The organism is Aurantiacibacter aquimixticola (assembly GCF_003605475.1).
In the GTDB taxonomy this organism is placed as follows: domain Bacteria; phylum Pseudomonadota; class Alphaproteobacteria; order Sphingomonadales; family Sphingomonadaceae; genus Alteraurantiacibacter; species Alteraurantiacibacter aquimixticola_B.
Map to the genome: position 1 here is coordinate 559,368 of NZ_RAHX01000001.1, position 55,912 is coordinate 615,279.

At 62.8% G+C, this 55,912-nt stretch carries 59 protein-coding genes and 1 tRNA gene (2 of these 60 only partly in view); 20 read left to right on the plus strand and 40 right to left on the minus strand.

The window, feature by feature from the left end; all coding sequences use genetic code 11:
- On the plus strand, positions 1-280 hold the 3' end of the coding sequence (locus D6201_RS02885; RefSeq protein ID WP_120047344.1) for an FAD-dependent monooxygenase. The gene continues 926 nt to the left of window position 1, outside the view; 280 of the gene's 1,206 nt are visible here — the last part of the coding sequence; its start codon lies off the left edge, out of view; it ends in the stop codon at positions 278-280.
- Positions 281-381: 101 nt separating this feature from the next.
- Positions 382-933 (plus strand): ferric reductase-like transmembrane domain-containing protein, encoded by a 552-nt coding sequence (locus D6201_RS02890; RefSeq protein ID WP_242447399.1) that lies wholly within the window; start codon positions 382-384, stop codon positions 931-933.
- Here D6201_RS02890 and D6201_RS02895 read toward each other — a convergent pair.
- The 4 genes from D6201_RS02895 to D6201_RS02910 form a co-directional block, all read right to left on the minus strand.
- Complete coding sequence (locus D6201_RS02895; RefSeq protein WP_120047346.1) at positions 911-1,429, minus strand: helix-hairpin-helix domain-containing protein; 519 nt, start codon at positions 1,427-1,429, stop codon at positions 911-913. The genes D6201_RS02890 and D6201_RS02895 overlap by 23 nt on opposite strands.
- A 75-nt stretch (positions 1,430-1,504) precedes the next feature.
- The gene (locus D6201_RS02900) at positions 1,505-2,143 is read right to left on the minus strand and encodes a carbonic anhydrase (RefSeq protein ID WP_120047348.1); all 639 of its coding nucleotides are present in this window, start codon (positions 2,141-2,143) and stop codon (positions 1,505-1,507) included.
- Complete coding sequence (locus D6201_RS02905; RefSeq protein WP_120047350.1) at positions 2,143-2,451, minus strand: P-II family nitrogen regulator; 309 nt, start codon at positions 2,449-2,451, stop codon at positions 2,143-2,145. Before D6201_RS02905 ends, D6201_RS02900 begins: the two co-directional genes overlap by 1 nt.
- On the minus strand, positions 2,448-3,434 hold the full coding sequence (locus D6201_RS02910) for a sodium-dependent bicarbonate transport family permease (RefSeq protein ID WP_120047351.1): 987 nt from the start codon (positions 3,432-3,434) through the stop codon (positions 2,448-2,450). The genes D6201_RS02905 and D6201_RS02910 overlap by 4 nt, the downstream gene beginning before the upstream one ends.
- Before the next feature lie 84 nt (positions 3,435-3,518).
- Between D6201_RS02910 and lipA the strand changes: the two genes are divergently transcribed.
- Positions 3,519-4,457 (plus strand): lipoyl synthase, encoded by a 939-nt coding sequence (gene lipA / locus D6201_RS02915; protein ID WP_120049160.1) that lies wholly within the window; start codon positions 3,519-3,521, stop codon positions 4,455-4,457.
- A complete protein-coding gene (locus tag D6201_RS02920; protein WP_120047353.1) occupies positions 4,457-4,918 on the plus strand; it encodes a type II toxin-antitoxin system RatA family toxin in 462 nt (153 codons plus the stop codon). The genes lipA and D6201_RS02920 overlap by 1 nt, the downstream gene beginning before the upstream one ends.
- On the opposite strand, the gene D6201_RS02925 is transcribed toward D6201_RS02920, so the two are convergent.
- Together D6201_RS02925 and D6201_RS02930 are read right to left on the minus strand one after the other, a co-directional pair.
- On the minus strand, positions 4,879-5,373 hold the full coding sequence (locus tag D6201_RS02925) for a CinA family protein (protein WP_120047355.1): 495 nt from the start codon (positions 5,371-5,373) through the stop codon (positions 4,879-4,881). The genes D6201_RS02920 and D6201_RS02925 overlap by 40 nt on opposite strands.
- Positions 5,370-6,524, minus strand: coding sequence for a bifunctional 2-C-methyl-D-erythritol 4-phosphate cytidylyltransferase/2-C-methyl-D-erythritol 2,4-cyclodiphosphate synthase (locus D6201_RS02930; RefSeq protein WP_120047356.1), 1,155 nt, complete (start codon positions 6,522-6,524; stop codon positions 5,370-5,372). Before D6201_RS02930 ends, D6201_RS02925 begins: the two co-directional genes overlap by 4 nt.
- Before the next feature lie 73 nt (positions 6,525-6,597).
- On the opposite strand from D6201_RS02930, the gene dusB reads away from it, so the two are divergent.
- The 7 genes from dusB to hflX all read left to right on the plus strand — a co-directional run bounded on the left by dusB (position 6,598) and on the right by hflX (position 15,867).
- Positions 6,598-7,620 carry a tRNA dihydrouridine synthase DusB gene (gene dusB / locus D6201_RS02935; protein WP_120047358.1) on the plus strand — a complete coding sequence of 341 codons (1,023 nt, stop codon included), beginning with the start codon at positions 6,598-6,600 and terminating at the stop codon, positions 7,618-7,620.
- The gene (locus D6201_RS02940; protein ID WP_120047360.1) at positions 7,617-8,708 is read left to right on the plus strand and encodes a two-component system sensor histidine kinase NtrB; all 1,092 of its coding nucleotides are present in this window, start codon (positions 7,617-7,619) and stop codon (positions 8,706-8,708) included. The genes dusB and D6201_RS02940 overlap by 4 nt, the downstream gene beginning before the upstream one ends.
- Positions 8,705-10,096, plus strand: a complete 1,392-nt coding sequence (locus D6201_RS02945) for a sigma 54-interacting transcriptional regulator (RefSeq protein ID WP_120047361.1) — start codon at positions 8,705-8,707, stop codon at positions 10,094-10,096. Before D6201_RS02940 ends, D6201_RS02945 begins: the two co-directional genes overlap by 4 nt.
- A 58-nt stretch (positions 10,097-10,154) precedes the next feature.
- On the plus strand, positions 10,155-12,386 hold the full coding sequence (locus D6201_RS02950) for a sensor histidine kinase (protein ID WP_340137522.1): 2,232 nt from the start codon (positions 10,155-10,157) through the stop codon (positions 12,384-12,386).
- Positions 12,387-12,406: 20 nt separating this feature from the next.
- Positions 12,407-13,792, plus strand: a complete 1,386-nt coding sequence (gene ntrX, locus D6201_RS02955) for a nitrogen assimilation response regulator NtrX (RefSeq protein WP_120047363.1) — start codon at positions 12,407-12,409, stop codon at positions 13,790-13,792.
- Between the two features lie 153 nt (positions 13,793-13,945).
- Positions 13,946-14,542, plus strand: coding sequence for an RNA chaperone Hfq (gene hfq, locus D6201_RS02960; RefSeq protein WP_120049162.1), 597 nt, complete (start codon positions 13,946-13,948; stop codon positions 14,540-14,542).
- A gap of 53 nt (positions 14,543-14,595) precedes the next feature.
- The gene (gene hflX / locus D6201_RS02965) at positions 14,596-15,867 is read left to right on the plus strand and encodes a GTPase HflX (RefSeq protein ID WP_242447400.1); all 1,272 of its coding nucleotides are present in this window, start codon (positions 14,596-14,598) and stop codon (positions 15,865-15,867) included.
- Here the strand turns inward: hflX and mazG are convergent.
- From mazG to D6201_RS03035, 16 genes are all read right to left on the minus strand, one after another.
- The gene (gene mazG, locus D6201_RS02970; protein WP_120047367.1) at positions 15,864-16,616 is read right to left on the minus strand and encodes a nucleoside triphosphate pyrophosphohydrolase; all 753 of its coding nucleotides are present in this window, start codon (positions 16,614-16,616) and stop codon (positions 15,864-15,866) included. The genes hflX and mazG overlap by 4 nt on opposite strands.
- A 98-nt stretch (positions 16,617-16,714) precedes the next feature.
- Positions 16,715-16,891 (minus strand): hypothetical protein, encoded by a 177-nt coding sequence (locus D6201_RS12905; RefSeq protein ID WP_165853480.1) that lies wholly within the window; start codon positions 16,889-16,891, stop codon positions 16,715-16,717.
- Positions 16,888-17,655 carry an MBL fold metallo-hydrolase gene (locus tag D6201_RS02975; RefSeq protein WP_120047369.1) on the minus strand — a complete coding sequence of 256 codons (768 nt, stop codon included), beginning with the start codon at positions 17,653-17,655 and terminating at the stop codon, positions 16,888-16,890. The genes D6201_RS12905 and D6201_RS02975 overlap by 4 nt, the downstream gene beginning before the upstream one ends.
- A complete protein-coding gene (locus D6201_RS02980; RefSeq protein WP_120047370.1) occupies positions 17,652-18,440 on the minus strand; it encodes a TatD family hydrolase in 789 nt (262 codons plus the stop codon). The genes D6201_RS02975 and D6201_RS02980 overlap by 4 nt, the downstream gene beginning before the upstream one ends.
- Positions 18,440-20,008, minus strand: a complete 1,569-nt coding sequence (gene metG, locus D6201_RS02985) for a methionine--tRNA ligase (RefSeq protein ID WP_120047372.1) — start codon at positions 20,006-20,008, stop codon at positions 18,440-18,442. The genes D6201_RS02980 and metG overlap by 1 nt, the downstream gene beginning before the upstream one ends.
- 11 nt (positions 20,009-20,019) lie before the next feature.
- On the minus strand, positions 20,020-20,982 hold the full coding sequence (locus D6201_RS02990; protein WP_120047374.1) for a DNA polymerase III subunit delta': 963 nt from the start codon (positions 20,980-20,982) through the stop codon (positions 20,020-20,022).
- A complete protein-coding gene (tmk, locus tag D6201_RS02995) occupies positions 20,979-21,614 on the minus strand; it encodes a dTMP kinase (RefSeq protein ID WP_120047376.1) in 636 nt (211 codons plus the stop codon). Before tmk ends, D6201_RS02990 begins: the two co-directional genes overlap by 4 nt.
- The gene (locus D6201_RS03000; protein WP_242447401.1) at positions 21,611-22,726 is read right to left on the minus strand and encodes a D-alanyl-D-alanine carboxypeptidase family protein; all 1,116 of its coding nucleotides are present in this window, start codon (positions 22,724-22,726) and stop codon (positions 21,611-21,613) included. Before D6201_RS03000 ends, tmk begins: the two co-directional genes overlap by 4 nt.
- A gap of 79 nt (positions 22,727-22,805) precedes the next feature.
- Positions 22,806-23,726: an SPOR domain-containing protein gene (locus D6201_RS03005; protein ID WP_120047379.1), complete on the minus strand. Its 921-nt coding sequence runs from the start codon at positions 23,724-23,726 to the stop codon at positions 22,806-22,808.
- The gene (locus tag D6201_RS03010; RefSeq protein WP_120047381.1) at positions 23,707-24,741 is read right to left on the minus strand and encodes a lytic murein transglycosylase; all 1,035 of its coding nucleotides are present in this window, start codon (positions 24,739-24,741) and stop codon (positions 23,707-23,709) included. Before D6201_RS03010 ends, D6201_RS03005 begins: the two co-directional genes overlap by 20 nt.
- Before the next feature lie 128 nt (positions 24,742-24,869).
- Positions 24,870-24,959: transfer RNA gene (locus tag D6201_RS03015), tRNA-Ser, on the minus strand.
- A 51-nt stretch (positions 24,960-25,010) separates the two neighbouring features.
- Positions 25,011-25,169, minus strand: a complete 159-nt coding sequence (locus D6201_RS12910) for a hypothetical protein (RefSeq protein WP_165853481.1) — start codon at positions 25,167-25,169, stop codon at positions 25,011-25,013.
- Between the two features lie 79 nt (positions 25,170-25,248).
- The gene (lpdA, locus tag D6201_RS03020; protein ID WP_120047382.1) at positions 25,249-26,664 is read right to left on the minus strand and encodes a dihydrolipoyl dehydrogenase; all 1,416 of its coding nucleotides are present in this window, start codon (positions 26,662-26,664) and stop codon (positions 25,249-25,251) included.
- A gap of 174 nt (positions 26,665-26,838) precedes the next feature.
- The gene (locus D6201_RS03025; protein ID WP_120049163.1) at positions 26,839-27,174 is read right to left on the minus strand and encodes an acyl-CoA thioesterase; all 336 of its coding nucleotides are present in this window, start codon (positions 27,172-27,174) and stop codon (positions 26,839-26,841) included.
- 28 nt (positions 27,175-27,202) lie between these two features.
- The gene (locus D6201_RS03030) at positions 27,203-27,619 is read right to left on the minus strand and encodes a hypothetical protein (RefSeq protein WP_133303925.1); all 417 of its coding nucleotides are present in this window, start codon (positions 27,617-27,619) and stop codon (positions 27,203-27,205) included.
- Entirely contained in the window at positions 27,616-28,914 is a 1,299-nt protein-coding gene (locus D6201_RS03035; RefSeq protein WP_120047386.1) for a pyruvate dehydrogenase complex dihydrolipoamide acetyltransferase, read from the minus strand. The genes D6201_RS03030 and D6201_RS03035 overlap by 4 nt, the downstream gene beginning before the upstream one ends.
- A gap of 132 nt (positions 28,915-29,046) precedes the next feature.
- On the opposite strand from D6201_RS03035, the gene D6201_RS03040 reads away from it, so the two are divergent.
- Complete coding sequence (locus D6201_RS03040) at positions 29,047-29,499, plus strand: universal stress protein (RefSeq protein WP_120047388.1); 453 nt, start codon at positions 29,047-29,049, stop codon at positions 29,497-29,499.
- Here D6201_RS03040 and D6201_RS03045 read toward each other — a convergent pair.
- The 12 genes from D6201_RS03045 to D6201_RS03100 all read right to left on the minus strand — a co-directional run bounded on the left by D6201_RS03045 (position 29,496) and on the right by D6201_RS03100 (position 42,561).
- On the minus strand, positions 29,496-30,011 hold the full coding sequence (locus D6201_RS03045) for a peroxiredoxin-like family protein (RefSeq protein ID WP_120047389.1): 516 nt from the start codon (positions 30,009-30,011) through the stop codon (positions 29,496-29,498). The two genes, D6201_RS03040 and D6201_RS03045, sit on opposite strands and share 4 nt — an antisense overlap.
- Before the next feature lie 46 nt (positions 30,012-30,057).
- Positions 30,058-32,340, minus strand: a complete 2,283-nt coding sequence (gene rnr / locus D6201_RS03050) for a ribonuclease R (protein ID WP_120047391.1) — start codon at positions 32,338-32,340, stop codon at positions 30,058-30,060.
- 18 nt (positions 32,341-32,358) lie between these two features.
- Complete coding sequence (locus D6201_RS03055) at positions 32,359-33,753, minus strand: M28 family peptidase (protein WP_165853482.1); 1,395 nt, start codon at positions 33,751-33,753, stop codon at positions 32,359-32,361.
- Positions 33,754-33,796: 43 nt separating this feature from the next.
- Complete coding sequence (locus D6201_RS03060) at positions 33,797-34,378, minus strand: DUF805 domain-containing protein (RefSeq protein WP_206781623.1); 582 nt, start codon at positions 34,376-34,378, stop codon at positions 33,797-33,799.
- 4 nt (positions 34,379-34,382) lie between these two features.
- Positions 34,383-35,927, minus strand: coding sequence for an aminoacyl--tRNA ligase-related protein (locus D6201_RS03065; protein ID WP_120047396.1), 1,545 nt, complete (start codon positions 35,925-35,927; stop codon positions 34,383-34,385).
- A 16-nt stretch (positions 35,928-35,943) separates the two neighbouring features.
- A complete protein-coding gene (gene phaR / locus D6201_RS03070) occupies positions 35,944-36,519 on the minus strand; it encodes a polyhydroxyalkanoate synthesis repressor PhaR (protein WP_120047397.1) in 576 nt (191 codons plus the stop codon).
- 78 nt (positions 36,520-36,597) lie between these two features.
- Positions 36,598-37,641, minus strand: coding sequence for an alanine racemase (gene alr, locus D6201_RS03075; protein WP_120047398.1), 1,044 nt, complete (start codon positions 37,639-37,641; stop codon positions 36,598-36,600).
- The gene (locus tag D6201_RS03080; RefSeq protein WP_120047400.1) at positions 37,628-39,265 is read right to left on the minus strand and encodes an MFS transporter; all 1,638 of its coding nucleotides are present in this window, start codon (positions 39,263-39,265) and stop codon (positions 37,628-37,630) included. Before D6201_RS03080 ends, alr begins: the two co-directional genes overlap by 14 nt.
- 32 nt (positions 39,266-39,297) lie before the next feature.
- Positions 39,298-39,726 carry an iron-sulfur cluster assembly scaffold protein gene (locus D6201_RS03085; protein ID WP_242447402.1) on the minus strand — a complete coding sequence of 143 codons (429 nt, stop codon included), beginning with the start codon at positions 39,724-39,726 and terminating at the stop codon, positions 39,298-39,300.
- Positions 39,723-40,241 carry a CvpA family protein gene (locus tag D6201_RS03090; RefSeq protein ID WP_120047402.1) on the minus strand — a complete coding sequence of 173 codons (519 nt, stop codon included), beginning with the start codon at positions 40,239-40,241 and terminating at the stop codon, positions 39,723-39,725. The genes D6201_RS03085 and D6201_RS03090 overlap by 4 nt, the downstream gene beginning before the upstream one ends.
- A 12-nt stretch (positions 40,242-40,253) precedes the next feature.
- Positions 40,254-41,621 (minus strand): DNA repair protein RadA, encoded by a 1,368-nt coding sequence (radA, locus tag D6201_RS03095; protein ID WP_120047404.1) that lies wholly within the window; start codon positions 41,619-41,621, stop codon positions 40,254-40,256.
- A gap of 40 nt (positions 41,622-41,661) precedes the next feature.
- The gene (locus D6201_RS03100) at positions 41,662-42,561 is read right to left on the minus strand and encodes an MBL fold metallo-hydrolase (protein ID WP_120047406.1); all 900 of its coding nucleotides are present in this window, start codon (positions 42,559-42,561) and stop codon (positions 41,662-41,664) included.
- A 99-nt stretch (positions 42,562-42,660) separates the two neighbouring features.
- Here D6201_RS03100 and D6201_RS03105 point away from each other — a divergent pair, with 99 nt between their 5' ends.
- Positions 42,661-44,988, plus strand: a complete 2,328-nt coding sequence (locus tag D6201_RS03105; protein ID WP_120047408.1) for a patatin-like protein — start codon at positions 42,661-42,663, stop codon at positions 44,986-44,988.
- Here D6201_RS03105 and dnaJ read toward each other — a convergent pair.
- The gene (dnaJ, locus tag D6201_RS03110; RefSeq protein WP_120047410.1) at positions 44,985-46,106 is read right to left on the minus strand and encodes a molecular chaperone DnaJ; all 1,122 of its coding nucleotides are present in this window, start codon (positions 46,104-46,106) and stop codon (positions 44,985-44,987) included. The genes D6201_RS03105 and dnaJ overlap by 4 nt on opposite strands.
- A gap of 72 nt (positions 46,107-46,178) precedes the next feature.
- Positions 46,179-48,116: a molecular chaperone DnaK gene (gene dnaK / locus D6201_RS03115; protein WP_120047412.1), complete on the minus strand. Its 1,938-nt coding sequence runs from the start codon at positions 48,114-48,116 to the stop codon at positions 46,179-46,181.
- Positions 48,117-48,291: 175 nt separating this feature from the next.
- Here dnaK and D6201_RS03120 point away from each other — a divergent pair, with 175 nt between their 5' ends.
- From D6201_RS03120 to D6201_RS03130, 3 genes are all read left to right on the plus strand, one after another.
- Positions 48,292-48,822, plus strand: a complete 531-nt coding sequence (locus D6201_RS03120) for a copper chaperone PCu(A)C (RefSeq protein WP_120047414.1) — start codon at positions 48,292-48,294, stop codon at positions 48,820-48,822.
- Positions 48,823-48,899: 77 nt separating this feature from the next.
- A complete protein-coding gene (locus D6201_RS03125) occupies positions 48,900-49,325 on the plus strand; it encodes a vgr related protein (RefSeq protein ID WP_165853562.1) in 426 nt (141 codons plus the stop codon).
- On the plus strand, positions 49,322-49,903 hold the full coding sequence (locus tag D6201_RS03130) for a hypothetical protein (RefSeq protein ID WP_120047418.1): 582 nt from the start codon (positions 49,322-49,324) through the stop codon (positions 49,901-49,903). Before D6201_RS03125 ends, D6201_RS03130 begins: the two co-directional genes overlap by 4 nt.
- 12 nt (positions 49,904-49,915) lie before the next feature.
- Here the strand turns inward: D6201_RS03130 and grpE are convergent, their stop codons facing one another.
- Both grpE and hrcA read right to left on the minus strand, forming a co-directional pair.
- The gene (grpE, locus tag D6201_RS03135) at positions 49,916-50,497 is read right to left on the minus strand and encodes a nucleotide exchange factor GrpE (RefSeq protein ID WP_120047420.1); all 582 of its coding nucleotides are present in this window, start codon (positions 50,495-50,497) and stop codon (positions 49,916-49,918) included.
- A gap of 10 nt (positions 50,498-50,507) precedes the next feature.
- Entirely contained in the window at positions 50,508-51,551 is a 1,044-nt protein-coding gene (hrcA, locus tag D6201_RS03140; RefSeq protein WP_120047422.1) for a heat-inducible transcriptional repressor HrcA, read from the minus strand.
- Positions 51,552-51,605: 54 nt separating this feature from the next.
- Between hrcA and rph the strand changes: the two genes are divergently transcribed.
- Both rph and rdgB read left to right on the plus strand, forming a co-directional pair.
- On the plus strand, positions 51,606-52,319 hold the full coding sequence (rph, locus tag D6201_RS03145) for a ribonuclease PH (RefSeq protein WP_120049165.1): 714 nt from the start codon (positions 51,606-51,608) through the stop codon (positions 52,317-52,319).
- A complete protein-coding gene (gene rdgB / locus D6201_RS03150; protein WP_120047424.1) occupies positions 52,316-52,945 on the plus strand; it encodes an RdgB/HAM1 family non-canonical purine NTP pyrophosphatase in 630 nt (209 codons plus the stop codon). The genes rph and rdgB overlap by 4 nt, the downstream gene beginning before the upstream one ends.
- A 1-nt stretch (position 52,946) precedes the next feature.
- Here the strand turns inward: rdgB and D6201_RS03155 are convergent, their stop codons facing one another.
- Entirely contained in the window at positions 52,947-53,504 is a 558-nt protein-coding gene (locus tag D6201_RS03155) for a CAP domain-containing protein (RefSeq protein WP_165853483.1), read from the minus strand.
- Between the two features lie 47 nt (positions 53,505-53,551).
- Between D6201_RS03155 and hemW the strand changes: the two genes are divergently transcribed.
- On the plus strand, positions 53,552-54,703 hold the full coding sequence (gene hemW, locus D6201_RS03160) for a radical SAM family heme chaperone HemW (RefSeq protein WP_120047428.1): 1,152 nt from the start codon (positions 53,552-53,554) through the stop codon (positions 54,701-54,703).
- Positions 54,700-55,599: a tyrosine recombinase XerC gene (locus D6201_RS03165; RefSeq protein WP_120047430.1), complete on the plus strand. Its 900-nt coding sequence runs from the start codon at positions 54,700-54,702 to the stop codon at positions 55,597-55,599. The genes hemW and D6201_RS03165 overlap by 4 nt, the downstream gene beginning before the upstream one ends.
- On the opposite strand, the gene D6201_RS03170 is transcribed toward D6201_RS03165, so the two are convergent.
- Positions 55,596-55,912: the 3' portion of a DedA family protein gene (locus D6201_RS03170; RefSeq protein WP_120047432.1), read on the minus strand. 295 nt of this gene lie beyond the right edge of the window; the window shows 317 of its 612 coding nt (coding positions 296-612); its start codon lies beyond the right edge, outside the window; it ends in the stop codon at positions 55,596-55,598. The two genes, D6201_RS03165 and D6201_RS03170, sit on opposite strands and share 4 nt — an antisense overlap.

Genomic DNA, 55,912 nt, shown 5'->3' on the forward strand with positions numbered 1-55,912 from the left:
TGCGAACGAACTGGCTGCGCATGACGATCACAAGGCCGCATTCGATAAGTACGAGCGCAAGTTCAGGGACTTCGCCGAGAAATCCCAGAAGCTGTGGCCGGGCGTTCCCGATCTCGCTTACGCCGAAAGCGAATGGAAGAAATATCTCATCAATCTGGGTGCCGGTCTTGCCGCATCCGCTCCGATGCAGAAGCTCGTCGCGCTGTTCGATGGCGGGGATGATGAGAACGACTTCGAATTGCCGAAATACGAAAACCGCGCGGCTCGCGAAACAGCTTAGGCAGCGCGTCGGCCCCACTAGCGAAGGTGGATCGCTTCTGACAAAAGCCTGCCGGTGATGTGGACAATGGCATGACGCGGCGAAGGGCTTCACGCGCGATATTGTGGGTCTTCCTTGTGCTGCCCGCGGCTGTCATCGCCGCGCGTTGGGGCCTTACGCCTGAAGCGTATGGCTACGGTCATGCAATCAAGAATAGCGGGGATTGGGCGGCCTGGCTGCTGCTGGTGACGCTGGCGGTGACGCCGGTGCGCCTTGCTTTCCGCAGGGCCGCGTTCGCACAATGGCTGATGCGGCATCGGCGCGATCTGGGCGTTGCGAGCTTCGTATACGCCGCCGCGCACACCATGATCTATCTCTGGAACAAGGCCGCGGTGAGTGCCGTGGCAGCCGAAGCTGTGAGGATGGAATATCTGACGGGATGGCTGGCGCTGGCGCTGTTCGTCCCGCTCGCGATCACATCCAACGATGCGAGCATGCGCACGCTCAAGCGGTCATGGAAGGCGTTGCACCGGCTTGTTTATCCCGGCGCCGTGCTGACCTTCGTGCACTGGGCACTGACGGCTTTCGATCCGATGACGGCCTATATCCATATCGGGATACTGGCCGCCATCTTGATCTGTCGCGCCGGGCTTACTCGGCGGCGGAAAGCGTGATGTAGCGCTGGAAGCGGGCGACTTCGTCCGCATCGACATATTTGCCGATCTCGCGCTCGAACTCGGCCATGTCCGCATAGGGCTGGTATTCGAGGAACTCGCCGACCATGCGATCCGTCATGCCGGGGATCAGCGCAATGTCTTCGGCGCTGGCGGTGTTGAGATCGATCGGCACGAAGATCCGCTCACGCAGCGTCGCGGCCTCTTCCTCGCTTACATTGCCGGTAAGCACGGCGTTGAGCGCGCTGGCGCTGTCATAGGGCTGGCCGGCCACGATGGCGTCGGCGAGCTCGGGCGAGACGCCGTCCACCGCAGAGAGGTCTTCGGCGGACGCGGTGCTAGCATCGAGCACGCTATCTGTATCGACAGCAACGGTCTCGGTTTCTCCCTCGGCGGCGTCGGTCGTTTCGACCTCTTCCGTTTCGGTTTCGCCCGAGCAGGCGGACAGGGCGAGGGCGGTGCCGGCGAGGGCGGCGGACAGGACGATCTTGCGCATTTACGAAATCCTCATTGCGATTGAATTGGCGAGCGGATTAGCCTTCTCGCAAATCATTCGCAATAGCGATTCCTGTCAGACCGGCTCGAATTCGCGCGTGTCCTCATTGCGGTGGTAGAGCACGCCTTCGGAAATCGCGAAGAAGGTGCCGCGCAGCTTCAGATCGCCGCGCGCCTCTGCCTCGCGCACGAACGGGAAGGTGCGCAGATTGTCCATGCTGACGCCGACGGCCGCCAGCTCCATCGCCCGCTCGGCTTCGCGGGTTTCGGTTCCGTATTCTGCGGCGACCGGCTCGCGCGCTTCGTCCAGCAGGTGAACCCAGTTGGCGACGAAACCGCCATTGCCCGGATCGTTGCCGTGCAGATCCTGCGTCAGCGCCGCCTTGCACCCACCGCACATGCCGTGGCCCATGACGACGATCTGGCGCACCTTGAGCACTTGCACTGCAAATTCTATCGCTGCCGAGACACCGTGCTGGCCGGGTGTGGTTTCGTAAGGCGGGACGAGCGCTGCGACATTGCGGACGACAAATATTTCGCCCGGGTCCACGTCGAATATCTGCGCAGGGTCCACGCGGCTGTCAGAGCAGCCGATGATCATCAGTTTGGGATGCTGGCCGTCCGCCACGAGCTCGTCGTAGCGCGCCTTCTGCTTCGGATATCCATCCTCGCGAAAGCGGCGATATCCCTCCAGAAGCTGGTGAAATTCTGGCATCAGAAACGCTCCCCGCGGATGACCTCGACATCCCACATCGTCAGCAGCAGGCCGTGGCTGGAGAGGATGGGTGCGAGCGAGTCAGCCAGCGCCATCGCCTTCTCTTGCGCCGCGATTGTGAGAATGAAAACCTTGTCTGTGCCCATCACCCGCTCTTCACGCCAGCGCCCCTCTCGGCCCTTGCCGGATGTCACCGGCGTAATCGTCCAGCCGGTGATACCGGCCTCGTCGATGGCCTTCGTCACGCGGTTGGTCTGCGCCTGATTGGCAAGGATTTCGATCCGTTTGCGGATGACGGTTTCGATCATGGCGCGGCTCTTTCACCGGTCAGCACGGCGGCCAGCGCGCCGATCAGGCCGATATTGATGAGGACGTTGAAGGGGAAGGTGATGGAAAGCGACATCGTCAGGTAAATGCCGGGATCGGCCTCGGGCAGGGCAAGACGCATGGCGGCCGGCACTGCGATATAGCTGGCGCTGGCACACAATATGCCGAGCGCGGCGGCGGAACCGGTGTCCAGCCCGATCATGGTGCCGAGCACGGTCCCGATGACGCCGTTCACCAGCGGCAGGACGATGGCGATGACCGCCAGCCGCCAGGTGAGCGCGCGGCTGTCCATCAGGCGGCGGGCCGCGATCAGTCCCATGTCGAGCAGGAAGATGCACAGCACGCCCTTGAACATCGCGCCGAAGAACGGCTCGACATCGGCGAAGCCTTCCGGCCCGGCGATCCAGCCGATCGCGAAGGCACCAAGCAGCAGGACGACGGAGGCGTTGAACAGCACTTCGTGCAGCATTTCCTTCGTGCTCTGCCCGCCTGCTTCCTTTCCGCCAGCGCCGCGCGCCAGCAGAAGTCCGGCGAGGATGGCTGGGCTTTCCATCGATGCCATCACGGCGACCATATAGCCCTGCGGCGGAATGCCCTGCAGCTCGTAGATCTCGACGGCGGTGACGAAGGTCACCACGCTGATAGAGCCGTAATGCGCGGCAACGGCGCCGGCATTGATACGGTCGAGCCTGCCGAAGCCCTTGAGCGCCCAATAGGCATAGAGCGGCATCACGAAACCCGCACCGATACCCGCTGCGAGCGCGGCGAGCACGGTGCCGTCCAGCCCGCTTTCCGCGACCTCGATCCCGCCTTTCAAGCCGATAGCGGCCATCAGATATAGCGACATCCCCTTGGCGATCGCTTCGGGAATGGCGAGATCGGATCTGGCGACGGCCGCAAGCAGGCCCAAAACGAAGAATAGCACCACCGGTGATGTGAGTGCCTGTATGCCGACAGCGTCCATGTTGTGGCGCTTATTCCACGCCCCCAACCCTGACAAGAGTGCCCCATTGCGTGTCCACCGGCGTGCCCCTAGATGGACCTCGAGATGAACGACCTTTCCTCCGCCCCCCAGCCTGAAGGCAAGCCCGAGCGCAAGCGCAAGCCGGACTGGATCCGCGTAAAGGCGCCCGTCAGCAAGGGATATCACGAAACGCGCAAGCTGATGCGCGACCTGAAGCTCAACACGGTGTGCGAGGAAGCCGCCTGCCCGAATATCGGCGAGTGCTGGGACAAGAAGCACGCTACCGTCATGATCCTTGGCGATGTATGCACGCGCGCCTGCGCCTTCTGCAACGTCAAGACCGGCATGCCGCGCATCGTCGACCCGATGGAACCCGAGAATGTCGCTGTGGCGGCGGGCGAGATGGGCCTGAAGCACATCGTCGTCACCAGTGTGGACCGGGACGACCTGCCCGATGGTGGGGCGGGACAATTCGTGAAAGTGATCAAGGCGCTCCGGCGCGAGACGCCCGATACTACGATCGAGATCCTGACCCCCGATTTCCGCGGCAAGATGCGACCTGCCGTCGAAGCGATTTGTGAAGCAGGGCCGGACGTTTACAACCACAATCTCGAAACCGTCCCAAGGCTGTACCCGACCATAAGGCCTGGTGCGAGATACTACGCTTCCCTGCGCCTGCTGGAAGAGGTGAAGAGCCACGACCCGATGATCTTCACCAAGTCCGGCATCATGCTGGGCCTTGGCGAGCAGCGGCTCGAAGTGCATCAGGTAATGGACGACATGCGCAGCGCCGATGTCGATTTCATGACGATGGGGCAATATCTCCAGCCGACGCCGAAACATGCGAATGTCGAGGAGTTCGTCACGCCCAAGGCGTTCGATGCCTATGGCGCGATCGCTCGCGCAAAGGGTTTCCTGCAAGTGGCCAGCACGCCGCTGACCCGCTCCAGCTATCACGCCGGAGACGATTTTGCCCAGATGAAGGCAGCGCGAGAGGCAAAGCTCGCCAAGCAGAACGCCTGATGCCGAAAATCCGCGAGACACGCCGCTTGCCCTACAGCGCGGAGCAGATGTTCGACCTCGTTGCCGATGTCGATAAATATCCCGAATTCCTGCCCTGGGTCGTCGCCACGCGCGTACGCCGGGACAGCGACACCGAAATGACGGCGGACATGCTGGTCGGGTTCAAGGCTTTGCGCGAAAAGTTCACGTCCAAGGTCGTCAAGGATCGCCCGAACACGATAAACGTCCACTATGTCGACGGGCCGCTGCGCGATCTCGACAACAACTGGACCTTCCGCGATTGCGGCGAGGATTGCTGCGAGATCGATTTCTGCGTCGACTTCGCGTTCAAGAACGTCATGTTCGAAACTCTGGCGGGCCAGTATATAGACCGCGCTTTCCGCAAGATGGTCGGCGCCTTCGAAGCGCGCGCGGCCGAGCTTTACGGCAGCAGCAATTCCAGCGCGCAAAGCGTCGCCTGACGGCGCACTCCGGCGCGGTCGGCCTCCTCGAAGAGCCGCTCATCCGCGATCGGTTCGTCTTTGCCGCGCTCCGCCTTCGCGAATACCACGGTGCCAACGGGTTTCAGATCCGTTCCGCCGCCCGGCCCGGCAATCCCGCTGATCGCCACGGCGACATCCGCCCCGCTTCGCTCCAGCGCACCTTGCGCCATCGCAAAGGCACAGGCGACCGAAACCGCGCCGAATGCCTCGATGATATCGAGCGGCACGCCCAGCGATTCCTGCTTCGCCTCATTCGAATAGGTCACAAAGCCGCGATCCAGCACCGCGCTGCTTCCGGCGATCTCCGTCAGAGCCGATGCGACGAGGCCACCCGTGCAGCTTTCGGCGAGCACGATCTTGCGCCCGGCCTCCCGGTTTTCGTCCACCACCCGCTGTGCGAGTTCGGCGATATCGTCAGGCAGGAGCGAGTTCATCGCGCCACCAGTGTTGTCACGGCCTGCGCCGCAATGCCTTCGCCGCGCCCTGTAAAGCCAAGTTTCTCTGTGGTCGTCGCTTTCACGCTGACAGCCGATACCGGTATGCCGAGCAATTCCGCAAGGCGCACTGCCATCGCGCCCCGATGCGGTCCGATCTTCGGCGCTTCGCAGATCAGCGTCAGATCGACATTGCCTATCGCATATCCCGCTTCACCCGCCAGCTTCACCGCATGTTGGACGAAGGCGGAGGACGCTGCGCCTTTCCATTGCGGATCGCTGGGCGGGAAATGGTCGCCGATGTCGCCGCGGGCACAAGCGCCGAGAATGGCATCGACAACGGCGTGAAGCCCGACATCGGCATCAGAATGCCCTGCAAGCCCTTGATGATGATCGATTTTCACACCGCACAGCCACAGATCTTCGCCATCGGCGAGCCGGTGCACATCGAAGCCGGTCCCCACGCGCATGAAGGGGAAGGGCAACTTGTTCTCGTCCACGAAATCCTCCGCGAAAGTAAGTTTCTTGAGGCGCTCATCGCCCTCGACCAAAGCGATTTGGTGACCAGCCGCGCGTAGCACCTGCGCATCGTCTCCGGCGCTAGTTTCGCCCTTCCATGCCCGATGCGCGGCGAGAATGTCCGCGAAACGAAAGGCTTGCGGCGTCTGCGCGCGGCGCAGCTCATCGCGCTTCGCATCCCCAGCCATGATTCCGTTTTCTGCGCGGATCATGCTGTCGACTACCGGCAGAACCGGGATCGCGCCCTTGTGCTTGAAAAGAGCGGCAAGGGACCGTTCGAGGACGGCACGGGGCAGGTCGGGGCGCGCGGCATCGTGAATCACGACACGCTCCGGCGCTCCCGCGGCCACCACTTCCAGCGCCCGGCGGACACTGTCCTGTCGCGTCTCTCCGCCGGTCACCAGTTCAATATTGGCAAGCCCTTCCAGCGCCTCGTGAGCGATCTCGTCCGCGTTTTCGGGGATGGCGACCACCACGCGCGTCGCTTCGGACAAGGCTTCCGCCGAATGCCGCACCACCGGCTTGCCGCGCCAGATCGCAAATTGCTTGGGGAGCGCTTGTCCGGCGCGAAGCCCCTTGCCGGCAGCGACAATCACGGCGGCGAAAGGGGGAAGGGCGGTCGGCTCGTCCATCGGCGGCGCGCTACCCGCTTGAGTGCCGCCAAGCAATCTACTATGCGCTGCCCATATTTTAGGCACACCATCCATGAGCAACGCGATTGTCCCCACGCCCCCGGCGATCACGCCGATCGAGATCGGTCCCCAGCGGATCGATTGCCCGGTCGTGCTCGCGCCGATGACGGGGGTGACGGACATGCCGTTCCGCACGCTGGTGCGCCGCTACGGCTCGGGGCTCAATGTCACCGAGATGATCGCCAGCGAGGCCGCCATCCGCGAAACGCGCCAGTCGATCCAGAAAGCGCGCTGGCACGAGAGCGAGGATCCGGTCTCGATGCAGCTGGTCGGTTGCGATCCGGACAGCATGGCCGACGCGGCGCGGCTTTCCGAAGACCAGGGCGCGGCGATCATCGACATCAATTTCGGCTGTCCGGTGCGCAAGGTCGTCGGCCAGATGGCGGGCAGCGCGCTGATGCGAGAGGTTCCGCTGGCGACGAAGCTGATGGAAGCAACCGTGAAGGCGGTCAGCGTTCCGGTCACCGTGAAGATGCGCATGGGGTGGGATCACGGCAGTCTCAACGCACCCGAACTGGCGCATATCGCCGAAGATCTGGGCGTAAAGCTAGTCACCGTTCACGGGCGCACGCGTAATCAGATGTACAAGGGCAGCGCCGACTGGTCCTTCATCCGCAGTGTGAAAGACGCGGTGGATATTCCCGTCATCGTCAATGGCGACATCTGTTCGATCGCCGATGCCGCCACGGCACTTGAACAATCGGGCGCGGGCGGGCTGATGATTGGGCGGGGTGCCTACGGCAAGCCGTGGCTGCTAGGCCAGGTCATGCACTGGTGGCGCACCGGCGAGGTGCTGGAAACGCCGAGCTTCGACGAGCAGTACGAGACCGTTGTCGAGCATTACAACGGCATGCTCGAGCATTACGGCGAGGATGTTGGTGTTAAGATCGCGCGCAAGCATCTTGGCTGGTACACGAAGGGGATGCACGGCAGTGCCGATTTCCGCAATCACGTCAACACGATAGACGCTGCATCTCAGGTTCTGGGCGAACTGGAGCGCTTCTACGAACCGTTCCTGCGGCGACGCGCGGCGTGAGCGACACCGCGCCCGGTTCACACTCCAAGGCACCCGGCGCGCGAGACCAGATCGGTGGGCTAAGCTTCGCCCTGCTGCTGCTCGCGCCAGACCTCTCCGTGGTGGAAGCGAACCCGGCGGCCGAAGATCTGCTAGGCATCAGCGCCGCGCGCCTGGCGGATCGCAGACTGCTGGACATTGTATCGATCGACGATGCGCGCACGCTGGAGGGATTTGGCGATCCCGAGGCGCAACTTGTCGCGCGCGCGCTCGATCTCGGCGTGGGTGAGCGCGTGCTTCGCGTCAACCTCACCATTTCGCCGCTCGGCACGCATCCAGGTTGGCGTATCGTGACGCTGTCCGATGCGGCCCAGGGCGAACGGTTCGAGGAACAGGCGCGTCGCCCGGCCTTGCGCGGCCCCGCGGTGCTTGCGCATGAGATCAAGAATCCGCTCTCCGCCATCCGCGGGGCGGCGCAGCTTCTGGCGAAGAAATCGGACGAAAGCGAGCTGAACCTTACCAGCCTGATCGCTGACGAGGTGGACCGCATTGCAGCGCTGGTCGACCGGATGCAGCGATTGGGCCGAGAGCAGTCGGAGCCGGTCGCTCCGGTCAATCTTCATCACACAGTGCGGCGCGCGCTGGATACCGTCAGGCTCACCAGCCCCGAAACGCTGACGTGGCGCGAGGAGTTCGATCCGTCGCTTCCGCCGGTGCTCGCTAATGAAGGCGCGCTTGCGCAAGTGCTGGTCAATCTGCTGTCCAATGCGCGCGATGCCGCTTCGGAAATTGATGTGCCAGAAGTGATGGTGCGCACCCGCTTTGTCAGCGGCCTGGTGATGAACGTCATTCGCCTCGGCCGCCCTGTCAGATTGCCGATCGAGGTGCAGGTGAGCGACAATGGCGCGGGTCTCGATCCAGCGCTTGCGGACCATATTTTCGAGCCATTCGTGTCGAGCAAGGCGAACGGGCAGGGCCTCGGCCTGGCGCTGGTGCAGAAGCTGGTACGCGATATGGACGGCCGGGTCAGCCATGAACGGGACGAGCGCGCGGGCTGGACGCATTTTCGCGTGCATCTGCCGATGGCGACAAGGGAGGAGGCCGCGTGAAGGCTCTATTGGTCGAAGACGACAATGCCATCGCGACCGTGCTCGGCGCGGGGCTCGAGAGTGAGGGCTTTGCAGTCTCGGTTGAGAATAGCGTCACAGGGCGGGATACGGCGCTCGCCGAAGATATATTCGATGTGATGCTGACCGACGTGGTGCTGACCGACGGTGACGGGATCGCAACTCTGGCCAGGGTACGCGAGACCTATCCGGACTTGCCCGTCATCATCCTGTCAGCGCAGAACACGCTTGATACGGCAGTGCGAGCGACGCAGGGTGGGGCGTTCGAGTATTTTCCGAAACCCTTCGATCTCGACGAGGTCGTACGCGCGGCGAAGCAGGCAGCGCGCCAAGCGGGCGACAGCGGGGCTGCCGAAACGGAGATGCCGGAGGGACTGCCGCTGATCGGCCGCAGCCAGCCGATGCAGGAAGTCTATCGCCTGATCACCCGCGTATTGCACAATGATCTCACCGTGCTGATCCTCGGCGAGAGCGGGACAGGCAAGGAATTGGTGGCAGAGGCCATTCACGAGCTCGGCAGTCGGCGGACGGGGCCCTTCGTGCCGGTCAACACTGCCGCCATCCCGCGAGAGCTGATCGAGAGCGAGCTGTTCGGGCATGAAAGGGGCGCGTTCACCGGGGCGACCACGCGCAATATCGGCAAGTTCGAGCAAGCGAGCGGAGGCACGCTGTTCCTCGACGAGATCGGCGACATGCCCGCCGAAGCGCAGACTCGCCTGTTGCGCGCGCTTCAATCGGGGCGGATCAGGCGCGTGGGCGGCAGCGAGGAGATCGCGGTCGATGTAAGGATCGTCGCGGCGACCAATCGCGATCTCGGCCCACTGATTGCTTCGGGCGCATTTCGCGAGGATCTCTATTACCGCATCAATGTCGTGCCGATAAAGCTGCCCCCGTTGCGGGAGAGGGCGGGCGATGTTGAGCCGCTTGCGCGACATTTTCTCGGCCTCGCGGCGCAGGATGGCTTGCCGCGCCGTTCGCTTACGCAGGAGGCGGGCGCGCTGCTGGAACAGCAACCCTGGCGCGGCAATGTGCGCGAACTGCAGAACCTCGTCTTTCGCGCCGCGCTGCTGGCCCGCGAGGACGCGATCGATGCGGAGACGGTCCGCGGCCTGCTGGACCAGCGTCCGGCGGGCGAGCGCGGCGATATAGACGAGGTCGTATCGGCGTGGCTGGCGCAGAAGGATTTTGCCGAGGGCGAACTCTATCACGGCGCGCTGGCGGAGCTGGAGCGCCCTATCTTTCGCCACGCCCTTGCGCGCACCGGCGGCAACCAATTGCGCGCTGCTGCTCTCCTTGGCATCAACCGCAACACGCTGCGCAAAAGGCTCTCCGATCTCGACATCGATCCGGACGGGTTTTCCAACGTCTGACCCCATGACGCCAGAATCCCCTTGCAAAAATGCAACAGGACCGTTGTAACTCTGCACCGTGGCGACGACGCCGGTTCCTGGAGCGGAAATAACCGCAGCAAAGCGTTCGCGTTTCTGGCGCCGTGCGCAGCTGGCTGCGCGTCGTATGAACCTGTTCCTGTGGCTGGAAATCCTGTGCGCGATTACGCTGATCGTGATGGTGGCGACGGCCTATCTCGCCATCGCCCAGCGGGCCAACAGCAACGATCTGATGCCGTCCGAACAGGCCGCAGTGCTGCTGCTCGGCACGCTGATCCCAGCGCTCGGCATCGTCGTCCTGTGGGGACGCAGGGTTGCGATCCGCAGGGCAGGGGGCACCTCGGCGCGGCTGCACGTAAATCTGGTCTTTTTCTTCTCCCTGATCGCCGCCATTCCGACACTGTTCGTGGCGGTGTTTGCCTCGATCCTGTTTCAGTCGGGCGTGGAGTTCTGGTTTTCCGACAATTCACGGGGGATCATGGAGAATGCAAACGAACTTGCGGAGGGGTATTACGACGAAAATCTTCGCTATGTCGGTTACCACTCGGTCACCATGGCTGGCGATCTGCGCTTCTTTCTGCAGGACATGCCGATCACGAGCCCGGTATTCAACGAACAGTATGCCCTACAGGTATATCGAAGAGAGTTAAGCGATAGCGCCGTCCTCATCAGGGCACCCGATGGCGCATTTCGTATTCCGGCGATTGTCGATCCGCAGAACGATTACGACCGTGACAGGGTCACGCCCGAAGATGTCGAGCGACTTTACGCTGGCGAAGCATTCGTTGTTCGATCGACACCGCAACGCATCGAAGCCGTCACACTGCTTGATCGCGATGCCGAGGCGTTCCTTTACATCGCGCGCAATGCTCAGGTGGGGCAGGCGCAACTGTACCAACAGGCTCAGAATGTCGTCAGCTCCTATGCGGACCTGACCCAGCGCGCTCGTGTCCTCCAGTTGCAATTCAACGTCGCGCTGTTCCTCGTCAGCCTCTTCCTCGTGGGCCTTGCCGTTTACGCCGCTCTACGCTTTGCCGACAGGCAGGTGAAACCGTTGACCGAGCTTGCGGACGCGGCGGGCGAAATCGGCAGCGGCAATTATGCAATGCGTGTATCCGGCCGGATCGGGAAGCAGGACGAGATCGGCCTTCTTGGTCGGGCCTTCAATCGCATGACGTCGCAGATCGAGCGGCAGACCGATGCGCTGCTCGGCGCCAATCACCAGCTGGCAGAACGCCGCGCGTTCATGGAAGCGGTGCTCGAATCGATTACGGCGGGGATCGTGTCGCTCGATGGAGTGGGCCGGGTCCTGCTCATGAACGGCGCCGCGCAGCGGCTGCTGCTCGACGGCGCGGAGGGCGCAGTGGTGGGGCAGGAGCTGGAAGCGGTATCGCCTGAAATCGCGCAGCTCGTTCGCGACGGCGCGCAGAGCGAGATCGTGCAATTCAGCCGAAATGGCGAACTGGTGACACTCGCCGTGCAGCTGTCCCCAGCGACGGAAGGCATGGTGATCACGTTCGAGGACATCACCCGCCGTTTGCTCGACCAGCGCCAGGCCGCATGGTCCGACGTGGCGCGGCGCATCGCGCACGAGATCAAGAATCCGCTCACGCCCATTCAGTTGGCGACCGAGCGTCTCAAACGCCGCTATGGTCGCCAGATCGAGCAGGACACAGAGCTGTTCGACGAGCTGACCGGCACGATCATCCGGCAGGTGGGCGATCTTCGCAAGATGGTCGACGAATTCAGCAATTTCGCGCGGCTGCCCAAGCCCATCTTCCGACCGGAAGACCCCGTCGATCTGGTTCGCCAGGCGCTCTTCCTGCAAGAGGTCGCCAATCCGGACATCGCCTACGGTTTTTCGGCGGATGACGATATTGGCACGATCGAGTGCGACCGCCACCAGTTCGGCCAGGCGATGACCAATGTGCTGAAGAACGCCGCCGAAGCGATCGAGACGCGCGAGCGCGATGCGCCCGCCGACTGGCGCGGCCGCATTGCGGTGACCGTCTCGGCGGACGCGGACCATCTGCAGGTCGAAATCACCGACAATGGCAGCGGCCTGCCGAAGGGCGGGGTCAATGTGATCGAACCCTATGTGACGACGCGAGAGAAGGGCACGGGGCTCGGCCTCGCCATCGTTCAGAAGATCGTCGAGGAGCATGGCGGCGAGCTGGCTTTCACCGGCATGAAGGAGGGCGGGACACGCGCGACACTGCGCTTCGCTCGCCATCCGGCACATCAAGACGGCAGCGGGGACGGGCAGGAATGACGAGAAAAGGGATATAACGAATGGCACTCGACATCCTCGTGGTGGACGACGAACGCGACATTCGCGACCTCGTGGCCGGAGTATTGAGCGACGAAGGCTATGAATGCCGCACGGCCGGCGACAGCGAGCGCGCGATCGCCATGGTCGATGAACGCCGACCAAGCCTCGTGCTGCTCGATGTGTGGCTGCACGGTTCTCCGCGCGACGGGCTGGAAGTGCTCGATGCGATCAAGGCGCGCGAGCCCGGCCTGCCCGTCATCATCTTCTCCGGCCACGGTAATATCGACACGGCCGTCTCCGCCGTCAGCCGCGGAGCGATGGACTTCATCGAAAAGCCCTTTGAAGCGGAAAAATTGCTTCATCTGGTCGAGCGGGCGACCGAGACCGAACGTCTTCGCCGCGAGAACGAGCGACTGCGCGAGGGCATGTCCTCACCGGACGAATTCACTGGGAACTCCTCCGCCATCAATACGGTGCGCGCCACGCTGAAGCGGGTGTCCAATACCGGCAGCCGAGTGCTGATCAGCGGGCCCGCCGGTGCCGGCAAGGAAGTCGCCGCACGATTGCTGCACGCCTGGAGCCCGCGTGCCGACAAGGCCTTCGTCACCGTCAATTCCGCGCGCATCACGCCCGAACGGTTCGAGCACGAGCTGTTCGGCGAGGAAGCGGATGGCAAGCTGCTACGCCCCGGCCTGCTGGAGCTTGCCGATGGCGGCACGCTTTATCTCGATGAAGTGGCGGATATGCCCGAAAGCACACAGGCGCGCATCCTTCGGGTGCTGACCGATCAGAGCTTCGTGCGCGTGGGCGGCAACCGTCAGGTCGGGGTGGACGTCCGCGTCGTGTCGTCCACGGCGAAGGATTTGCAGGACGAGATTGCCGAGAGCCGCTTTCGCGAAGACCTGTATTATCGCCTCAACGTGGTGCCGATAGACATTCCACCGCTTTCGGATCGCCGGGACGACATTCCCGCTCTCGCCGAGCATTTCTTTACGCGATACGCGCGGGAACAAGGCCTCGTCCCGCCGGGCATCACGCCCGAAGCTATGGCCGCTTTGCAAGCCTATGACTGGCCGGGAAATGTGCGACAATTCCGCAACGTGATGGAGCGCACCGTCATTCTCGCCCCGCGCGAGGAGTTCGAGACGATCTCTCCCGACATGCTGCCGGAAGAAATAACGGGCGGCTCGTCCGACCCCGGCTCGGGCATGTCGACCCTGATGGGCGTCCCGCTTCGCGAAGCGCGCGAGAGTTTCGAGCGGGAATATCTGCGTATTCAGATCCGCCGGTTTTCGGGCAATATCTCGAAGACCGCAGGCTTCATCGGGATGGAGCGCTCCGCACTGCACCGCAAGCTCAAGCTGCTCGGGATGAACGACCGCAACGGCGCTGCGGACAAGGACTAAAGTCCAAGGTAGCGAGGGAAACCTTTCGCCACCTCGAAACTTTCATCAGGGACACTATATTCGCATTTGCACAATGCGGCCGGTGACACGCGACCCGATCCGGCCAGATTGCCGCAGCGCGACCTGCGGCCAAGAACAGGACGGATACAGGACATGAGCAAAGGCACGCTTTCAGCGCGACCCCGCCCCCAGCCAGGCCCAGCGGATGCGCCCGCGAAGGGGCGTGGCAATGCTCCCAAGAGCGGCAATTTGCAGGACTTGTTCCTCAATAACCTGCGGCGTGAAAAAATGCCTGTCACCATGTTCCTGGTGAAAGGCGTGAAGTTGCAGGGTATTGTGACCTGGTTCGACAATTTCTCGATCCTGTTGCGTCGCGATGGCCAATCGCAGCTCGTCTACAAACACGCCATTTCCACGATCATGCCAAGTCAGCCTGTCGACGCGGATGAGTTCGACACAGGCTTCGATGGAAATCGCAAGCAACGGCTTTTGCAGGATATTTTCCTTACGCGCGTACGCGAGGCCGCGGTCCAGGTGACGATGTTCCTGGTCAATGGCGTAATGTTGCAGGGCCGCATCGCCGCATACGATCTGTTCTGCATGCTGCTGGAACGCGATGGCTATGTCCAGTTGGCGTACAAACACGCCGTTTCGACCATCCAGCCAGCCACACATGTCGACCTAAGCGACGGTATCGATGACGATGACGCATCGCTGAAAGCCGACGCCGACGAAGGTGATGACGACTGATTGTCGATGACGACATCGAAGGCGAAGTAACGCGCGGCGCGCGGGCACTCGTCGTGTGTCCAGAAATCCGGGGCGTGCGCAGCGGGGAAGACCCCGAAGCGCGGCTTGAGGAGGCGAGGGGGCTTGCGCTGGCAATCGGCATCGTCGTGGCGCACTCCTACACTCTCAACGTGCGCGACATGAAGCCGAACACGCTATTCGGTGAAGGGCAGGTTCGCAACATCGCGACCGACTGCGAATTGCACGAAGCCGAACTCGTCATCGTCGACGGTGCCCTTACGCCGATCCAGCAGCGCAATCTTGAAGAGAAGATCGGCCGCAAGGTCATCGACCGCACCGGGCTGATCCTCGAGATTTTCGGCGAACGTGCAGCGACGGCGGAGGGTCGATTGCAGGTCGAACTCGCCCATCTGGATTATCAGCAAAGTCGGCTCGTCCGAAGCTGGACTCACCTCGAGCGGCAGCGTGGCGGTTTCGGCTTCCTGGGTGGACCCGGCGAAACGCAGATCGAGGCCGACCGCCGCATGATCCGCGACCGGATGGCGAAGCTTCGCCGCGAACTGGAGCAGGTTCGTAAGACGCGGGAATTGCATCGCAAGAGGCGGGGCAGGGCACCTTGGCCGGTCGTTGCGCTGGTTGGATACACCAATGCCGGAAAATCGACGCTTTTCAATCGGATGACCGGCGCAGACGTGATGGCGGAGGACCTGCTGTTCGCGACGCTCGATCCCACCATGCGCGCCCTTTCGCTGCCCGGCGTGGAGAAGGCAATCCTGTCAGACACGGTGGGTTTTATTTCGGACCTGCCGACCCAGCTCGTCGCGGCATTTCGCGCCACGCTGGAAGAAGTGACCGCAGCCGATATTGTGCTGCACGTCCGCGACATCGCCAATCCCGACAGCGCGCAACAGAAACGCGAGGTACTGAACGTGCTCGCCGAGCTCGGCGTGGTGGACGAACTGGGGGAGGGCGTGGATGCTCCTGTGCTGGAGGTCTGGAACAAGTGGGATCTCCTGAGCGAGGAACGCCGCGATGACCTGGCGGCGGTTGCGCAGAGCGACGATACCATCATCGCGATCTCCGCAACCACCGGTAGCGGGGTCGATGCGCTGCAGGAAAAGCTCGGCGCTGTTCTGACCGCTGGAGCCAAGACCTATTCATTGCTGCTTCCTGCCAGCGATGGGGCCCGGATCGCGTGGTTGCACGCGCATGGAGAGGTGCTGGCCGAACAGCAGGTGGATGCCGAAGGGAGTGCGCCGCAAAGGCGGGTCGAGGTCAGGCTAACCGAGAAGGAATTCGGGCGTTTCGAGGCACTTGACGCTTAGACTTCGGACGCTTTGACACCTTGCCATAGCGCCTCTTGCGCTTCCAGATCCAGCTCCGCGAATCCGCCTCCGGCCAGATCTTCCATGGCGCGGTAGCGACGTTCGAACTTCGCATTGGCTGCACGTAATGCGTCCTCCGGCGCGATGCCGTAAGCTCGAACGAGATTGACGGCTGCGAATAGCAGATCGCCGGCTTCTTCGAACTGCTTGGCGTCGGGCGCATCGCGGAGCTCCGCCATTTCTTCCGCCAGCTTTTCTGCCGGACCGTCTCGATCGGGCCAGTCGAAACCGTCGCGAGCGGCGCGCTTCTGCAGCTTTTGTGCGCGCATCAGTGCCGGCAGAGCGCTGGCCACGCCGTCCATGGCGCTGTCAGCTCCACCTGACACCCGCTCGGCGGCCTTGATATCTTCCCACCGTTTGCCGTCCATCTCACCGCCTTCATCGCCGAAGATGTGCGGATGACGCGTCTCCATCTTGTCCGCGATGGCCGTGGCGACGTCTGCGAAAGAGAAATGGCCGGCTTCCTCGGCCATGCGGGCGTGGAACACGACCTGGAGAAGCAGATCGCCAAGCTCTCCGCGCAGATCGTCCATATCGCCGCGCTCGATGGCGTCGGCGACCTCGTAAGCTTCCTCGATAGTATATGGCGCGATTGTTTCGAATGTCTGCGCGACATCCCATTCGCAGCCGCGCTCTGGATCGCGCAGGCGCGCCATGATGCCCAAGAGACGATCGAGTTGATTGATCATGCGGTAGGGCAGCCGGTTCGATCCGTCGCTAAGTCACGAACGCAAGGATGATAATATATATTATGTAAAATATAACATGTTACGTTTGGAGCGATCATTCACATTACCAGGCTGAATACGAATGCCACTGCGGCGAAGATCGCGCCCCACATCAATGCCATGCGGATCGTCTGGCTGGTATCGATCTGGTAGGAGCGATACGCGCCGAAGCATAGGACCAGCCATCCCAGCAGCGCCACGATCGACACCAGCTGCCCTTCGCCCATGCCACTCATGCGACCAGCTCCATACCGTCATAACCAACCAGCACATTGCTGGGCACCTCATCGCACAGCGTGGCGTAATCCATGCTCTTGTCCAGATGCGACAGGACGGTTTTCCCAGCCTTGCTGCGTCTCCCTAACTCCAGCGCGGTTGCCAGATTGGCGTGCGTGGGATGCGGCTCCCGGCGCAGGCAATCCGTAACCAGAATATCGATACCATCGAAGAAATCGACCATGTCATCGGTCAATTCGCTGAAGTCCGTCGCGTAACCGATTGATTTTCCGTCCGCTTCGAACCGATAGGCCGTCGTGGTGATCGGTCCGTGGGGCATCTCCAGCGTTTCCACGCCGAAGCCCGCACACATGCGGACATTCTCCAGCGTCGAAAGGTCGACGATGGACGGATAACCATGCTGACCCTTGAAGACGTAGTCGAAACGGAGCCTCAATCTGCGCGCGGTCGCTTCGGAAGCAAAGCCGGGAACGCCGCTGGTCCGACCGAACCTTATCGGGCGAAGATCGTCTATCCCATGGCAGTGATCGGCGTGATCGTGCGTCCAGAACACGGCATCTACCTTGGCGATGCCGTTGGCGAGCAGCTGGTTGCGCAAATCGGGAGAGGTGTCGACAAGCAACCTGTTGCCGGCGGCGCTTTCCACGACAATCGAGACCCTTGTGCGACGGTTCTTCGGCTCCTTGGGATCGCATTCGCCCCAGTCCTCTCCGATACGAGGTACACCGGTCGATGTCCCGGAGCCGAGGACGATAAGCTTCACGTCGCCGCCTTATCGCGCGCTTTTGTGAACAGCCGGAAGAAATTCGCGCTCGTGGTCTCGCCGAGTTCCTCGACGGTGACACCGCGCAGGTCTGCTACAAAAGCAGCGGTATCGCGCACGAACGCTGGCTCGCACTTCTTGCCGCGATGCGGGACGGGCGCGAGGAACGGGCTGTCGGTCTCCACCAAGAGTCGATCGGCGGGAATTTCCTTCGTAAATTCCTGCAGTTCTGCGGCGTTCTTGAATGTCACTATACCCGATAGCGAAATCGTCAGGCCGAGCTCCAGTACACGGCGACCAAATTCAGGCGAGGCGGTGAAGCAATGGATCAGCGCCGGAAATGCGCCCTGCTCCATCTCATCGGCCAGCATATCTGCCGTAGCGTCGTCGGCATCGCGCGTGTGGATCACCAGCGGAAGGCCGGTTTCCCGTGCAACGCCGATATGCATTCGGAAAAGCGCGCGCTGCACATTGCGGTCGGACTTGTCGTAATAGAAATCGAGGCCGCTTTCACCCAAACCGATCACGCGAGGATGTTCGCTTGCCTTGAGCAGGACATCCCGACCGAGATCGGCATGCTGGTCGGCCTCGTGCGGGTGAATCCCCACGGTCGCCCAGACATCGTCTTCCTGTTCGGCCAAGCCGACTACGTCACGCCATTCGCTCTCACGAGTCGAGATATTGAGAAAGCCGCGAACGCCCGCATTTCTCGCGCTCGTCAACACCTCATCCTGGCGTTCGACCAGCCCCTCGTAATTGAGGTGGCAATGGCTGTCGATCAGCATCAAGCCCCCTCCCCTTCGAGCTCAGGCAACTCGAGGCGTGGAAAAAGCCCATGTGGTTTTTCGAGGCGGAAATCGCTGGCGGCGAGCACCGGATACCAATCCGCGGCGCAAGCGTCCGGCGTTTGCCGATCCTCGCCGACGCCCATTGTGCCAAGCAGCTTTCCCATCGCGTCGGGCATGACGGGCAGCACTGCCACGGCGAGGCGCGCAATCGCGATATAGAGCGTTGCGAGAACGGTGCGCATGCGATCCGGATCGGTTTTCTTGAGGGACCAGGGTGCGGCACTGTCGATATAGGCGTTGCAAGCAAAAACGGCGTTCATCCACGCTTCCAGCCCCTGCGCGAAAGCGAGTTGCGTAAAGGCGGAAGGAAGTTCTTTGCGAACAGCCCGATCGATCTCGGCAAGCAGGACCTCGTCCTCTTCAGCCAGATTTTCAAGTGGCGGCAATTCGCCCTCGCAATTCTTGAAGATCAGCGAAAGGGTGCGTTGCGCCAGATTGCCGAAACTGTTCGCCAGTTCCGAATTTGCCCGATTTACAATGGCTTCGTGTGAATAGCTGCCATCCTGCCCGAATGAAAACTCGCGCAGAAGAAAATAGCGCAGCGTGTCCACGCCATAACGCTCGGCAAGCTCTGCCGGATCGGTCACGTTTCCGAGCGACTTGCTTTCCTTCTGGCCCTTGTTGAGCAGAAAACCGTGCGCGAAGACCTGTTTGGGCACCGCGATCCCGGCGCTCATCAGGAAGGCGGGCCAGTACACTGTGTGAAAGCGCGTAATGTCCTTGCCGATCAGGTGCAAATCGGCGGGCCAGAACTTCGTCATGTCCGCCGTCTCGTCCGGATAGCCCAGCCCGGTGAGGTAATTGGTCAGCGCGTCGACCCAGACATACATGACGTGGTCCTCGGCGCCCGGCACCTTGACGCCCCAGTCGAAGCTCGTTCGGCTGATCGAGAGATCGCGCAGGCCGCCCTCGACGAACCGCATCACTTCGTTGCGGCGGCTTTCCGGCCGGATAAATTCCGGATTGTCGCGATAGAGCGCGAGAAGGTTGTCCTGATAGGCGGAGAGGCGGAAGAACCAGCTTTCCTCCACGGTCCATTCGACCGGTGTACCCTGCGGGGACAGCTTCTCGCCGCCCTCCCCCTCGCTAAGTTCGCTTTCGTCGTAATATGCCTCGTCCCGGATCGAGTACCAGCCTTCGTAGCGATCGAGATAGAGGTCGCCATTCGCTTCCATCGCTTTCCAAATCGCCTGGCTGGCGCGGTGATGTGCGTCCTCGCTTGTGCGGATGAATCGATCATGCGAAATATTGAGGACATCGAACAGGTCGCGGAAATGGCCGGACATTTCATCGGCAAGCTCGCGCGGCGTGACGCCGAGATCGCGAGCCTTCTGCGCCATTTTCAGGCCGTGCTCATCGGTGCCCGTCTGGAAACGCACTTCGCGCCCGGCCTGCCTGTGAAAGCGCGCCAGCACGTCTGCCGCGATCGTTTCGTAGGCGTGGCCGATATGCGGCCTGCCGTTCGGATAGTGAATCGCTGTCGTCAGATAGAAGGGGTGGGCCATTGCGGCTGTCCCTAGGCCGCGCTCCTGCCGCCCGCAAGACCGGCCAGCAGCGTCCCAATTTCCATGATGAGCAGTCCGGGATCGAAATTGGCGGTCGGGGCCTGCCCGCCGAGGCGGACGAGTGCGGCATGCGTGTCGACAAGTGCAGGTATATCGCCGGAGGCGACGCTGGACATTCTTGCGGACACAACCGCTCTGGCCAGTTCGATGGCTGCAAGCTGCTTCTCGCGCTTGGGCCGCGCGCCCATCGCGCTTGCCAGCTTGCCCCGCAGCCCGAAATCCGGGTCACCGTGCGTAGCGATCTGCTCCATCAGCTTGAGAATTGTTCCAAGATCGAGTTCCACAAAGTCGATGGCGGCGCCTGGCGATCCATTTGCTGCGGCGATGGCGGCGGCGCGCATCGCATCGGCGGCCTGCGGAGCTTCACGCGCAAGCACGGCGTGCATGTCGGCGTCGTCGACGCGGGGGAAATCGAGCACCCGACAGCGCGAGCGGATCGTCGGAAGCAGCCTTCCGATCCGGTGCGTGATGAGCAGGAAGAAGGTGCCTTGCGGCGGTTCCTCCAGGCTCTTGAGCAGCGCGTTCGCTGTCGGATCCTCCATATCGTCCGCTGGATCGATGATCACGGCGCGCCGATTACCGATGGTCGGCCGCGTGGTAAGCCTCTGCTGCAGACGGCGGATCTGGTCGATCTTGATGTTGCGCGCGGACTCGAATGGCTTTCCATCCTCGCGCTTCTTCGCTTCCGCATCGTTCTTCGGCGGATGGGTGATGTAGAGGATATCGGGATGGTCACCGTCTGACTGCGATACGCCCGGCTCGGCGACCAGTTCGCGCGCTGCAGCGAGTGCAAATGCCGACTTGCCGACGCCGCGGCGGCCGGAAAGGATCCAGCCATGATGCATCCGCTCTCCGGAAAGCGCGCGGCGCCATTGCTGCCACGCGTCTTCGTGACCGATATAGGTGCTGCTCACCCGCCCTCGCCCAACATCGATGCCAGGGCGCGGACAATCCTCTCGTGCACGGCATCGGGCGGACCGTTCGCGTCTATCAAAACGAAGCGTTCCGGATCGCTGCCCGCAAGGTCGCGGAAACGCTGCGCCACACGGGCGTGGTAGTCTGCCGGTTTGCCGCCGATCCTGTCCGAGCCATCGCTATCCCGCTGCGCAAGCCGAGCGGCGATGTCATCTCCGTCCGCGTGAAGGAGGAAAGTCACGTCCGGCATCAGCGCCATGGAGCCGATTGTGTGAAGCGACAGGATCGCATCGTCGGAAAGATCGTCTCCGCCGGCCTGATAGGCGCGGGAGGAATCGATGAAACGGTCGCACACCACCCACTCGCCACGATCCAGCGCCGGCGCGATTGTATTGGCCACGTGATCGGAACGCGCGGCAGCGAAAAGCAAAGCTTCCGCGCTCGCATCCCAATCGAATTGAGTGTCGAGCAATAGCGCGCGGATGGCTTCGGCACCGGGTGTTCCGCCGGGTTCACGCGTCAGCAGCACGTCGAGCCCGCGCCCGCGAAGCGTCTCGGCCAGCATCTGCGCCTGCGTCGACTTGCCCACGCCCTCGCCGCCTTCCAGCGAAATGAAGCGACCCATACTCATGTCAGCCACCCTGAAATGCCATTGCCGATCCGCTCGAACAGGTTTGCACGATCCACGCTCTCTGCAGCTTCGAGCGGCGCTTCCACTACCACTTCCCCATCGATGGTAAGGCGAATGCGCGCGATCGTATCACCTTGTGCGATCGGTGCCACGACCGGCCCTCGATAGACGATTTCGGTACGCCAGCGCGAAACCTCCGTGCCTTGGGGCAAAGCAACAGCGAAATCGCGCGGCAGGCGCAAACCGACTTCGGCTCTATCACCATCCTGTACAGCCGCCTTGCCGACGACTGTTTCGCCCTCGGCAAGCGTTTTGCGTTCAAAGGCGTCGAACCCCCATTCGAGCAATGCGCGCGCGGCGATATCGCGGCTGCGATCCGTCGGCGCACCGGCAATCACCTCGATCAGCCGCCGACCACCGCGCTCGGCCGAGCCGAGGAAGGTGAACCCCGCCTCGTTCGTATATCCGGTCTTCATACCGTCGGCGCCTTCGACGCGGCCTGTCACCGGATCGTGATTGCCTTGCGTCAGATTGCGCCAGGTCAGCAGGCGATGACCGAAAAAGCGGCGATAGAGACCGGGATGCCGCTGCGTGATCGCCTGGCCGAGCAGAGCGAGATCGTATGCGGTGGTATAGGTACGCCCGCCGTCCGGAAAACCGTTGGGCGATCCGAAATGCGTGTCGCGCATGCCCAGCGCACGCGCGTTCCGGTTCATCAATGCGAGCCAGTCGTCGAGCGAGCCGGTCGCGGCTTCCGCAATGGCCACGCTGGCGTCATTGCCCGATACGGTCGTGATGCCGAGCAGAAGCTGCGCGATGGTCGGCCGTTCCCCTGCAAGCAGGAACATGTTCGAACCTTCGTTATACCACTCGTCCTCCAGCTCTTGCGTATAGAGGAAGGGCATATCGAGCCGCAGCGTGCCGTCTTCGACCAGTTCGAACGCCGTATAGGCAGTCATTACCTTGGTGACTGACGCCGGGACGAACCGGCGATCCGGCTCCCGCGCGAACAGCACCTGGCCGCTCGTCGCATCGACGAGCAATGCAATGGGGATTTCGTCCGGAACCGGCGCTGCTGTTTGTGAGGCGGCGGTGGCTGGCGCTGCGAACATCGCCGCCATTATCGCAATCGCTGTGAAATGCCGCACGGCCTCTCCGCTGGATGATCCGACGGACAGGCGAACGCACCGGTCAGTCGATTGTCAGGATTCGCGCATCGTCATAACCTGCTCGCCGCACATTGGCGAGCGAGGCTTCGGCTTCTCCACGGGTGGCGAACGGCCCAGTGCGCACGCGGTGGAAGCGGCCCGAGACAGAGACTTTTCCGCCCAGTGCATCGGCCGCGCGCTGGGCATTGGCTTCGTTCGCGAACGCGGCGGCCTGGACATAGAACCGGCCCTCAGTCTCGTTCGGCACGACCGTCTCGATCCGCGCCACTGGCTCGCTCTCCATCGATACGACGGGCTCAGGTTGTGGCGATTCAGTGACCTCGGCATCCGAGGCTTCGAGCGCGACAATTTCGACGGAACTTACCTGGGGGACTCGGCGGGCGGGCAATTTGCGCCGCAGCACCGTGAGCAGCGAGGCAGGCGTCTCCAAACGCAGTGGCGCGGCATTTCCCGCGCGAAGCTCGAAGCGTTCGACCTCCGGCGGATTGACGCGGCGAACGCGAACCGGCGCCTCGGCCGCTATGCCCAGTTGCACCAGCGCCGCAGGTGACAGTGCGAGCAGGTGCTGCGAGTCCAGCGGTCCACGCCGCTCCACACGAACAAGCGCCGTTCGCCCGCTTTCCAACGCCGTTACCTCCACATAGCTCGGCAAAGGCAGCGTGTGATGCGCTGCGGTGTAGCCAAGTGTACCGTTGTCGAGCGCGGCGTAGCCGACCTCGTCGTAATTCAACGCGTTCGCCGGCGTGTATTCAACCGCGCCGACTGCATAGGGGATGCCGATAACGACAGGATAATCCGCCGCCGGACCGTTCGTCGATTGCCGCTGAGACGTTGCGGTCAGCGTCGTAGCGGACGCGGCGCAACCCGCCAGGCCCGAGGCGACGGAGAGGGAAATCAGGACGCGCCAAGGCGCGCGTGTATACTTATCGGCGAGCAAGCTCATCTGCCAGCAATCCCACACTCATGGCGTAGTAATTCGAGCAGTTGTATTCGAGGATAACCCTATAATTCTGGGTTAAGAGATAGCCGGGCGCCGAAGGACCGTCGGGTTCGAACAGGGCAGCCATAGTATTATCGTCGATAGGCGCGCGGGGCTCGATGCCGCGCGCGCGCCATTCGCGTACCGTCAGCCAGCGACTGTGACGTTCATGGACACGCGGGCACACGGGCGATGTCACTCGGTTCTCGATGCCGGAACGGTCCGCGCTGTTGGGCACGTAGGCGCGCACCGCCCATGGTTCTCCCGTACGCCAGCCCGCATCGCGAAAGTAATTGGCGATGGAAGCGAGCGTATCGGCATCGGAATTCCAGATATCGGCCTGCCCGTCGCCATCGCCATCCACGGCGAGGCGCAGATAGACGCTCGGCAGGAATTGCCCGTTGCCGAAGGCTCCCGCCCAGCTGCCCACGAGCCGACTGCGCGGCACGCCTCGGTCTACCATCTTGAGCACGTCGATCAGTTCGCGCTCGAACAGGGTGCGGCGGCGACCGTCCCATGCCAGTGTCGCCAGCGAGCGGGGCAGGTCGAAGCTGCCCATCACCGCGCCATAGGCGGTCTCGTGGCCCCAGATTGCGACGACGATTTCGGCGGGCACGCCGTATTGACCCTCTACGCGTCGTGCGAGCGAGCCGAGACGGCCCAGCGTCCGCACGCCACCATTGATGCGCGATGGCGTGTTATGCCGGTCGAGGTAACTCGCCATTGAGGGAAATCCGGCCGAGCGTGTTGTCCCCGGACTGCCGACATTGTCGCGATCCAGTTCGAGCACGCGATTGTTCGGCGTGAGACCGGAAAACACGCGGTCGATCGTGCGCTGGCTCACGCCCTCCGCCCGCGCCTTGGCGGCGACTGTTTGCAGATAACTGTCGAAGGACTGCGTCTGTGCTGCGGCCGGCGTCGCGAGCAAGCAGATTGCGGAGATTGCGAGGCAGAAGCTGCGAATTGTGTGTGCGATCATGTTTGCGTCCTAACTCGCTGTCGCGGCGCGGGATATACGCCACGTGAATCCTTAGCGACCGGCGGAGTCTAAACTGCGCCAGCCTGCTTCAATCTGAACGATGGCGGGACGATCGGTTTCCGAAAAGATGGCGGACAGGGTGGGATTCGAACCCACGAAGGGCTTGCACCCTTGCCGGTTTTCAAGACCGGTGCATTCAACCGCTCTGCCACCTGTCCGCTCAGCGGCGGGCGCTAGCGATTGCAGAGCGGCTTGTCACCAGCCCGTTGTCAGCCCTGCGCCTGTTCCGGAATGAAGATGGCGGACCGACGACGCGCGGTCGCCTCCTCAGGATCGGCATTGGGGCCATCGATATGCGGATTGGACGGACCTTCGCGGCCTGCCACCGGCTGATGGATATCGCGCCCTTCGACAAGTTCGAATTCCACGGGACCTCTCCTTCCTCCCACCAACGGGCGGGGCGGCGGAGATTTCCCGAATTTGCGACGAACGGCCCGTCGCAATCACCTAGATATGAATGACCCGATCATGGGCGTCCAGCACGCTTTCATGCATGCTTTCCGAAATGGTCGGATGCGGGAACACGGTCTGCATCAACTCGGCCTCTGTCGTCTCGAGCGTCTTGCCGATCGTGTAGCCCTGGATCATCTCGGTGACCTCGGCGCCGATCATGTGCGCGCCGAGCAACTCGCCCGTCTTCGCGTCGAACACCGTCTTGGTGAAGCCCTCGGCCTCGCCCAGAGCGATGGCCTTGCCATTGCCGATGAAGGGAAAGTTGCCGACCTTCACCTCGTAGCCCGCTTCCTTGGCCTTCGCTTCGGTCAGCCCGACGCTGGCAATCTGCGGATGGCAATAGGTGCAGCCGGGAATCGCATCGCGATTCATCGGGTGCGGGTGGACGTCCTTGTTCCCGAGTTCCTGCGCGATGGCTTCGGCAGCGGTGACGCCCTCATGGCTCGCCTTGTGCGCCAGCCACGGGCCGGGGGTGCAGTCGCCGATGGCCCACAGGCCCTTGGACTTGGTGCGCCCGTAATCGTCGATCTGGATGAAACCGCGATCCATCTCGACCAGCTTTTCGAGGCCGACATTCTCGGTGTTGGGCCGGATGCCGATGGCGACGATGCAGTGGCTGAAGTCATGTTCGGCGACCTTGCCGTCCTTCGCCTTGATCTTCGCCTTCACGCCGCTGTCCGAGACCTTCAGATCTTCCACGCCCGCGCCGGTCATGATTTTCATGCCTTGCTTGGTGAGCGACTTCTGCAGGAAGGCGGAAACTTCGTGATCCTCCACCGGCACGATCCGGTCGAGCATTTCGACGACGGTAACTTCGGCGCCCATGTCGTTGTAGAAGCTTGCAAATTCGATACCGATCGCACCGCTGCCGATGACGAGCAGCTTTGTCGGTACCTCCTCCGGCACCATCGCGTGGCGGTAAGTCCAGACGCGCTTGCCGTCCGCCTTGGCGAAAGGCAGGTCGCGCGCCCTGGCCCCTGTGGCGACAATCACGTGCCTGGCGGTGAACTTCTCCTCGCCCTTCTCACCCTTCACGGTGAGCGAGGTCGGGCCGGTCAAAACGCCCTCCCCCATATGCACGGCGATCTTGTTCTTCTTCATCAGCCCGGTGACGCCCTTATTGAGCTGGCTCGCCACCCCGCGGCTGCGCTTCACCACGGCGGCGAGATCCGCCTCGATCTCGCCCGCGACCTTCAGGCCGTAATCCCCCGCATGCTCCATGAAGTGCTTGATCTCGGCCGAGCGGAGCAGCGCCTTGGTCGGGATGCATCCCCAGTTAAGGCAGATGCCGCCCAGCTTCTCCCGCTCGACGATGGCGGTCTTCAGGCCGAGTTGCGCGCAGCGGATCGCCGCGACGTAGCCTCCGGGGCCGGAACCGAGAACGATGACGTCGTAGGAGTTGTCAGCCATGTGCTGTCCTGTTTTCAAGGGTTTGGGTCAGGGGGTGTGACAAGTGTGACAGTGTCCTGGAGTATAAAAGCCTGAGTACGTGTGACACGCCGAAAATGGGATACGCGGAAGAGGCGAAAGAGCGTTTCATCGCCTGCACTTGTGGCATCCCGAACGGCGTAGGAAAGCGCGTTTTCATGCCGCATCCACCGCGCGCGGTTTGCCGTGATCGTCCACCGCGACGAAGGTGAAGCTGGCGGAGGTCACGAGTTCCTCGTCTTCCGAATGCCGCTCGCGGCGATAGGCATCGGTGGCGATGACCATGCTTGTGCGGCCGACCTTGGTGATCTCGGCATAGACGGAGACTTCGTCCCCCACCTTCACCGGCTTGTGAAATTCGACGCCATCCATCGCGACGGTGACCGCCCTGCCCTTCGCCCGCCGAGCAGCGACAAGCCCCGCGCCCGAGTCCATCAGGCTCATCAGCCAGCCGCCGAAGATATCGCCATAGGCATTGGCATCGGCAGGCATGGCGGTGACGCGGATGGCGGGGTTGCGATCAGACACGACTGGCTTTTCTTACGTAGAGCGCGGCGGAAAGCACGAAGGCGCAAACACTGGCGACTACATGCTCGAACACAGCGCCTTGGATGTGAGAAACCGTCACCGAAACGCCGGTCGCTATCGCAGCGGTCGCGACGATATCAGCAAGAGTGGTGCTCTTCAGCGCGTCTGCCAAAAATGCTCGCAGGAGCCCGAACAGCCAGACCGGAAGCGCCAGAGATATCACGACCAACGCAAAGCTTGACGGCAGAGCGATCAGGCCGAGCACCAAGGTCATCCCCCAATCCGCGGCCCTTAACGAAGGATCATTCAAGATCAACGCAGCGACCACCAAGATCGCTCCTGGTATCGACGCGAAAAGAACTGCCCCGACCCTTTGCGCATTTAACATTTGTTGCGCGTTGGTGCTCAAGCCACCAGCCCCAGCGGTGCCTCGATCATTTCCTTGAACGCTTTCATCAGCTGCGCTCCGTCCGCGCCGTCGATGGCGCGGTGGTCGAAGCTGCCGGTGGCGCTCATCACGCTCGCCACGCGCAGGGCGTCGTCGACCACATAGGGCCGCTTGTCGCCTGCGCCGATGGCCATGATCATGCCCTGGGGCGGATTGATGACCGCTTCGAACTGCTTGATGCCGAACATGCCCATGTTGGAAAGGCTGGCCGTGCCGCCCTGATACTCCTCGGGCGCCAGCTTGCCTTCCTTTGCGCGGCCCGCAAGATCCTTCATTTCGGTCGAAATCTTGCTCACCGCCTTGCTGCCCGCATCGGTGACGATCGGTGTGATCAGGCCGTTCGGGATGCTGACCGCCACCGAAACATCGGCGCGGCTGAACTTGAGCATGGTGTCACCGGCAAACTGCACGTTGCAGGCTGGCACGGCTTCGAGCGATTTGCCCAGTGCCTTGATCATCAGATCGTTAACCGACAGCTTCACGCCTTGCGGTTCGAGCGCGGCGTTCAGCTCGCCGCGCAGCTTGAGCAGCGCATCGAGGCGAATATCGACCGTGAGGTAGATATGCGGCACCTGCTGCTTGCTCTCCGTCAGGCGGCGCGCGATCGTCTTGCGCATCGAGCTAAGCTTCTCGACCTCGTGCGGGATGCTGAAGTCCTGCGCTTCCGTCGGCGCAGCAGCAGATGTAGGCGTGGGCGCGGCGGCGGACGGAGCGGGCGCGGCAGCTCCGGTCTCAGCACCTTCGACGTCGGCTTTCACGATCCGACCGTTCGGGCCGGAGCCCTTCAGGCTGGACAGATCGACGCCTTTCTGCTCGGCAATACGCTTGGCGAGCGGGGATGCCACGATGCGATCTCCGCCGGACGCGGCGGGCGCTGGCGTGCGCGCGGGCTCGGCACTCTCGCGCGGTTCGGCCTTGGCAGGCTCGGCAGGCGCTTCGCTCTTGTCCTCGCTCGAAGCAGGCGTCGGAGCCGGGGCGGCACCACCGGCAGGCTCGACATCGCTCACATCCTCGCCCTCTTCGGCAAGCGTGGCGATGATCGTCCCAACCTGAACACCTTCGGTGCCTTCGTCGACCTGGATATGCGCAATCGTACCTTCATCCACGGCTTCAAATTCCATCGTGGCCTTGTCGGTCTCGATCTCGGCCATGATGTCGCCGGAGCTGACCTTGTCTCCCACCTTCACCAGCCACTTGGCCAGCGTGCCTTCCTCCATCGTGGGCGAAAGGGCGGGCATCTGGATCGCGATGGGCATGGAAGAGGTCGGCTCCCTGTAAATGGTCGGTCGTTGCGCCGTTCATTGGCCAATTTGCACAGCTTGAGCAAGGCATCTTGCCTATGACGCAGTTTCGCCCGATACCCAATGGCCGGGAGCGGGGAAATACGAATGCGCGTCTATCTGGTAATTATCGACGAAACCGAGGAAGCGCGCGTCGCGTTGCGTTTTGCAGCGCGCCGTGCGGCGAAGACGGGCGGCATGGTCAATATCCTCGCGCTCGTGCCCCGGCAGGCGTTCAACGCGTTCGGCACGGTGCAGGAGACAATCGAGGAAGAGGCGCGGGACCGGGCCGAAGTCCTCGCCAGCAGTGCGGCCGGTGAGCTCGCCTACGAGAGCGGGAAGATGCCGCAGATTTCCGTACGCGTCGGCGACGGCAAGGGCGTCATCGCGGAATACCTCGAAGAACATCCCGAAGTCGCCGCCCTCGTCCTCGCCGCGGCGAAGGATGGTGCGCCCGGCCCGCTGGTGTCCCATTTCTCCAGCAATGCCGGCGCGCTCACCTGCCCGCTCTTCATCATCCCGGGCGGACTTTCACAGGAAGAGATCGACAGGTTGAGCTAGGTCAACGTGCCCCGCGTCGGGTAGTCGTTCTTCATCGTGTAATCCAAACCTTCGAGGAGCTGGTCGAGGTCGGGCCGGGTGAAAGGCGCATTCTGCGTTTCCGCGAAATGCAGGGTCATGTCGGGCTTGAGAAGGAACAGGCCGGGTTCGGAAAACACCTCGGGCTCGTCGCTGCCCTCGCGCTTTTCGGAGATGTAGAGACCCCAGCGGCGCGCTTCGTCTTCGCCGAGATCGTAGACCAGCGGGAGGTCGTGCGTGTTCCACTCGCTATCGACATGCATCGCCCGATCTTCCTTATCCATCGAGATGGCAAAGACGTTGATGCCGCGATTGGTGAAGTCTTCCAGCCGTCCGCCCAGCTCTTCCAGATAGTTCTTGCAGATCGGGCAGTGCTTGCCGCGATAGAACACCAGCATGGTGAAGTTCTCGGGCTCCTGCTTGGACAGGTGGAAGCGCGCGTCGATGGTCAGCGGCAGATCGATATCGGGGGTTTTCTCACCGGGCTTGAGCATGAAATTCTCCTTTCCCGGTCAATGAGGCGGGCGCGCTAGCGTTCCGCTATTTCTTCCGCCCCCGCCCTTGGTGGCGCACATTGCCGGGACGTCTGCGCTTCCCGACCTGATGCTTGCCCTTGCGATCCTTACGCGGCGATTGCGGGCGTTTGCCGCGTGGCTCTACCCTCTGCGCGCCGCTGGCTCCTTCCGGCAGCTCGAATTTCAGGGCGCCTGTCAGCGGATTGGCTTCCCCCAGTCGTAGGTCGAGCACGTCGCCCACGGCGAAGGTCGTACCGCTCTGCTCTCCGACCAGCGCGTGGGCGCCCTCGTCGTGCCGGAAATATTCGCGGCCCAGCGTGCTGATGGGAACCAGCCCGTCCCCTCCGAGGCCGACGATGGTAGCGAAGAACCCGAAGCTCTGCACGCCGGTGATCCGGCAGGAAAAGACTTCGCCGACGCGCGCGGAAAGCCAGGCGGCGACATAGCGGTCCACCGTGTCGCGCTCCGCTTCCATGGCGCGGCGTTCGGTGACGCTGATCGCGTCGGTGATCTTGCCGAGATCGGCGCGGTCGCGGTCCGCAAGGCCGCTGCTGTCGGGGATGCGCCCCTTTGGCGCGGGCTGTTCCAGATCGAAGGCATCGACCAGCGCGCGGTGCACCAGCAGATCCGCATATCGGCGAATGGGCGACGTGAAATGCGCATAGCTGCCGAGCGCGAGGCCGAAATGACCGGCATTCTGCGGACCGTAATAGGCCTGCGTCTGGCTGCGCAGCACCGCTTCCATAACCAGCGCCTTTTCAGCGGGATCACCGATGTCCTTCAGCATCCGGTTGAAGAGGCCCGGCGTGATGACCTGGCCCAGAGCCAGTTTCTTGCCCATGCTGTCGAAATATTCGCGCAGAGCGATCAGCTTCTCGCGCGTGGGCTGCTCGTGGATGCGATAGACGATGGGCTGCGCCTTGCTTTCCAGCGCCTTGGCCGCCGCGACATTGGCGGCGATCATGAAATCCTCGACCACGCGATGCGCGTCGAGTCGTTCGCGCACGGCGATTTCTTCAATCCGCCCTTGATCATCCAGCTTCACACGGCGTTCGGGCAGGTCGAGGTCGAGCGGATCGCGGTCGCTGCGAGCACCGGCAAGCAGTTTCCAGGCGCTCCAGAGGTTCTGCAGGTTTTCCGAAGCATCGCCGGCATCGATGCGGGCTTGCGCATCTTCATAGGCAATCGTTTCCGCGATGCGGACGATGGCGCGAGTGAAGCGCCAATCGGTGACGCGGCCCTTCTTGTCGATCGATAGATGGCAGGCCATTGCCGCCCGGTCCTCGCCCTCTTTCAGCGAGCAGACGTCGGCGGAAAGCACTTCTGGCAGCATCGGCACGACGCGATCCGGGAAATAGACGGAGTTGCCGCGTTTCCTCGCCTCGCGGTCCAGCTTGCTGCCGGGGCGGACGTAGAAAGACACGTCGGCAATGGCGACCAGCGCTTCATAGCCGCCCTTCCCGTCCGGCTCCGCCCAGATTGCATCGTCATGATCGCGCGCATCGGCGGGGTCGATTGCCACGATGGGCAGGTGCCGCAAATCCTCCCGCTTTTCTTCGGAAAGCGGCAGTTTTGCGGCAAGCTTTGCTTCGTCCAGCACCTCTTGCGGGAAGACATGGGGGATGCCGAATTTGTGAATTGCGATGAGGCTGTAGCTCTTCGGCGCTAGCGGGTCGCCGAGCACCTCCACGACTTTCACGCCGGAGTTGCGCCCCCGGCCGATCGGCTCCGCCAGCACGAGCTGGCCCGTTTCGGCCTCGCCACGATCGCTGACGCGCGCGGAAGTCCTAATCTTCTTGTCGACCGGTGCGAGCCAGACCTTGCCGCTGGCGTCGATCTCGATGATGCCGAGCATCGCGCCCTCGGCATCGGGCAGCTTCTTCATCGGGTGAGCGATCCAGCCCTTCCCCGCCTCTTCCGTGCGCGCGAGAATGCGGTCGCCCTTGCGCAGCGCAGCCTGCTTCTTTTTCTCGATTATGCGCAGGCGCGGCGGGGCGCTGCCATCGTCGGGGTTCCAGCTTTCGGGAATGGCGTAGGCATCGCCCTCATCGATCTCGACCACGCGCAGCACGGTGACCTTCGGCACGCCGCCCATGCGGTGATAGCTGCTTTTCCTGCCGTCGATCAGGCCTTCCTCGGCCATGTCCTTCAGCAGCGCCTTCAGCGCGATCTTTTCCTGCCCCTTGAGGCGGAAATGCTTGCCGATCTCCCGCTTGCCCGCGGGGCCGTCGGTGGTCTTCATGAATTCGAGTATCTGGTCTTTCGAGGGAAGTCCCTGGAATTTCTTGGTGTTCTGTTTTCTGTTCATGGCCCGCTATATGGGCGCTCAATCCTCGCTGTCGACTGGCAGGGGATAGAAAGCGCCTCCGGGCACGGCGCTGGAAACTGGGCTGCAGACCGGGCCAAAGGTGCACGCAGCGATGCCAAAGATCCAATCGTCGGCACGAACCGGTACGATTTTTTCAATCATAGACCCAACGGGACGTTCTGCTCCACTGGCCGATGTCTCAAAACTCAAAATCATGCCTTCGCCTTCGCGCCAGTGCGGTTCGTCGGTTCGACGTTTTACGATGACATAATAACCTGCTCCGTCGACGTGCTCCCATTGCAGCTGTGTGTCAGTCCTTACCGCGCCATTGGCCGATAGGACGGGCGGCATCGGCGCGCGTGCCAGCCGATCCAGCGCGCGCATATTAAGCTGGCTTGCACGGGTGAGATAGGTCCAGTCGAGCTCGTCAACCGTGTCGCCATAGGTCGTGCCGCCCTCGACACGCAGGTCCTGATGCTGGTGTTCGTAATCCTCGACGGCGACAGTCACGCGAACGGCGGGGTAGCCTCGGTCCAGGAATGGGATCTGGTCCCCGCCGCGCCCCATCCGGTCGGTCCGCCAGATCTGTCGCACTTGCATGCCGTCGGGATAGTCCTCGGCTACATCGGCCAGCCAGCGTGAGAGATTGCGGCCAGGAGAATCGTTCTCCCCGCCGAAACGCCGCTGGCGCGCGCGAAGCCGTTCAGTCGAGTCCGCCCGCAGCCCCTCCGAGAACACACGTACGTGCTCGGCATCGCAGAAACCGTCCGACCCGCAGCTATTGCCGATCATGTCGTTGTTGAGCACGGCTTTCACCGTCATGCCCTGCTCGCCGACCCAGTCCGCAAGGATACCCGCGCCGTATAGGCCCTGCTCCTCGCCGGTCAGCAGGGCGTATATGATCGTCGAGGGATATTGGCGCTGCGACAGGATGCGCGCGGCTTCCAGCACCATGACACTGCCCGAGCCATCGTCATTGGCACCTGGAGCGGCATCGGTGGCATTGAGCGGATCGGTGACGCGGCTGTCATAATGCGCCTGCACGATGATCACCTCGTCGGGCCGCTCCACGCCGCGCTGGATGGCGACGGCGTTGCGCACCAGCGTATCCTGCGGAATGCGACGACCATCGGCCTCCACCACCCTGCCGATCGGCATCACATCGAGGCAATTGCCGCATGTATCAGAAATCCGCGCGAACTCGGCAAGTGCCCAGTCCACTGCCGCGCCGATGCCGCGCTCGGGATCGGTCTGGGATGACAGCGTGTGGCGCGTGCCGAAACCGACGATCGTGTCCATGTCCGCGCGCAGCCGCTCTTCCGACACTTCGAGGCCGGGGTCGTCGGTTTGCTGGGCGATGGCGGGGCTGGCGAAAGCGACGGAGAATGCCGCGAGCATAATGGAATAGCGCATCGCCGCAGCATTGCGCCGCCCAGCGACTTTGGCAAGCGCGCTGTCAGGTCGCGGGCGGCTCGCCATAGCTGTTCGGCCCATCCTGCGACTTCATAATTCCGAATATGAGAACGAACAGAATTGCGAGCCAGCCACAAATGCTGGACCAGTGGAACATCAAGTCCGCCTGCATGGCTTGTAATTCCGCCTGGTTTTGCGCCGCAGCGAACATCGCGGCGACCTGTTCGAGCAGCACGATCGATCCGATGATGGCCGCGATCTGCAAGGCGATCGGCGCCAGCGCCAACCAGCCGGAAAAGCCTGCGTCGTGCAATCTGCGCACGAAAGCGGCAGCGATCAGAGCGATGATGAGCAAGGAAATGGCGGCGGAGATATACGCGGTGGCACCGAAGCCTTCGCCCATCGCCTCGAACACCTCGCCCTCGATCTGGGCCGCGTCGGCTCCGGCCTGCGCCCCGTCCATCGCGGCACCCAAGGTCTGAATGAGCATGGGGATCGAAGCGAGCAGGCCAAGAACGAATTGCAGCACGACGATGAAGAGAACCCACCACCAGAACGTCGCGCGGCCGTCCCGGCCGGAAAAGTCTGTCAGATGCGCGAAGCAGTATTTGATGGCATCGAACACGCCCTCAGTATGCTCTCGCAACGTAGATGCGTTCTACAGCCGGCTCGCCGGTAAAGATGCAGGTGCCATCAGCGGGCGGCGTGTGCATGGGCACATTGCGGAAGGTGAGCTTGTGCGCCTTTAGTTGCTCGACCACTTTCTCCAGCGCCGCGCCGGTCGGCTTCGACCATTGCACCTCGACCCAGCCGGGGAACTTCTCGCCGGATTCATAAAAGGCGGCGAGGTCGTTCATGTTGTCGATATCGCGCACGACATTCGCCTCGCGCCGCTCTCGTGCCTCGGTGTAGAGCGCGCTCTGAATGTCGCCGAGCACGCCGGGAATGGTTTGTGCCGCGATATCGCGATCAGGGTTCTGGAAGGCGGGCTTGCCGGTCTCGGAATTCCAGAGCGCATCGCGGCGCAGCATGGAAACGACGCCATTTTCCATATCGCGCCCGCCGACTTCGAGGATGACCGGCGCCCCCTTGCGAACCCAGTCCCAGCGCTTGGCCGCAGCCTTTCCGGGAGTCGCATCGAGCAGCACCCGAACCGGCTCACCGAGTGCAGTTTGCGAGGTGAGCGACATTTGCAGCGCCTCGCAGTACTCGATCAGCGCAGCGTCCTCCGGCTTGTCCCGAAGCATGGGCAGGATCACGACCTGATGCGGCGCAACGCTTGGCGGCACGCGCAGCCCGTCATCGTCGCCATGCGCCATGATCATCGCGCCGACCATTCGCGTAGAGACGCCCCAGCTTGCCGTGTGGCAAAGCGCCTGACCGCCTTCCTTGTCCTGGTAGCGAATGCCGGAGGCCTCCGCGAAACTGGTCCCGAGATAATGGCTGGTACCGGCCTGTAGCGCTTTTCCATCCTGCATCATGGCCTCGATCGACCAGGTTTCCGTGGCACCGGGAAACCGTTCGTTCTCCGGCTTTTCGCCCGCAATCACAGGGAGCGCCAGATCGTCCTCGGCAAAGGCGCGATACATCTCGAGCGCGCGCATCGTTTCCTCTCGCGCGCCTCCGGCATCGGCGTGGGCAGTGTGGCCTTCCTGCCAAAGAAACTCGCTGGTGCGCAGGAACATGCGGGTGCGCATTTCCCAGCGCACGACGTTGCCCCACTGGTTCAATTTCAATGGCAGGTCGCGCCAGCTCTGCACCCAGCGACTCATGGCATCGCCGATGATCGTTTCCGATGTCGGCCGCACCACGAGGGGCTCTTCGAGCTTGGCCTCGGGATCGGGTACGAGCTTGCCCTGCCCATCCGCAATCAGACGGTGGTGGGTGACGACCGCCATCTCCTTGGCAAATCCGTCTACGTGCTCGGCCTCCCGCTCGAAATTGGCGAGGGGAATGAAGATCGGGAAGTAGGCGTTCTGGATGCCTGCGGCCTTGATCCGGTCGTCGAGCAGGCGCTGCATGCGCTCCCAAATGCCGTAGCCCCATGGCTTGATGACCATACAGCCACGCACGCCCGATTCCTCGGCCATGTCTCCCGCAGCGACAACTTCCTGATACCAGGCGGCGAAATCGTCTTCGCGCCGGGTGTTCAAAGCGTGACGGATGTCGGACATGCTGCCGGCGCTACGCTCAGTTGCCAAGCGTATCGAGCTTGCGCTGCATCTCGGCCATCTGCGCGCGCAGGGCATCGATGTCCTCGTCCGCCTTCTTGCCGGCAGGCTTCTTGGCCGTGGGCGCGGGAGCATTCTTGGCGCCCTGCCCTGGCATGAACGCCTTCGCCGCCGCCTGGAACATCGCCATATTCGTCTCGGCCAGTCGCGTGAACGCTTCGGGGCCGATGCTGGTCTTGAAAGCGTCCTGCAGCTTGGACTGGTTGGTCTGGAAGTTCGCCATCGACGCTTCCAGATAGGGAGGCATCATCGCCTGCATGGAATTTCCATACATTCCAATCAGTTGGCGCAGGAAGCTCACGGGCAGCATATGCTCGCCATTGGCCTCTTCCTCGACGATGATCTGCGTCAGGATGGAGTGGGTGATGTCGTTGCCCGTCTTCGCATCGACAACCTGGAAGTCGACGTCTTCTCGCACCATCCCGGCAAGATCATCCAGCGTGATGTAGCTGGACGAGCGGGTGTTGTAGAGCCGTCGGTTGGCGTATTTCTTGATGATGACGGTATCGCCGCCCGCGTCGCCCTTGTCGGCCATGATCGGTCCTTAAGAAATTGATTGCGCGCGCCTTAGCACCCGCAACACGGCGTTTGCAATTGCAGCAATGCGCGCCTGTCAAAACCGTTCGAAGCGACGGCCGAGGCCGGTGAGGATTTCGTATTGCGAGAGGCCGCTGCGTGCGGCCAGATCGGGCAAGTCGAACGGGACGTCTAGAAAATCGCCTTCCCCCGCCCCGCTTTCGCCGAGATCGACGACCACCATATCCATCGACACCCGGCCGAGGATCGGCAGCTCGTGCTCACCGAAGTGGAGCGCGCTCCCCTGGCCCATCAAGCGCATGAAGCCGTCGGCATAGCCTAGCGACACCGTGCCCGCCCGCGTGGGGCGCTCGGCAATCCATTTGGCATTGTAGCCGACCTTGTCGCCAGGCGAGAGATCGCGAGTCTGAATTATGGCGGCCTGCGGGAAGGCAACTTGGCGGATCTTCCCTCGCAACGCCGGATGCGGGATGCCGCCATACAAGGCAAGGCCGGGCCGGGTGAGGTCGATATTGAAATCCGCGCCGAGGGCGATGCCGGCCGAATTGGACAGGCTCAGGCGCTTCGCAGCCAGCAGCGGTACAGCCTTGCGGAAAACGGCCAGCTGATCGGCATTTTGCGCGGTGTCCTCATCGGCGGAAGCGAGATGCGACATCAGCGCATCGACCTGCAAGGATTGCACCACCGGGTCGCCGAGATCTGCGAGCGACATGCCCAGCCGGTTCATGCCGCTATCGACCATGACGTGGCACGTGCCGCCACCGGCGTCTCGCCAGATTGCAGCCTGCCGGGGCGAGTTGATCACCGGCACTGCCCCCGTGCCCTTCGCGAATGCCGCTTCCTCGGCATTCCGCACGCCGTGGAGGATGCTCACCGCATCGGCTTCGACATGGGCAAGCACCGCGGGAACTTCACTCCAGTGCGCCAGGAAGAATTGCCGACACCCAGCGTCACGCAAAGTTGGCACGGCGATATCGACGCCGATTCCGTATGCGTCCGCCTTCACCGCTGCGCCCGTCGCCGCATCGCCGGACAGCGTATCCAATGTCCGCCAATTTTCTGCGAGCGCCTCTCGATCGATGGTGAGGCGTAGGCTGCGCGGCGGTTCAGCTATGCGCATCGCTGAAATCTTGCGGTGGACCGCCTTTCAGGCCCCACCATGCGACCAGCACGCCGAATGCGACCACGGCCATAGTATACCACAGGCCTGCATAAACGTCTCCGCTGCGCGCGACGATGATGCCCGATATGAGTGGCAGGAAGCCGCCGAGATATCCGGCCCCGATGTGATAGGGGATCGACATCGAACTGTAGCGGATCTGTGCAGGGAACATTTCGGTCAGCAAGGCGGCGACCGAGCCATATGTCAGCGCCGAAAGCGCGGCGAGGACGAGCAACAATGCGATGATGCCGACGATGCTTCCGGCAGGCGGCGTCTGCCGCTCGAAATCGAAGCCGTAGGGCGTCAGCGCGGCCAGCAGGCCATCGCGCCTGGCGGTTCCGTTGTCCAGCCAATCCACGCCGATGGCGATGGCTTCTCCGCCGACCGTGATCCCGAGCGTTTCACCCTCACCGACAGTATAGGCGACGCCGCTGGCGGTGAGCGTTTCGAGCAGTTTGCCGCAGGCGCTCTGCTCCCGGTCGAACAGTTCGGCGAAAGGGTCGGTCGAGCAATTCTCGCCGGTCACGACGACCGGACTGCGCTCCGCCGCATCGGCCAGCCCCGGATTGGCGAGCGCGCCCATGCCCCAGAACACCGGGAAAAGCAGCGCCAGGGCTCCGATCGCGCCCACAATAATCGGTCTTTTCCGACCCACTCTGTCGGACCATTTGCCGACCACCAGATACATGCCAAGCGACAGGGTGCCAGCAATCAGCAATATGATCTCCACCAGACCTTCATCGAGCCGCATTGGCCCGCGCAGAAAGGACAGGCTGGAGAAAAACGCGGTGTACCAGATGGTCGTCAGCACCCCGGTCACGCCGAACAGCGCGATGAAGATGCGGCGCTTGTTGCCGGGATAGGTAAAGCTTTCCAAGAACGGATTGCCCGCCGTTTGCCCGGCGGCTTTCATGGCCTTGAACACAGGGCTTTCCGACAGTTTCAGCCGCATCCAGAGCGAGATCCCGAGGAGGATGATCGACAGCAGGAAGGGAATGCGCCAGCCCCATTCGATGAAGTCCTGCTCCGGTATCAGAGCGCGGCACACCAGCACAACGATGATGGAAAGGACAAAACCACCGGCCACGCTCGCCTGAATGAAACTGGTGTAGAAGCCGCGCTTTTCCGGCGGGGCGTGTTCGGCCACATAGATCGCGGCGCCGCCATATTCGCCGCCGAGCGCAAGCCCTTGCAGAACGCGCAGGCAGATCACGATGATCGGGGCCGCCACGCCGATAGTGGCGACAGTGGGGATGAAGCCCACCCCGGCGGTCGCGACACCCATCAGTGTGACGGTCACCAGGAATGTGTATTTTCTGCCAAGCTTGTCGCCGAGATAGCCGAAGAGGATCGCGCCGATCGGTCGAAATGCGAATCCGACGGCGAAGGTCGACCATACGAGGAGCAGGCCGAGCGTCTCGTTATCGACGTCGTAAAAGGCATCCTTCAGGATATAGGCGAGTGTCCCGTAGATGAAGAAATCGTACCATTCGAAAATGGTGCCGGCACTGCTCGCCGCGATGACGAGGCGGACCTCCTTGGCGCTGGGCTGATGTTCCTCGAGTGCGGCTGCGTCCGCCATGTGCTCCCCCACGGGTAATTTTGGCGGATCGCCTAGCCCGAAGCGGGCGCGGTGGAAAGGGTCGCGAGCGCCGCCTTCCACGGCAGCAGCATGGCACCATGACGAGCTGGGAAGGCCCGCGCGGTGGCGATGAGGGACAGGTCGGGCCACTCCGGCAGCACGTCCGTGCCCTCCAACCAGCGCAAAATTGCGAGATGCGCGGCATCGAGCTCTGCGGCACTGCGACCGATGGCATGGCGAGCGAAAATGGCGGCAGCGGCCTGGCCGACGGCGCAGGCTTTTACCAGCATGCCGATGTTCGACACCTGACCGGCGTCCATATGCACGTCGAGCGAGATCGTGGCGCCACATGTCTGCGAGCGCGCGTCGCCCGTAGCGCTCGGACGAGCGAGGCGAGGATAGCTCGCCAGCTCGACCGCGGCGGCCAGCATCTCCGGCGTGTAGAGCCGCCCGGCGCTCACTCCGTCTCTTCGTCCGTGACCAAGCGTGCGCGGCGTTCCTCGATCAGCTGCACCATTGCGCGCGATCCGGCATCGGCGAGCTGGTAGGTCCGCGCTTCGGTGATCCAGAGCGGACGCCCCTTCGCGCCCCACACGGTGTCGTAACCCAGCACCAGCAGTGAGAAGGCGATGACGACGATGATGATGCCCTTGATCGCGCCGAAACCGAAACCGAGCACGCGGTCGATCGGGCCGAGCACTGAATCGCGCGATTTGCGACCAGCCACGCGCGCGATCAGCTTCATCGCCGCGTAGGGAATTAGGAGAAGCAGCGCGAATGCCAGTATGCTCGCCGTGATGGGTGAGCCGATGTAGTCGAAAATGGCCGCCGATAGATCGGTGTGCAGATAGCGGATGGCCAGCACCGCCAGGAGCCAGGAGGCAAGCGAAAGCACCTCCTGCACGAAGCCGCGAAGGAAGCCACCAACTGCGCCGACACCGACGATCAGCAGCACGATAATATCGAAACCCGTCATCGTTTTCGGGCTTTAAGCGGCGGCCATCACCCGGTCAACGAGTGACGCCACGCCGCCGACATCGGTGTAGTCGAGGCTTTTTACGTCGCCGGCCCCATCGACCGGTCCGCTGGCTCGCGCGAAACCGAGCTTTGCCGCTTCGCGCAGCCGCAGCCCGGTATGCGCGACGGGTCGCACTTCGCCCGAAAGAGATACCTCGCCCAGCCAGATGGCATTGGCCGCCAGTGGCTTGTCCGCCAATGCAGAGACCAGCGCAGCGGCAACCGCTAGATCGGCCGCCGGATCCGAAAGGCGGTATCCGCCAGCGACGTTCAGATAGACCTCGGCCGTAGAAAAGCTGAGCCCGCAGCGCGATTCGAGAACGGCGAGCAACATGGCGAGCCGCCCGCTATCCCAGCCGACCACCGCCCGGCGCGGCGTGGCGCCCGATTGAAGCCGCACGATCAGCGCCTGAATTTCCACGAGCACCGGCCGCGTGCCCTCCAACGCGGGAAAAACGGCGCTGCCTGCGATCGGTTCGTCGCGACCGGACAGGAAAAGCGAGGACGGGTTGGACACTTCGGCAAGGCCATGCCCCTCCATCGCGAACACACCGATTTCGTCCACCGCGCCAAAACGGTTCTTCAGGCTGCGCAGGATACGGTATTGATGGCTGCGTTCCCCTTCGAAGCTCATCACCGTGTCGACCATGTGCTCCAGCACGCGCGGCCCGGCGATATTTCCATCCTTGGTGACGTGGCCGACAAGCACGAGACAGGTCCCGTTTTCTTTCGCGTAGCGAATAAGTTCGAAGGCCGAGGCGCGGACCTGGCTCACCGTGCCCGGCGCGCCTTCGATCATGTCGGAATGCATGGTCTGGATCGAATCGACCACGAGCATATCGGGCGCGCCATCCCTGCCCAGAGTCGAGAGAATGTCCCGGACGGAAGTCGCAGCGGCAAGTTTCAGCGGTGCATCGGCCAGGCCGAGCCGCTTGGCGCGCATGCGAACCTGCCCGGTCGCCTCCTCCCCGCTGACATAGACGACGTCGCCGCCAGATTTCGCAATGCTGGCCGCCGCCTGTAGGAGCAGTGTCGACTTGCCGATCCCGGGCTCCCCGCCCATCAGGATGGCGCAGCCCGGCACCAAGCCCCCACCCAGGGCGCGGTCGAACTCTTCAAGGCCGGTGGTGCGACGCTCAAGCGGCTTGGTCGGCGCATCCAGCGTCTCGAACGCGATCGCGCGGCCTCCGCTCGACAGATCGTGCTTCGCCGCGAACTTGGTTTCGGGCGCATCCTCGACCAGCGTGTTCCATTCCTGGCAATCGCCGCACTGGCCCTGCCATCGCGTGGCAACTGAGCCGCATTCGGTGCAGACGTAACGCTTCTTAGGCTTGGCCATAGATGTTCGCTAACCGGAACAGAAGCGGAACGCAAGCGGCCTAATGCGTGTGGCCGTGTCCATCGAGACTGCCGAAGACAGCCGTAACGAAATCGTCGTCCTGACTGAAGAGGTTCGGATGCAGATTGATGCCCTCTACCGGTTTCGCTGCAATGGCTTCCTCCAGCGAGCGGCCTTCGTCATGCAGCGCTCTCACCCGGTCGATCCCCATCGATAGCATCGTGCGATAAGCGACAAGATCGGCGCGCGTCGCCATCGGGCCGTGCCCGGGTATCACCGCGGTTTCCTCGTCGATCATGGCAATGGCGAGATCGAGCGACGTCAGCAATTGCAGCGCGTTCCCGCCGCTGTCGACGTCGATGAACGGCCAGCCAAATTCGTGGAAGAAAAGGTCTCCCATGTGCAGGACATTCGCCTCTCGCCAGAACACCACGCTGTCGCCATCCGTGTGGCCGCCGCCGAGATAGATCACGTCCACCGTGTCGCCGTTGACGTGAAAGGTCATTCCGGTGTCGTAAGTGATGACGGGAAGCGCATCGGGCCGCGGGGCGATGGCGTTGCCGCGGATCTCGCCGCCTTCGGCCAGGCGAATGCGGACATTGTCATGCGCCACGATCGTCGCGCCGTCCTCGGCCAGGTTCTCGTTCCCACCGGTGTGATCGCCGTGCCAGTGCGTGTTGACCACGAAGCGCGCCGGGCTCGCCCCGAGATCGGCGATGGCCGCCTGGATACGTTCCGTCAGCGGAGCATACTGGTCGTCAATCAGGATCGTGCCGTCCTCGCCGTGGCTCACCCCGATATTGCCGCCCCTGCCGAAAAGCACCGCAACACCCGGCGCGACCTGCTCGGCGCGGATCTCGACATCGGCCATATCCTGCGCGTTTGCCGGCGCTGCGGTAGAGAGAGCGGCGATAGAGGCGACGACAAGCAGGCGGTGCATGGTATTCTCCAGTGACTGTCGGGCCGAAGAGCTAATGCCGGGCATACCGCCTGTCGAGCGTCTTGGCCGTCTTACCCGCATCTGCCAGTAAGGTGGGCGATGCGGCAGAAGGAACTCAGGATCGCGCTGGTCTGCTACGGCGGCGTCAGCCTTGCCGTATATATGCACGGCGTCACCAAGGAGATCTGGAAGCTCGCGCGCGCCAGCCGCGACTTCCACGAGGATGGCGTCGCGCCGCAGGGCGGCGTCGAGCAGGTCTATAACGCTCTCTTCCGCCGGATCGAGGAAAAGCACCAACTGCGCCTGCGCATGCTTCCCGACATCGTGACTGGAGCGAGCGCGGGCGGCATCAATGCCGTATTTCTCGCGCAGGCAGTCCATTCGGGGCGTAGTCTGGAGCCGCTGACCGAATTGTGGCTGGAAAACGCCGACGTCGAGAAGCTGGTGGCGGAAGAGGCTCGGCCGTGGTCCGATCTCGCGGCCAAGCCTTTCATGCGCCCGATCGTCTGGTATCTCTCGAACCGGCCCGGCAATGCGGTGAACGAAAGCGTCGCCTACGAAACGCGCGACGAGGTTCGGCGCAAGCTCTCCAGCCTGGTGCGCGGCCGCTGGTTCGAGCCGCCTTTCTCCGGCCTCGGCTTCTCCAGGCTGCTTCACGACGCGCTGATGGCGATGAATGCCGGCCCGGCCGACACGCCGCTGCTGCCACCCGGCCATCCGCTGGACCTGCTGGTGACGGCGACCGATTATCGCGGTCACCGCGAAGTGCTGCGCCTCAACAGCCCCCCGCTCGTGGAGGAAAGCGAACACCGCATGCCGATCGGTTTCCGCGCGCATGTGCCAGGCGATGGCGGACACGACCTTGCAGACCTGCGCGAACTGACATTCGCCGCGCGCGCCACGGCTAGTTTTCCCGGCGCGTTCCCGCCACTGAAGGTGGCGGAAATCGATGCTCTATCGGACAATGCGTGGTCGCAGCGGGACGCCTTCCTGCACCGCATCATGCCGACCCATCTGGAGCGCGGCACGGTCGAGCATGTCGAATTGATCGACGGATCGGTGCTGGTAAATGCGCCATTCGCAGGCGCGATGGCCGGCCTGGGCGTCCGGCCCGCGCAGCGGGAGGTGGACCGGCGCTTCGTCTATATCGACCCGACACCGCGGCGTCCGGCCATCGATGGCGAAGAGAAAGTGCGCCCTGCCGGATTCTTCTCCGCCATCGTCGGTTCGCTATCGACCATTCCGAGAGAGCAGCCGATCCGCGACAACCTCGAAGTGCTGGAGGACCAGACGCGCGAGGCGTTGCGACTGCGTCGTATTGTGAGCGCCTTGCGGCCCGAAGTCGAAGCCGCGGTCGAGAAACTGTTCGGACGCACGCTGTTTCTTGATCGGCCAACGCCCAAGCGACTGGCAAATTGGCGCTCGCGCGCGCAGCAGGCCGCGGCCGAGCGGGCCGGATATGCCTTTCACTCTTACGCGCAGGCAAAGGTGGCGGGCATCTTCGATCGGCTTGCCGACCTCGCGCTGGCCGCCGCACCCTTGGCCGATCTTCCATCGCACGATGTGATCGTGGCGCATCTGCGCCGAGCGGTGGAAGAACGAGGGCTCAGCGAACTGAGCGCGCCGGGAGGGGGTGCCAGCGAGCCCGCAATCGCCTTCCTGCGCGATCACGATTTGGCTTTCCGCGTCCGGCGACTGCGCTTGTTGGCGCGGCGACTTTCGCGGGAATGGGACGCCGACCCGGACATTCCCGACGAGGGGCTCGAGGCCGCGCGCGAGCAGGTCTACGCCGCGCTCGCCCTGTATTTCGAGAAAGAGGACATCGCTTCGCTAGGCGACGGGTTCGCTGCAATCGCAGCGGAGGTGATGGGCGCGCCCGACGCTTTTCTTGGCGCGCTGGCGGAACGCCGCGCGCTGCGAGAGACGGACACGCAGGCAGAGCTTATCCTGGCCGAAGCGCTCGAGATCATGCCGAAAGGCCTGCGCCGCCGCGTGCTGCTCGCGTATCTCGGCTTCCCGTTTTACGATGTCGCCACATTGCCGCTGCTGCAGAATGAGGGGCTGACGGAATTCGACCCCGTAAAGGTCGATCGCATCAGCCCGGACGACGCACTCTCGATACGCGAGGGCGGGACCGCAGCGACGCTGCGCGGTACGGAATTCTTCAATTTCGGCGCGTTTTTCAGCCGCTTTTACCGAGAGAACGACTATCTATGGGGCCGTCTGCACGGGGCCGAGCGCATGATCGATCTCGTCTGCTCGACCGTCCCCGACGGTTTTGCGGCAAACGAGTGCCAGCGGTTCAAACGCGACGCTTTCCTCGCCATTTGCGACGAGGAGGAAAGGCGCGCGCTTTGCAATCCGCGTCTTGTGGGTCAGCTGCGTGAAGAAATCATGGCGAAACTCGGAGCGAGCGCGGCTCCCTAAGCTCCGAACACATCCTTCACCTTTTCGAAGAAGCCGCGGCTTTCGGGACACTCGTCGCCCGTTTCTGTCTCGCGAAATTCGCGTAGAATTTCCTTCTGGCGCGACGATAGCTTCGTGGGCGTTTCCACCTGCACTTCCACGACCAGATCGCCGCGGCCCCTGCCCTGCAAAACAGGCATGCCTGCGCCGCGCTTGCGCAGCTGCTTGCCGGACTGGATGCCCGCCGGAATCTCGATCGCATGGCTTTCGCCGTCGAGACCTGGGATCTCGATGGTCTCGCCAAGGGCCGCCGCCGTGAAGCTCACGGGGACGCGCGTGAACAGTGCCGTGCCTTCGCGCTGGAAGACAGGATGATCCTTCACGTGAACGAAAATGTAGAGATCGCCAGCGGGCGCGCCGCGCGGCCCAGCTTCTCCACGACCGGAAAGGCGGATGCGCGTGCCGTTGTCGACGCCGGCAGGCACCTCGACATCGAGCGTCTGCAATTCGTCGCTACGGCCCTCGCCGCGGCATTCGTGGCATGGCTGTTCCAGAACCTCGCCCGCGCCGTGGCAGTTCGGGCAGGGTCGCTCGATCACAAAGAAGCCCTGCTTTGCGCGCACCTTGCCCGCACCGTGGCAAAGCTCGCAGCGGCGGCTCGACGTGCCGGGTTCCGCGCCTGAACCATCGCAAGTGTCGCATGCGGTCGAAACCTCGACTTCGATCTGCGACTGCTTGCCGTGAAATGCTTCTTCCAGGCTGATCTGCATGTCGTAGCGCAGATCTGCACCGCGGCGTGGCCTGGCCCGTGCTCCCGCCGGACCGCCACCGCCGAAGGCGCTGCCGAAGATCGTCTCGAAAATATCGCCAAGATCGCTGAAGTCCTGGCCGCCCGCGCCGGGGCCGCCATTCTGGAAAGCAGCGTGACCGTAACGGTCATAAGCGGCGCGTTTCTGATCGTCCTTCAACACTTCATAGGCGGCACTACACGCCTTGAAGCGCGCCTCGGCCTCGGCGTCGCCCGGATTGCGATCCGGGTGATATTTCATGGCCATCTGGCGATAGGCGGACTTGATGGTCTTGCCATCTGCCGTCCGCTCCACGCCGAGCAATTCGTAGAAATCGATGTCAGCAGACATTCGCGAACCCCCAAACGCTGCCGCCACCGGCGCAGCGAGCGTCGGTGGCGGCAGTTTTGTCCATCGGGATAATTATCCCTTGTTCTCGTCGTCCACTTCGGTGAACTCGGCCTCGACCACGTCCTCTTCCTCGGCAGGCTTGGGGGCATCGTCGCTGGCGGCTGCATCGGCAGCACCGGCCTGGGCGGAAGCCTGATCCTTCTCGTAGATCTGCTGGCCCATCTTCATTGCGACATCGGTGAGCTTCTGGCTCTTTTCCTTCATCGCTTCGATGTCTTCGCCCTCGAGAGCGGTCTTGGCTTCGGCCACGGCGGTCTCGATCTCCGTCTTGAGACCGCTATCGACCTTGTCGCCATTCTCTTCGAGCTGCTTTTCGGTCGCGTGGACCAAGCTGTCGAGATTGTTGCGGACCTCAGCGGCCTCGCGGCGCTTCTTGTCCTCTTCGGCGAACTTCTCGGCATCCTGCACCATCTGCTCGATGTCGGAATCGTTGAGACCGCCAGAGGCCTGGATGCGGATCTGCTGTTCCTTGCCCGTGCCCTTGTCCTTGGCAGACACGTTCACGATGCCATTCGCGTCGATATCGAAGGTAACTTCGATCTGCGGAACGCCGCGCTGGGCGGGCGGAATGCCGACCAGATCGAACTGGCCAAGCAGCTTGTTGTCCGCGGCCATTTCACGCTCGCCCTGGAAAACGCGGATCGTCACCGCATTCTGGTTATCCTCGGCGGTGGAGTAGACCTGCGTTTTCTTGGTCGGGATCGTCGTGTTGCGATCGATCATGCGGGTGAACACGCCGCCCAGCGTCTCGATGCCCAGCGAAAGCGGGGTCACGTCGAGCAGCAGCACGTCCTTCACGTCACCCTGAAGCACGCCAGCCTGAATGGCCGCACCCATGGCGACGACTTCGTCCGGGTTTACGCCGGTATGCGGCTTCGAGCCGAAGAAACCTTCAACCACTTCGCGCACCTTGGGCATGCGGGTCATGCCGCCGACCATGATGACTTCATCGATCTCGTTCTTGGACACACCGGCGTCTTCGAGCGCCTTCTTGCACGGCTCCAGCGTGCGCTTGATCAGGTCGCCGACCAGCTGCTCCAGCTTGGAGCGGCTGAGAGTTTCGACGAGATGCAATGGCGTGGATGCGCCGCCTTCCATGCGGGCCGTGATGAAGGGCAGGTTGACTTCGGTCGACTGCGAACTGGAAAGCTCGATCTTCGCCTTTTCGGCAGCTTCCTTCAGGCGCTGAAGAGCGAGCTTGTCGGTCTTCAGGTCCATGCTTTCCTTCTTCTGGAACTGTTCGGCGAGGTAATCGACAATCACATTGTCGAAATCCTCACCACCCAGAAAGGTGTCGCCATTGGTCGACTTCACTTCGAACACGCCGTCCCCGATTTCGAGGATGGAGATATCGAAGGTGCCGCCGCCAAGATCGTAAACGGCGATGGTCTTGCCGTCATTCTTGTCCATGCCATAGGCCAGCGCGGCCGCAGTCGGCTCGTTGATGATACGCTCGACTTCGAGGCCTGCGATCTGGCCGGCATCCTTGGTGGCCTGGCGCTGGGCGTCGTTGAAATAGGCCGGAACGGTGATCACGGCCTTGGTCACGGTCTCGCCGAGATAGCTTTCGGCGGTTTCTTTCATCTTTTGCAGGATGAATGCGGAAATCTGGCTGGGGGAATACTCCTCGCCGCCTGCTTCGACCCAAGCATCGCCATTCTTGCCCTTGACGATGTCGTAAGGGACGAGGTCCATATCCTTCTTCGTGGTCGGATCGTTGAATGGGCGGCCGATCAGGCGCTTGATCGCGAACAGGGTGTTGTCCGGATTGGTCACGGCCTGGCGCTTCGCGGGTTGGCCGATCAGGCGTTCACCATCCTTGGTGAAGGCCACGATCGAAGGCGTCGTGCGGGCGCCTTCGGAATTTTCGATGACCTTCGGTTTGCCGCCTTCCATCACGGACACGCAGCTATTGGTGGTGCCAAGGTCGATACCGATAATCTTGCTCATAATTCCCCATCTCTTTCAATCATTGGACGCTGCGCGTTCGGCCCCCCGATCCCGCGGCAGGGCCATTAGGCAGCTCGAAAAAAGCTGTGTAGCGATGCGCGATATAGGAGCGGTTTCGCTTGGCACAAGAGACCCCAGCGCCTAGAAAATCGGCATTGTCCAAGAGGGGAACATCATGCGTTTTACGAAGTTTGCCATCGCCCTGCCCGCCTGCGCCGCAGCGCTCGCGCTGGCCTCATGCGGCGAAGAACCGGAAGCTGTTGCAGTGGCCGAGGGCGACTGCCCGCCGGGTATCGAAGTCGCCAATGGCTGGATGGCGCTGCCCGCCGTCGCCGGCAATCCGGCTGCGGCCTATTTCGACATCACCAACGGATCGGACAGCCAGATCACCATTCGCGGTGTGGACGTGCTGGGCGCGGAAAGCGGCGTGCTTCACGAAACCACTACCTGGAACCTGGAGGAAGACATGCAGGAAATCCTTCAGCTGGGCGTCGCTCCCGGTGAGACGGCGCGCTTCGAACCGGGTGCCCGCCACGTGATGGCGATGGGCATGGGCGAAGGCACGGAGCCCGGCGGCGAAACCGAAGTGACGCTCACTTTCGTCGGCGGTGACAAGTGCAGCTTCCCGGTCACCGCTTACCCGGCAGGCGAGATGCCCGACGATTTCGAGCCGACGCCGACCGAGGAAGAGGCGGAAGACGCTTGAGCGAGAAAGCGGCGCTCTCCTGCCCCGTAGGCGGGGAGCGCCCGCTGACGCCGGGTGAGGTTGCCCTCGCCCGCTCCATGTTCGGCGATGCGATCGTGTGCGACAAGGTCACGATCCGTCGCCGGAAATGGGCGTTCTTTCAGCCGCGCAATATCACTATGGCGCCGCGCGGCCATCTTCATTTTCACCCGAATGGGACTGCCTATTGCGAAGATTTCGCTTCGGCGTCGCTGCACCGGCAGGCGCTGTTCATCCACGAGATGACGCATGTCTGGCAGACCCAGACGCGCGGCGAATGGTATCTGGTGCTCAATCGCATGCCCTGGGCGCGATACGACTACGCGCTGAAGCCCGGATGGCGACTCGAGCAATACGGGATCGAGCAACAGGCGCGGATCGTCGAGCATGCCTTTCTGCTGCGCAACGGTGCTCGGCTGCGCGGCGTGGCGGACAAGGCGGCCTATGATGCGCTGGTCGATTTTCCTGGCGCTAGCGCCGCGTGACCGATTTCGAATTCATCTTCGTTCTCTACGCGCTCATCCTCGGCCTTTCGCTGGTCGCTCTTCTCAGCGGCCTCGGGCGAACGCTCGAATACGAATTTGCTAGCGACGCGGATGGGCGGGAGGGAAGCTTCCGCGTCGGTTGGCTCACGCCGCTCATGGCGATTTTCGTCATGCTGGATCTGATGTCGTTCTGGAGCTTTGCCTGGGTCGTGCGCGATTTGCTTACGGTCAATCCGGCGACACTGCTCGGCGTTATGACATTCGCCAGCGCCTATTATGTTGCCGCGCGGCTGGTCTTTCCCGAAGCGCCGGAGAACTTTCGCGATCTCGACACGCACTATTATCGCACCAGCCGTACGATCTTCGGCATCCTTATCGCGCTCGTGTTCGTGCAATGGGCCTATCTGCTCACTATCGAGCAAATTCGCGGTGGACTGCTGACGCCGACCAGCGTCGGCCTGACGCTGCTATTCGTCGGGATGATGCTTGCGGCGATGGTTATCCGCAACCGGCACGTTCAATCCGCGCTGCTGGTCGCACTCAGCGTGCGTTACCTCGTCCTCTACATCTTCAACTGACGCGCAGCGCGATTATTCGGGCTTCTTTGCCACGCCGACCATGCTCGGACGCAGCAGGCGATCCTTGATGACGTAGCCCGCCTGCATTTCCTGCACGATCGTGCCGGGTTCGGCCTCGTCGGTAGGCACTTCCATCATCGCCTGGTGCCGGTTGGGGTCGAGCGGCTGGCCCATCGCCTCGATACGGCTGATACCGTGCTGGGCAAACGCCTTTTCCAGCTCGCGCTGCGTGGCTTGAATGCCGACGACGAGGCCCTTGAACTTGGAGTCTTCCCGCAGGTCTTCCGGCACCGCTTCGATGGCGCGGGCGAGATTGTCGGCGACGCTCAGGATATCGCGCGCAAAACCCGTGGCGGCGTAGGCGCGCGCGTCCTGGATGTCCTTTTCCATCCGGCGGCGGACATTCTGCGTATCGGCCTTCGCATACAGCACGTCCTGCTGCGCCTTTTCGAGATCGGCCCGGAGGCTGGCGATCGCTTCGTCACCATTCTCTTCGGCCGCTTCCTCGCCCTCGTCGTCGGCGAGAAATTCCTCCGGCACGCCCTCTAATTCTTTTTCGACCGCTTCGTCGCGGTCCTGTCCATTATCCGTCATATTCGCCTTGCTATCCGATTCGTTTGCCCAGCGATCGGGCCGTGAAGTCCACGATGGGCACGACTCGCGCGTAATTCAACCGCGTCGGCCCGATCACCCCGAGAACGCCGACGACCTTACCCTCGCGATCGCGATAGGGCGCAGCGACCACGGATGATCCGCTGAGCGCGAAGAGGCGATTCTCCGCGCCGATGAATATGCGCGCCGATTTCGCCTCGCGTGCACTCTCGAGCAATTCAGCGACCGATTGCTTGCTCTCCAGGTCCTCCAAAAGCGAGCGGACCCGCTCGATATCGGTGAGCGCCGCCTCGTCCAGAAGATTCGCCTGCCCGCGAACGATCAGCACCGGTCGCTTGTCGGCATCCTGGCTCCAAACCGCGATGCCAGCTTCCACCAGCGCCGCGCTCGCGGTGTCGAGCGCGCTTTTGCCCGACGCAATTTCGCGCTGCATAGCACTTGCCGCCTCCGCCAGCGTCCTTCCGGCGAGGTGCGCGGAGATGAAATTGCTCGCCTCCTGCAACGCAGCGGGCGATGGCGCGGTGCCGAGATCCAGCACGCGGTTTTCAACCTGCCCATCCTCGCCCACCAGAACCGCCAGCGCGCGCATCTCGTCGAGCGGGACGATGCGCATCTGCGAGAGCGTCGGTTCGCGCCGCGGCACCATCACCATGCCTGCAGCGCCGGATATGTCGGATAGCAGCGCGCTCGTATTCTCGAGCGCCGTTTCCACTGGCCCCGGCTCGGCCAATTGTCGTTCGATGGCGGCGCGTTCGGCTGCGCTGGGCTCTGCGACCTGCATGATGCCGTCCACGAAAAGACGCAGCCCGCTTTCGGTCGGCATGCGCCCTGCGCTCGTATGCGGCGCGGCGAGCAGGCCCAGCTGTTCCAATTCGCTCAGCACGCTACGGATCGACGCCGAGGAAAGGTTTAGTCCACCCTGCGCTGCCAGCGCCTTCGATCCGACAGGCTGCCCGCTCGCCAGATAATCTTCAACAACGAGGCGAAAAATGTCGCGTGCGCGGTCTGTCAGTTCGGAGATTGGCGGGGACGGCATGACAGGGGTCTATCTAGTCGCTAGGGCCGCATGCGCAAACATCTGGAGAATTTCATGCGACCTTCCGGCCGTGCGCCCGACGAAATGCGCGCCATCACCATCGAAACCGGCTTCACAAAGCATGCGGAGGGCAGCTGCCTGATAAGCTTCGGTGACACACGCGTGCTGTGCACCGCCAGTGTGGAAGAGCGTATCCCGCCGTGGCTTCGCGGCAAGGGTTCGGGCTGGGTCACTGGCGAATATTCGATGCTGCCCCGCGCCACGCACACCCGCGGCTCGCGCGAGGCTGCGCGCGGCAAGCAGAGCGGGCGAACGCAGGAAATTCAGCGCCTTATCGGGCGCAGCTTGCGTGCCGTGTGCGATTTGGAAAAGCTCGGGGAACGGCAGATCACCCTCGATTGCGATGTGTTGCAGGCGGATGGCGGCACCCGCACCGCCTCGATCTCCGGCGCCTGGGTCGCCCTGCGACTTGCGGTCGATAGCCTCATGAAAAGCGGCGATCTGAAGCAGGACCCGATCACGGCGAAGATCGCGGCGATTTCCTGCGGTATTCATCAGGGCACACCTGTTCTCGATCTCGATTACGATGAAGATTCGAATGCCGATGCCGATGCCAACTTCGTATTGATCGAAGGCGGCCAGATTGCCGAAGTGCAGGCGACGGCAGAAGGTGCCACCTATGACGAGGAGGGCCTGCTTCGCCTTCTGCGCCTATCGCAAATGGGCTGCGCCGAGATCTTCAAGGCGCAGGAGGCTGCCGTCCAGTGACGCGAAGGATCGGCTCGGGCAAGCTTGTCATCGCAACGCACAACGCGGGCAAATTGAAGGAAATCGCCGCGCTGCTGAAGCCTTATGGGCTCGACTGCATTTCGGCGGGATCACTCGGCCTTCCGGAGCCTGCTGAAACCGGCAAGACCTTCATTGCCAATGCATTGATCAAGGCGCGCGCTGCGGCGGAGGCTGCCGGTCTGCCGGCACTGGCTGATGATAGCGGTCTGTCGGTCGTCGCTCTCGATGAGCGACCGGGCGTCTACACCGCCGACTGGGCAGAGCGGCAATGGTTCGAGGGCGAGCCGGGACGCGATTGGTATATGGCGATGGGCAAGGTGGAAGGGCTGTTGCAAGCGAAGGGGCCGGACACGCCGCGCGTCGCGTGGTTCAGCTGTGTCCTCGCCCTTGCCTGGCCGGACGGTGAGCACGCGATTTACGAAGGCCGCGCAAACGGAAAGCTGGCCTGGCCGCCGCGCGGAGAAATGGGCTTCGGTTATGATCCGGTCTTCGTGCCGGACGGTCGAGAGCAGACTTTTGCCGAGCTAGACCCTTCCGACAAGCACGCGATCAGTCACCGCGCCGACGCCTTTGCGAAGCTGGTCGCGGATCAGTTCGCAAGCTGAGTCAATAGGCCATCTGGTCGTAAATGTTCCCGGCAGGCCAGTAACGGCAAACGAGGAAATCGTCCTGCGTATTGCGAGCGATTGCGCAGCCAACCTCCTCGGTGTCGCGCCATATCACCTGCGTATAGTGACCGACATCGGGCCAATTGCCGGTGCTGGAGACATTGGGAAACGGTGCGTGGCGGTAATAGCGTCGTTCCTCGACGAAAGCGCCGATCATCGTCTCCGCGCTGTAATAGCCGGCCGTGCCCATCCAGAGATTTTCGCCGGCTCCCCCGCGACCTTCGCGGCTTGCATGCTGCATCCGCCCGCGTCGGGCTAGCTCATCGGCCCAGCTTTGCGCCTGGTTTGCGAGGCGCGGGCTCCAGCGAAGCCGCGGCACGCCGACGTCGGCGCGCGCCTCGTTATGCGAGGTTAGCAAACGTTCGGCAAAAGCGTTGCCGCTCGGCAGGGAAGCGCGCGTTGGCGGTTGCCATTGCTGACCCGAAGACGGGACGGCACAAGCGCCAAGCGTGGCGATGGAGACGGCGGCGGTGATAAGCAGGACCCGTAATTTCATTCCTGCACCTTGACTTAAAGGCGTGAACGAAGGCTGAAACACGGCATATGGCGACCGCTCTCTACATTCACTGGCCTTTCTGCCTCGCCAAATGCCCATATTGCGATTTCAACTCGCACGTGCGCGATAGCGTTGATGCCGATCTTTGGCAGAAAGCGCTGCTGGCCGATCTGAGACATGAGGTCGAGATCGCTGGCGGTGAAGCGCTCAATTCGATCTTTTTCGGTGGTGGAACGCCCTCGCTCATGCCGCCAAAGCTTGTCAGCATATTGCTACAAGAGGCTGAGAAGGCGTGGAGTTTCTCTCCGGGTATCGAAATAACGCTCGAGGGCAATCCCTCTTCCATCGAGGCCTCGCGTTACGCCGATATTGCCGCGGCAGGCGTCAATCGCGCTTCGATAGGTCTGCAATCGCTCAACAAAGATGCGCTGCAGTTTCTTGGGCGACTTCACGATGCAGAAGAGGGGCTGAACGCACTCGAGACGGCGCAGAGCGTATTCGACCGGGTGAGTTTCGATCTGATCTATGCCCTGCCCGGCCAGACCGAAGCGGAGTGGCGCGAGGAATTGCGACGCGCGCTCGATTTCGGCACCGGACATCTTTCCCTTTACCAGCTGACGATCGAACCGGGTACGCGCTTTGCCACCGATGTCCGCCGCGGCGACTTCACGCCGCTAGATGACGATGCCGCCGCCGACCTGTTCGACATGACGCGAGAAATGACAGATGCCGCTGGTCTCCCCGCTTACGAGATCAGCAACCATGCCCTTCCGGGCGAGGAAAGTCGGCACAATCTCGCCTATTGGCGATACCAGGATTACATCGGCATAGGGCCTGGCGCGCATGGCCGGCGCAATGGAATGGCAACCACGCGGCACAGAAAGCCCGAGAACTGGCTGGCGGCGGTCGAACGCAATGGCCATGGCCTGCAGGAAGAGCGCGTTCTTGGGCACCGGGAACAGGCGTCCGAAGCGCTTTTGATGGGCCTGCGGCTCGTCGATGGCATCGATGTCGCAAAGCTTGTACGGCGGTTCGAGCTGCCGGATGCTGCGCTGATCGACCGGCGCGAACTGGAGGCTCTGACGAACCTTGGCCTGTGCTGGCAGCGCGAGGATCGGATCGGCGTCACCGCCACGGGTATGCCGCTACTCGATGCGATCCTAGGCAGGCTTGTCGCCGACGAATTGGTGAGCGCGTGACCTCCCCCGCCGATGTGCTCGACGAATGGCGGGCCCATCTCGCCATCGGTCGGCGGCGATCTCCACATACGGTACGCGCCTATGTTGCCACGGCGGCACGACTGCTGGGCCGACTGCACCTTTCCGATTGGCCAGAAATCGCTGCGCTGACGACGCGCGACCTGCGCGGGCATCTGGCCCATCGGCGTGCCGAAGGCCTCGGCAATGCGTCTGCCGCACGCGAGCTCTCCGCTCTCAAGGCGCTGATAGGATTTGCGCGCGAGCAGACAGGCGAAGATCCGGGCGCACCCCCGCGCCTTCGCGGCCCGCGTGTGAAGAAAGGTCTGCCCCGCCCCATCACTCCCGATGAAGCGAGCAATGTGGTCTATGCCGTTGCCGACACTGGCGGGGATGACTGGATCGGGCTGCGCGATGCCGCCGTGCTGTTGCTGATGTATGGCGCAGGCCTGCGGATCGCGGAGGCGCTTTCGCTCAAGGCCAGCGATCTGCCGCTCGGCGAAACGCTCACCGTTACCGGCAAAGGCGGCAAGCAGCGCGTCGTTCCGCTGTTGCCTGTGATCCGCGATGCCGTTGCGCGTTATGCCGACGCCTGCCCATGGCCGCTATCGGGCGATGCCGCGCTGTTTCGCGGGGCGAAAGGCGGTGTATTAGGGCAAGGCATGGTGCAGAAGGCGATGGCGCGGGCGCGCAAGGCTCTCGGTTTGCCGGATACCGCCACTCCGCATGCGCTCCGGCATTCCTTTGCCACGCATCTGCTTGGGTCGGGTGCCGATTTGCGCAGCCTTCAGGAATTGCTCGGCCATGCCAGCCTCGGCTCCACGCAGATCTACACGAAGGTCGACGCGGCAAAGATGCTGGAAGCCTATCGCTCCGCCCATCCGCGCGAGACCGACTAATCGTCGCGTTCGGCGCGCGGCACCCAGGTGAAGACTCGCCACAGATAGGCGGCAATCGCCAGCACGATACAGCCGATGATGATCCAGCCAATCACGCCCTGAGACTGCTCCAGATAGCGAGCCAGCCATTGCCCGGCGAGAATGAGCGCCGCATTCCAGACCAGCGACCCGACGAAGGTGAAGGCAATGAATTTCCAGAGCGGCATGTGCGCGAGGCCCGCCGGTAGTGAGATCATTGTGCGGAGAAAGGGGCTGAAGCGCAGGACGAATACGACCCAGTGCCCCCAGCTGTGGAAGAATACCTGCGCCTTGG

Bases quoted from the DNA above. Each gene is read 5' to 3' on its own strand.
- dusB (WP_120047358.1), top strand. From the start codon at position 6,598: ATGAGCAACGCGATTGTCCCCACGCCCCCGGCGATCACGCCGATCGAG.
- D6201_RS02925 (WP_120047355.1), bottom strand. From the start codon at position 5,373: ATGAACTCGCTCCTGCCTGACGATATCGCCGAACTCGCACAGCGGGTG.
- D6201_RS03040 (WP_120047388.1), top strand. From the start codon at position 29,047: ATGCGCGTCTATCTGGTAATTATCGACGAAACCGAGGAAGCGCGCGTC.
- mazG (WP_120047367.1), bottom strand. From the start codon at position 16,616: ATGATCAATCAACTCGATCGTCTCTTGGGCATCATGGCGCGCCTGCGC.
- radA (WP_120047404.1), bottom strand. From the start codon at position 41,621: ATGGCCAAGCCTAAGAAGCGTTACGTCTGCACCGAATGCGGCTCAGTT.
- D6201_RS12905 (WP_165853480.1), bottom strand. From the start codon at position 16,891: ATGAGTGGCATGGGCGAAGGGCAGCTGGTGTCGATCGTGGCGCTGCTG.
- D6201_RS03010 (WP_120047381.1), bottom strand. From the start codon at position 24,741: ATGATCGCACACACAATTCGCAGCTTCTGCCTCGCAATCTCCGCAATC.
- hfq (WP_120049162.1), top strand. From the start codon at position 13,946: ATGAGCAAAGGCACGCTTTCAGCGCGACCCCGCCCCCAGCCAGGCCCA.
- phaR (WP_120047397.1), bottom strand. From the start codon at position 36,519: ATGGCCGACAAGGGCGACGCGGGCGGCGATACCGTCATCATCAAGAAA.
- D6201_RS03125 (WP_165853562.1), top strand. From the start codon at position 48,900: ATGTTCGGCGATGCGATCGTGTGCGACAAGGTCACGATCCGTCGCCGG.
- grpE (WP_120047420.1), bottom strand. From the start codon at position 50,497: ATGACGGATAATGGACAGGACCGCGACGAAGCGGTCGAAAAAGAATTA.
- D6201_RS03090 (WP_120047402.1), bottom strand. From the start codon at position 40,241: ATGACGGGTTTCGATATTATCGTGCTGCTGATCGTCGGTGTCGGCGCA.
- D6201_RS02895 (WP_120047346.1), bottom strand. From the start codon at position 1,429: ATGCGCAAGATCGTCCTGTCCGCCGCCCTCGCCGGCACCGCCCTCGCC.
- ntrX (WP_120047363.1), top strand. From the start codon at position 12,407: ATGGCACTCGACATCCTCGTGGTGGACGACGAACGCGACATTCGCGAC.
- D6201_RS03105 (WP_120047408.1), top strand. From the start codon at position 42,661: ATGCGGCAGAAGGAACTCAGGATCGCGCTGGTCTGCTACGGCGGCGTC.
- D6201_RS02905 (WP_120047350.1), bottom strand. From the start codon at position 2,451: ATGATCGAAACCGTCATCCGCAAACGGATCGAAATCCTTGCCAATCAG.
- D6201_RS03120 (WP_120047414.1), top strand. From the start codon at position 48,292: ATGCGTTTTACGAAGTTTGCCATCGCCCTGCCCGCCTGCGCCGCAGCG.
- D6201_RS02910 (WP_120047351.1), bottom strand. From the start codon at position 3,434: ATGGACGCTGTCGGCATACAGGCACTCACATCACCGGTGGTGCTATTC.
- D6201_RS03045 (WP_120047389.1), bottom strand. From the start codon at position 30,011: ATGCTCAAGCCCGGTGAGAAAACCCCCGATATCGATCTGCCGCTGACC.
- hemW (WP_120047428.1), top strand. From the start codon at position 53,552: ATGGCGACCGCTCTCTACATTCACTGGCCTTTCTGCCTCGCCAAATGC.
- D6201_RS02980 (WP_120047370.1), bottom strand. From the start codon at position 18,440: ATGCTGATCGACAGCCATTGCCACCTCAATTACGAGGGGCTGGTCGAA.
- rnr (WP_120047391.1), bottom strand. From the start codon at position 32,340: ATGAACAGAAAACAGAACACCAAGAAATTCCAGGGACTTCCCTCGAAA.
- D6201_RS03055 (WP_165853482.1), bottom strand. From the start codon at position 33,753: ATGCGCTATTCCATTATGCTCGCGGCATTCTCCGTCGCTTTCGCCAGC.
- D6201_RS03080 (WP_120047400.1), bottom strand. From the start codon at position 39,265: ATGGCGGACGCAGCCGCACTCGAGGAACATCAGCCCAGCGCCAAGGAG.
- dnaJ (WP_120047410.1), bottom strand. From the start codon at position 46,106: ATGTCTGCTGACATCGATTTCTACGAATTGCTCGGCGTGGAGCGGACG.
- D6201_RS03005 (WP_120047379.1), bottom strand. From the start codon at position 23,726: ATGAGCTTGCTCGCCGATAAGTATACACGCGCGCCTTGGCGCGTCCTG.
- metG (WP_120047372.1), bottom strand. From the start codon at position 20,008: ATGGCCCACCCCTTCTATCTGACGACAGCGATTCACTATCCGAACGGC.
- D6201_RS03100 (WP_120047406.1), bottom strand. From the start codon at position 42,561: ATGCACCGCCTGCTTGTCGTCGCCTCTATCGCCGCTCTCTCTACCGCA.
- tmk (WP_120047376.1), bottom strand. From the start codon at position 21,614: ATGAGTATGGGTCGCTTCATTTCGCTGGAAGGCGGCGAGGGCGTGGGC.
- hrcA (WP_120047422.1), bottom strand. From the start codon at position 51,551: ATGCCGTCCCCGCCAATCTCCGAACTGACAGACCGCGCACGCGACATT.
- D6201_RS03025 (WP_120049163.1), bottom strand. From the start codon at position 27,174: ATGCCTGCCGATGCCAATGCCTATGGCGATATCTTCGGCGGCTGGCTG.
- alr (WP_120047398.1), bottom strand. From the start codon at position 37,641: ATGCGCATAGCTGAACCGCCGCGCAGCCTACGCCTCACCATCGATCGA.
- D6201_RS03155 (WP_165853483.1), bottom strand. From the start codon at position 53,504: ATGAAATTACGGGTCCTGCTTATCACCGCCGCCGTCTCCATCGCCACG.
- D6201_RS02920 (WP_120047353.1), top strand. From the start codon at position 4,457: ATGCCGAAAATCCGCGAGACACGCCGCTTGCCCTACAGCGCGGAGCAG.
- D6201_RS03000 (WP_242447401.1), bottom strand. From the start codon at position 22,726: ATGTTCGCAGCGCCAGCCACCGCCGCCTCACAAACAGCAGCGCCGGTT.
- lpdA (WP_120047382.1), bottom strand. From the start codon at position 26,664: ATGGCTGACAACTCCTACGACGTCATCGTTCTCGGTTCCGGCCCCGGA.
- D6201_RS03065 (WP_120047396.1), bottom strand. From the start codon at position 35,927: ATGTCCGACATCCGTCACGCTTTGAACACCCGGCGCGAAGACGATTTC.
- D6201_RS02930 (WP_120047356.1), bottom strand. From the start codon at position 6,524: ATGGACGAGCCGACCGCCCTTCCCCCTTTCGCCGCCGTGATTGTCGCT.
- rph (WP_120049165.1), top strand. From the start codon at position 51,606: ATGCGACCTTCCGGCCGTGCGCCCGACGAAATGCGCGCCATCACCATC.
- D6201_RS02900 (WP_120047348.1), bottom strand. From the start codon at position 2,143: ATGCCAGAATTTCACCAGCTTCTGGAGGGATATCGCCGCTTTCGCGAG.
- dnaK (WP_120047412.1), bottom strand. From the start codon at position 48,116: ATGAGCAAGATTATCGGTATCGACCTTGGCACCACCAATAGCTGCGTG.
- lipA (WP_120049160.1), top strand. From the start codon at position 3,519: ATGAACGACCTTTCCTCCGCCCCCCAGCCTGAAGGCAAGCCCGAGCGC.
- D6201_RS03035 (WP_120047386.1), bottom strand. From the start codon at position 28,914: ATGCCCATCGCGATCCAGATGCCCGCCCTTTCGCCCACGATGGAGGAA.